This is a genomic window from Psychrobacillus antarcticus, from assembly GCF_029533155.1.
GTDB lineage: Bacteria > Bacillota > Bacilli > Bacillales_A > Planococcaceae > Psychrobacillus > Psychrobacillus antarcticus.
Genome location: NZ_JAIZDB010000007.1, coordinates 1 through 57,671, shown reverse-complemented (window position 1 = coordinate 57,671; position 57,671 = coordinate 1). Strand labels below are relative to the sequence as shown.

The 57,671-nt window shown below is 36.1% G+C and carries 51 protein-coding genes, 1 pseudogene, 1 riboswitch and 1 other annotated feature (1 of these 54 running past the window's edge); of the genes and pseudogenes, 26 read left to right on the top strand and 26 right to left on the bottom strand.

What is annotated here, in order from left to right:
- Both LDK52_RS05705 and LDK52_RS05700 read right to left on the bottom strand, forming a co-directional pair.
- Positions 1 to 2,606 carry the 5' portion of a DEAD/DEAH box helicase gene (locus tag LDK52_RS05705; RefSeq protein ID WP_277584986.1) on the bottom strand. 2,062 nt of this gene lie to the left of the window's left edge, so 2,606 of the gene's 4,668 nt are visible here — the first part of the coding sequence; the start codon lies at positions 2,604 to 2,606; its stop codon lies off the left edge, out of view.
- A gap of 179 nt (positions 2,607 to 2,785) precedes the next feature.
- Positions 2,786 to 5,335 (bottom strand): Spaf_1101 family AAA-like ATPase, encoded by a 2,550-nt coding sequence (locus LDK52_RS05700; RefSeq protein WP_277585024.1) that lies wholly within the window; start codon positions 5,333 to 5,335, stop codon positions 2,786 to 2,788.
- Between the two features lie 314 nt (positions 5,336 to 5,649).
- Here LDK52_RS05700 and LDK52_RS05695 point away from each other — a divergent pair.
- Together LDK52_RS05695 and LDK52_RS05690 are read left to right on the top strand one after the other, a co-directional pair.
- Positions 5,650 to 6,012, top strand: a pseudogene (locus LDK52_RS05695) (AIM24 family protein); the annotation flags it as partial.
- 16 nt (positions 6,013 to 6,028) lie between these two features.
- A complete protein-coding gene (locus tag LDK52_RS05690; RefSeq protein WP_277584985.1) occupies positions 6,029 to 6,262 on the top strand; it encodes a hypothetical protein in 234 nt (77 codons plus the stop codon).
- A gap of 104 nt (positions 6,263 to 6,366) precedes the next feature.
- On the opposite strand, the gene LDK52_RS05685 is transcribed toward LDK52_RS05690, so the two are convergent.
- On the bottom strand, positions 6,367 to 6,891 hold the full coding sequence (locus LDK52_RS05685; protein ID WP_277584984.1) for a DUF2798 domain-containing protein: 525 nt from the start codon (positions 6,889 to 6,891) through the stop codon (positions 6,367 to 6,369).
- A 174-nt stretch (positions 6,892 to 7,065) separates the two neighbouring features.
- Positions 7,066 to 7,626 carry a TetR/AcrR family transcriptional regulator gene (locus tag LDK52_RS05680; RefSeq protein ID WP_277584983.1) on the bottom strand — a complete coding sequence of 187 codons (561 nt, stop codon included), beginning with the start codon at positions 7,624 to 7,626 and terminating at the stop codon, positions 7,066 to 7,068.
- A 428-nt stretch (positions 7,627 to 8,054) separates the two neighbouring features.
- Here LDK52_RS05680 and LDK52_RS05675 point away from each other — a divergent pair, with 428 nt between their 5' ends.
- The 5 genes from LDK52_RS05675 to LDK52_RS05655 all read left to right on the top strand — a co-directional run bounded on the left by LDK52_RS05675 (position 8,055) and on the right by LDK52_RS05655 (position 12,408).
- Positions 8,055 to 8,246, top strand: a complete 192-nt coding sequence (locus LDK52_RS05675) for a hypothetical protein (protein ID WP_277584982.1) — start codon at positions 8,055 to 8,057, stop codon at positions 8,244 to 8,246.
- An 86-nt stretch (positions 8,247 to 8,332) separates the two neighbouring features.
- Positions 8,333 to 8,438, top strand: a riboswitch (SAM riboswitch).
- 83 nt (positions 8,439 to 8,521) lie between these two features.
- Positions 8,522 to 9,640: a methionine biosynthesis PLP-dependent protein gene (locus tag LDK52_RS05670; protein WP_277584981.1), complete on the top strand. Its 1,119-nt coding sequence runs from the start codon at positions 8,522 to 8,524 to the stop codon at positions 9,638 to 9,640.
- Positions 9,640 to 10,827, top strand: a complete 1,188-nt coding sequence (gene metC, locus LDK52_RS05665; protein ID WP_277584980.1) for a cystathionine beta-lyase — start codon at positions 9,640 to 9,642, stop codon at positions 10,825 to 10,827. Before LDK52_RS05670 ends, metC begins: the two co-directional genes overlap by 1 nt.
- Position 10,828: 1 nt before the next feature.
- On the top strand, positions 10,829 to 11,935 hold the full coding sequence (locus LDK52_RS05660) for a 5-methyltetrahydropteroyltriglutamate--homocysteine S-methyltransferase (protein WP_277584979.1): 1,107 nt from the start codon (positions 10,829 to 10,831) through the stop codon (positions 11,933 to 11,935).
- A gap of 167 nt (positions 11,936 to 12,102) precedes the next feature.
- Entirely contained in the window at positions 12,103 to 12,408 is a 306-nt protein-coding gene (locus LDK52_RS05655) for a hypothetical protein (RefSeq protein WP_277584978.1), read from the top strand.
- A gap of 72 nt (positions 12,409 to 12,480) precedes the next feature.
- On the opposite strand, the gene LDK52_RS05650 is transcribed toward LDK52_RS05655, so the two are convergent.
- The 3 genes from LDK52_RS05650 to LDK52_RS05640 all read right to left on the bottom strand — a co-directional run bounded on the left by LDK52_RS05650 (position 12,481) and on the right by LDK52_RS05640 (position 15,776).
- Positions 12,481 to 13,629: an acyl-CoA dehydrogenase family protein gene (locus tag LDK52_RS05650; RefSeq protein WP_277584977.1), complete on the bottom strand. Its 1,149-nt coding sequence runs from the start codon at positions 13,627 to 13,629 to the stop codon at positions 12,481 to 12,483.
- An 11-nt stretch (positions 13,630 to 13,640) separates the two neighbouring features.
- Positions 13,641 to 14,792: a thiolase family protein gene (locus LDK52_RS05645; RefSeq protein WP_277584976.1), complete on the bottom strand. Its 1,152-nt coding sequence runs from the start codon at positions 14,790 to 14,792 to the stop codon at positions 13,641 to 13,643.
- 213 nt (positions 14,793 to 15,005) lie between these two features.
- The gene (locus LDK52_RS05640; protein WP_277584975.1) at positions 15,006 to 15,776 is read right to left on the bottom strand and encodes a 3-hydroxyacyl-CoA dehydrogenase; all 771 of its coding nucleotides are present in this window, start codon (positions 15,774 to 15,776) and stop codon (positions 15,006 to 15,008) included.
- Between the two features lie 239 nt (positions 15,777 to 16,015).
- Here LDK52_RS05640 and LDK52_RS20020 point away from each other — a divergent pair, with 239 nt between their 5' ends.
- The 5 genes from LDK52_RS20020 to LDK52_RS05620 all read left to right on the top strand — a co-directional run bounded on the left by LDK52_RS20020 (position 16,016) and on the right by LDK52_RS05620 (position 18,149).
- The gene (locus LDK52_RS20020) at positions 16,016 to 16,252 is read left to right on the top strand and encodes a hypothetical protein (protein ID WP_320415342.1); all 237 of its coding nucleotides are present in this window, start codon (positions 16,016 to 16,018) and stop codon (positions 16,250 to 16,252) included.
- Between the two features lie 6 nt (positions 16,253 to 16,258).
- The gene (locus LDK52_RS05635; RefSeq protein ID WP_407081790.1) at positions 16,259 to 16,921 is read left to right on the top strand and encodes an AEC family transporter; all 663 of its coding nucleotides are present in this window, start codon (positions 16,259 to 16,261) and stop codon (positions 16,919 to 16,921) included.
- Between the two features lie 161 nt (positions 16,922 to 17,082).
- Positions 17,083 to 17,301 carry a spore coat associated protein CotJA gene (locus LDK52_RS05630; protein ID WP_277584974.1) on the top strand — a complete coding sequence of 73 codons (219 nt, stop codon included), beginning with the start codon at positions 17,083 to 17,085 and terminating at the stop codon, positions 17,299 to 17,301.
- Positions 17,298 to 17,564 (top strand): spore coat protein CotJB, encoded by a 267-nt coding sequence (locus tag LDK52_RS05625; RefSeq protein WP_277584973.1) that lies wholly within the window; start codon positions 17,298 to 17,300, stop codon positions 17,562 to 17,564. Before LDK52_RS05630 ends, LDK52_RS05625 begins: the two co-directional genes overlap by 4 nt.
- Before the next feature lie 15 nt (positions 17,565 to 17,579).
- Positions 17,580 to 18,149, top strand: a complete 570-nt coding sequence (locus tag LDK52_RS05620; protein ID WP_277584972.1) for a manganese catalase family protein — start codon at positions 17,580 to 17,582, stop codon at positions 18,147 to 18,149.
- Between the two features lie 51 nt (positions 18,150 to 18,200).
- Here the strand turns inward: LDK52_RS05620 and LDK52_RS05615 are convergent, their stop codons facing one another.
- From LDK52_RS05615 to dacB, 5 genes are all read right to left on the bottom strand, one after another.
- Positions 18,201 to 20,291, bottom strand: coding sequence for an MMPL family transporter (locus LDK52_RS05615; RefSeq protein WP_407081789.1), 2,091 nt, complete (start codon positions 20,289 to 20,291; stop codon positions 18,201 to 18,203).
- Between the two features lie 104 nt (positions 20,292 to 20,395).
- Positions 20,396 to 20,971, bottom strand: coding sequence for a TetR/AcrR family transcriptional regulator (locus tag LDK52_RS05610; protein WP_277584971.1), 576 nt, complete (start codon positions 20,969 to 20,971; stop codon positions 20,396 to 20,398).
- Positions 20,972 to 21,101: 130 nt separating this feature from the next.
- The gene (locus tag LDK52_RS05605) at positions 21,102 to 21,326 is read right to left on the bottom strand and encodes a hypothetical protein (protein WP_277584970.1); all 225 of its coding nucleotides are present in this window, start codon (positions 21,324 to 21,326) and stop codon (positions 21,102 to 21,104) included.
- Positions 21,327 to 21,347: 21 nt separating this feature from the next.
- The gene (locus LDK52_RS05600; protein WP_277584969.1) at positions 21,348 to 22,199 is read right to left on the bottom strand and encodes an HD domain-containing protein; all 852 of its coding nucleotides are present in this window, start codon (positions 22,197 to 22,199) and stop codon (positions 21,348 to 21,350) included.
- A gap of 831 nt (positions 22,200 to 23,030) precedes the next feature.
- Positions 23,031 to 24,512 (bottom strand): D-alanyl-D-alanine carboxypeptidase/D-alanyl-D-alanine endopeptidase, encoded by a 1,482-nt coding sequence (gene dacB / locus LDK52_RS05595; RefSeq protein WP_277584968.1) that lies wholly within the window; start codon positions 24,510 to 24,512, stop codon positions 23,031 to 23,033.
- A gap of 217 nt (positions 24,513 to 24,729) precedes the next feature.
- Between dacB and LDK52_RS05590 the strand changes: the two genes are divergently transcribed.
- Both LDK52_RS05590 and LDK52_RS05585 read left to right on the top strand, forming a co-directional pair.
- Complete coding sequence (locus LDK52_RS05590; RefSeq protein ID WP_277584967.1) at positions 24,730 to 25,074, top strand: PadR family transcriptional regulator; 345 nt, start codon at positions 24,730 to 24,732, stop codon at positions 25,072 to 25,074.
- Entirely contained in the window at positions 25,061 to 25,729 is a 669-nt protein-coding gene (locus tag LDK52_RS05585) for a DUF1129 family protein (RefSeq protein WP_277584966.1), read from the top strand. The genes LDK52_RS05590 and LDK52_RS05585 overlap by 14 nt, the downstream gene beginning before the upstream one ends.
- A gap of 47 nt (positions 25,730 to 25,776) precedes the next feature.
- On the opposite strand, the gene LDK52_RS05580 is transcribed toward LDK52_RS05585, so the two are convergent.
- Positions 25,777 to 27,033: an erythromycin esterase family protein gene (locus LDK52_RS05580; RefSeq protein ID WP_277584965.1), complete on the bottom strand. Its 1,257-nt coding sequence runs from the start codon at positions 27,031 to 27,033 to the stop codon at positions 25,777 to 25,779.
- A gap of 95 nt (positions 27,034 to 27,128) precedes the next feature.
- Positions 27,129 to 27,388 (top strand) — a binding site (T-box leader).
- Between the two features lie 60 nt (positions 27,389 to 27,448).
- Here LDK52_RS05580 and LDK52_RS05575 point away from each other — a divergent pair.
- Complete coding sequence (locus LDK52_RS05575; RefSeq protein WP_277584964.1) at positions 27,449 to 28,651, top strand: MFS transporter; 1,203 nt, start codon at positions 27,449 to 27,451, stop codon at positions 28,649 to 28,651.
- Between the two features lie 136 nt (positions 28,652 to 28,787).
- Positions 28,788 to 29,474, top strand: a complete 687-nt coding sequence (locus LDK52_RS05570; protein WP_277584963.1) for a TVP38/TMEM64 family protein — start codon at positions 28,788 to 28,790, stop codon at positions 29,472 to 29,474.
- Between the two features lie 291 nt (positions 29,475 to 29,765).
- Here LDK52_RS05570 and LDK52_RS05565 read toward each other — a convergent pair whose 3' ends face one another.
- Positions 29,766 to 30,263, bottom strand: coding sequence for a flavin reductase family protein (locus LDK52_RS05565; RefSeq protein WP_277584962.1), 498 nt, complete (start codon positions 30,261 to 30,263; stop codon positions 29,766 to 29,768).
- A 153-nt stretch (positions 30,264 to 30,416) separates the two neighbouring features.
- Here LDK52_RS05565 and LDK52_RS05560 point away from each other — a divergent pair, with 153 nt between their 5' ends.
- Positions 30,417 to 30,737: a YflT domain-containing protein gene (locus tag LDK52_RS05560; protein WP_277584961.1), complete on the top strand. Its 321-nt coding sequence runs from the start codon at positions 30,417 to 30,419 to the stop codon at positions 30,735 to 30,737.
- A gap of 116 nt (positions 30,738 to 30,853) precedes the next feature.
- Here the strand turns inward: LDK52_RS05560 and LDK52_RS05555 are convergent, their stop codons facing one another.
- Genes LDK52_RS05555 through LDK52_RS05540 form a run of 4 tightly spaced genes read right to left on the bottom strand, consistent with a single transcriptional unit; the run spans position 30,854 to position 33,595 of the window.
- Positions 30,854 to 31,330, bottom strand: a complete 477-nt coding sequence (locus LDK52_RS05555; RefSeq protein WP_277584960.1) for a methylated-DNA--[protein]-cysteine S-methyltransferase — start codon at positions 31,328 to 31,330, stop codon at positions 30,854 to 30,856.
- Entirely contained in the window at positions 31,323 to 32,231 is a 909-nt protein-coding gene (locus LDK52_RS05550) for a DNA-3-methyladenine glycosylase family protein (protein WP_277584959.1), read from the bottom strand. Before LDK52_RS05550 ends, LDK52_RS05555 begins: the two co-directional genes overlap by 8 nt.
- Complete coding sequence (locus LDK52_RS05545) at positions 32,231 to 32,803, bottom strand: bifunctional transcriptional activator/DNA repair enzyme AdaA (protein ID WP_277584958.1); 573 nt, start codon at positions 32,801 to 32,803, stop codon at positions 32,231 to 32,233. Before LDK52_RS05545 ends, LDK52_RS05550 begins: the two co-directional genes overlap by 1 nt.
- A gap of 21 nt (positions 32,804 to 32,824) precedes the next feature.
- Positions 32,825 to 33,595, bottom strand: coding sequence for an isocitrate lyase/PEP mutase family protein (locus LDK52_RS05540; RefSeq protein WP_277584957.1), 771 nt, complete (start codon positions 33,593 to 33,595; stop codon positions 32,825 to 32,827).
- A gap of 573 nt (positions 33,596 to 34,168) precedes the next feature.
- Between LDK52_RS05540 and LDK52_RS05535 the strand changes: the two genes are divergently transcribed.
- Complete coding sequence (locus tag LDK52_RS05535; protein ID WP_277584956.1) at positions 34,169 to 36,307, top strand: type IA DNA topoisomerase; 2,139 nt, start codon at positions 34,169 to 34,171, stop codon at positions 36,305 to 36,307.
- Positions 36,308 to 36,429: 122 nt separating this feature from the next.
- Here the strand turns inward: LDK52_RS05535 and LDK52_RS05530 are convergent, their stop codons facing one another.
- Both LDK52_RS05530 and LDK52_RS05525 read right to left on the bottom strand, forming a co-directional pair.
- Positions 36,430 to 37,479 (bottom strand): DmpA family aminopeptidase, encoded by a 1,050-nt coding sequence (locus LDK52_RS05530; RefSeq protein WP_277584955.1) that lies wholly within the window; start codon positions 37,477 to 37,479, stop codon positions 36,430 to 36,432.
- Between the two features lie 5 nt (positions 37,480 to 37,484).
- A complete protein-coding gene (locus LDK52_RS05525; RefSeq protein ID WP_277584954.1) occupies positions 37,485 to 38,873 on the bottom strand; it encodes a bifunctional metallophosphatase/5'-nucleotidase in 1,389 nt (462 codons plus the stop codon).
- 134 nt (positions 38,874 to 39,007) lie between these two features.
- On the opposite strand from LDK52_RS05525, the gene LDK52_RS05520 reads away from it, so the two are divergent.
- The 6 genes from LDK52_RS05520 to LDK52_RS05495 all read left to right on the top strand — a co-directional run bounded on the left by LDK52_RS05520 (position 39,008) and on the right by LDK52_RS05495 (position 44,610).
- Positions 39,008 to 39,508, top strand: a complete 501-nt coding sequence (locus LDK52_RS05520; RefSeq protein WP_277584953.1) for a TspO/MBR family protein — start codon at positions 39,008 to 39,010, stop codon at positions 39,506 to 39,508.
- 336 nt (positions 39,509 to 39,844) lie between these two features.
- Positions 39,845 to 40,408, top strand: a complete 564-nt coding sequence (locus tag LDK52_RS05515) for a helix-turn-helix domain-containing protein (RefSeq protein WP_320415343.1) — start codon at positions 39,845 to 39,847, stop codon at positions 40,406 to 40,408.
- Positions 40,409 to 40,607: 199 nt separating this feature from the next.
- On the top strand, positions 40,608 to 41,876 hold the full coding sequence (locus tag LDK52_RS05510) for a hydroxymethylglutaryl-CoA reductase, degradative (protein ID WP_277584952.1): 1,269 nt from the start codon (positions 40,608 to 40,610) through the stop codon (positions 41,874 to 41,876).
- 1 nt (position 41,877) lies between these two features.
- Positions 41,878 to 42,324, top strand: coding sequence for a hypothetical protein (locus LDK52_RS05505; RefSeq protein WP_277584951.1), 447 nt, complete (start codon positions 41,878 to 41,880; stop codon positions 42,322 to 42,324).
- Positions 42,321 to 43,676, top strand: coding sequence for a tripartite tricarboxylate transporter permease (locus LDK52_RS05500; protein ID WP_277584950.1), 1,356 nt, complete (start codon positions 42,321 to 42,323; stop codon positions 43,674 to 43,676). Before LDK52_RS05505 ends, LDK52_RS05500 begins: the two co-directional genes overlap by 4 nt.
- Positions 43,677 to 43,695: 19 nt before the next feature.
- Positions 43,696 to 44,610 (top strand): hydroxymethylglutaryl-CoA lyase, encoded by a 915-nt coding sequence (locus tag LDK52_RS05495; RefSeq protein ID WP_277584949.1) that lies wholly within the window; start codon positions 43,696 to 43,698, stop codon positions 44,608 to 44,610.
- A 335-nt stretch (positions 44,611 to 44,945) separates the two neighbouring features.
- Here LDK52_RS05495 and LDK52_RS05490 read toward each other — a convergent pair whose 3' ends face one another.
- On the bottom strand, positions 44,946 to 46,625 hold the full coding sequence (locus LDK52_RS05490) for a methyl-accepting chemotaxis protein (protein ID WP_277584948.1): 1,680 nt from the start codon (positions 46,623 to 46,625) through the stop codon (positions 44,946 to 44,948).
- 463 nt (positions 46,626 to 47,088) lie between these two features.
- Between LDK52_RS05490 and LDK52_RS05485 the strand changes: the two genes are divergently transcribed.
- Positions 47,089 to 50,820, top strand: coding sequence for a DUF6359 domain-containing protein (locus LDK52_RS05485; protein WP_277584947.1), 3,732 nt, complete (start codon positions 47,089 to 47,091; stop codon positions 50,818 to 50,820).
- A gap of 163 nt (positions 50,821 to 50,983) precedes the next feature.
- On the opposite strand, the gene LDK52_RS05480 is transcribed toward LDK52_RS05485, so the two are convergent.
- Complete coding sequence (locus LDK52_RS05480; protein WP_277584946.1) at positions 50,984 to 51,904, bottom strand: exonuclease domain-containing protein; 921 nt, start codon at positions 51,902 to 51,904, stop codon at positions 50,984 to 50,986.
- A gap of 99 nt (positions 51,905 to 52,003) precedes the next feature.
- Positions 52,004 to 52,849: a YflT domain-containing protein gene (locus LDK52_RS05475; protein ID WP_277584945.1), complete on the bottom strand. Its 846-nt coding sequence runs from the start codon at positions 52,847 to 52,849 to the stop codon at positions 52,004 to 52,006.
- A gap of 361 nt (positions 52,850 to 53,210) precedes the next feature.
- Here LDK52_RS05475 and LDK52_RS05470 point away from each other — a divergent pair, with 361 nt between their 5' ends.
- Positions 53,211 to 54,947, top strand: a complete 1,737-nt coding sequence (locus LDK52_RS05470; RefSeq protein ID WP_277584944.1) for a methyl-accepting chemotaxis protein — start codon at positions 53,211 to 53,213, stop codon at positions 54,945 to 54,947.
- A gap of 204 nt (positions 54,948 to 55,151) precedes the next feature.
- On the opposite strand, the gene LDK52_RS05465 is transcribed toward LDK52_RS05470, so the two are convergent.
- The 3 genes from LDK52_RS05465 to LDK52_RS05455 form a co-directional block, all read right to left on the bottom strand.
- On the bottom strand, positions 55,152 to 55,586 hold the full coding sequence (locus LDK52_RS05465) for a YusW family protein (protein WP_277584943.1): 435 nt from the start codon (positions 55,584 to 55,586) through the stop codon (positions 55,152 to 55,154).
- 88 nt (positions 55,587 to 55,674) lie between these two features.
- Complete coding sequence (locus tag LDK52_RS05460) at positions 55,675 to 55,899, bottom strand: hypothetical protein (RefSeq protein WP_407081792.1); 225 nt, start codon at positions 55,897 to 55,899, stop codon at positions 55,675 to 55,677.
- A gap of 488 nt (positions 55,900 to 56,387) precedes the next feature.
- Positions 56,388 to 57,671 (bottom strand): IS3 family transposase gene (locus tag LDK52_RS05455; protein WP_277584941.1). Its coding sequence is split into 2 segments (ribosomal slippage), with 1,285 coding nucleotides annotated over them: positions 56,388 to 57,340 and positions 57,340 to 57,671; the frame shifts between segments, so codons are not numbered across the junction. This gene is flagged as partial in the annotation.

The following is a 57,671-nucleotide window of genomic DNA, read 5'->3' as shown; positions in this document are numbered from 1 at the left end:
TCTACTACTTCTACCGGTGTAAAGACAATACCCAATCGTTCTGTTGTTTCTTTAAAGCCTACTTTAAAGAACTTATCGTATAGTTGGACTATAATATCTTGTTTTGCTTTTAAGTTGTCAATTCCTTCTGCTCTTAAACGTACACTATCATAAAAACCTTGTAGTTTTTCTTGTTCTTTCATTAGACCTTGTTCATCTAGTACATTTAAAATAGTTTCCATCGCTTTAGATACAGGATTATTATGCACGAAACTATATGAGTCAAATAAGGCTTCAAACACTGGTTTAGTAATCATATGTTGTGCTAACATTTCGATTGCTTGATTTTCTGAAATTGAATCATTGATGTTATAGCGTAAGCTCTTCAAGAATTTTTGAAATTCCATATAAGCATTGCTATTCGTATCATCTAACATTACCCTAATACGCAACATATGTTGTTGCGCTATTTCAGCTACATCTTTTGACCATTGTTCCCAATAGCGTACATTACCAACCTTTTTAACAATTTTTCCATAAATGGCTTTCTCTAATTCTGACCAATTCTCTTCTAGATTTAGGCTTAATTGTTCATCTTCTTGCTCAATAAATTCAAATTCACCACCTTCAGGTGAATCACCTACATCTATAATCTCAATTTGCTTTGGTTTATTTTTATTTAGTTCTAATTTATTTATTGTGGCATCAAAACGTTCATCCAAAGAGCGTAAAGCGTTTAATACTTCCCAGACTACACGATATTTATCATTATTATCTAATACTGAGTTTGCATCTTTTCCTGCAGGGATACCAATAGGTAAAATTACATATCCGTAATCTTTACCATCAACTTTTCTCATTACACGACCAACCGCTTGTGCAATATCAATTTTAGATTTTCTTGGTTTTAAGAACATTACAGCATCTAAATCTGGTACATCAACGCCTTCTGTTAAGAATCTAGCATTAGAAAGTATGCGACAAGTTTTATCAGGAATCTCGGATTTTAACCAAGAGATTTTTCTGTTTTTCTGCAAGGCATTCATTGAGCCATCAGCATGATCAATTTCAACTTCATAGATATCCTGATGCTCACCACTTTCATTGATATACATATCAACTACTTGTGAGAACATATCCGTTAGTTTTTTAGAATCATTGATTGTTCCAGTAAACGCAATTGCACGTTTCATTGGATCACCAAGTACCTCATTGGAGTTACTTTTTCTTTTTACTAGCCCATTCCAGCACCCAATAATTTTTGTTACATCATCGAATTTTAACTCTGAATCATTAGCAAACATTTGCTGGAATCTACGAGCTACTACTTCTTCATCAACAGCTAAAATCATTACTTTATAGTCTGTTAAAATACCTTTACGAATAGCATCCCCAAAACCAATTCGATACAATTCTTCACCATATAATGTTGAATCGTTCATATCAGCAATTACAACAGATAATTCATCTGCTTTTTGTTTTGCATTTTCACCGTAAACACGGGGAGTTGCTGTTTGATACAGTCGCTTGGCAGTTTTTATATTACTGTCACTGTGTACCTTCGTGAAGGCACTTTCTTCTTTACCCATGTCAGTAGATCCAGTTGTTCTATGCGCTTCGTCACAAACCACTAAATCAAATTCGTAGAAGCCATTCTTTTGAGCTTGAGTAATAACATCAATTGATTGATAAGTTGAAAATACCGTTAAGAAGTCACCTTTAGATGAATTATTTTCAATACGTGTTTGGTATTCTATTAATTTTTGTGCACTAGTGGTTGCAGGATAACCTAAATCGGTAGCTGTAATATCATCTATCTCATCTGCATTACTTGCTTTTGTTACTTTTTTATCTGAACAAACAGCAATAGAATCCATTGAATACCTAGTGTCTGCAGTCCACCCCCGAAGTGTTTGAGAAAGTAACTGAATACTAGGTACTAAGTATAAGACTCTAAAAATACCATCCTTTTTTTCAGCTAGTCTCTCAGCAATTGCTAGAGAGGTAAACGTTTTACCTGTTCCTGGTGCCATGATTAATTTACCACGATTAGCTGTTTTAAAAGCCTCTACCACAGCTTCAATAGCTGGTTTTTGATGAAGTCTAGGAGTTTTTTTATCGTGTAAAACCACTTCTTTTGGCTTTGTTAAAGAGTAACTAGACCAATCAATTTGACTTTCTTGTAAATGAGATAAAGATATACGAGCGATATCTTTGTCACGCTCATTAATTGCATCATCTGCGTTTTTGCTCCATTTATCAGTGGAGGTTATGATAATACCTTTTGCATAATATTTTTTTCCCACTTCATTTAAAAACGAGTCAATATGTTTCTTTTGAATAGTTGTATCATCTGAGTAAAACTTACATTGAATAGCTATTAAATCACCAGTATCTTTTTCTCGCGCCACTAAATCTACACCAGTATCTTTTTTAGGAATACCATATTCTTTTGGCACTTCATTTAGCATCCAAATCTCATCAAATAAACGAGCATACATGGGCTCGTTTTTTAAATAGGTACGAGAAAGTATTTCAAATAATGTTCCACGATCTCGTTGCGTACGATACTCTACATCAATATCAACTAATAATGAAACAAAACTTCTGTGATTTGTATTTTCCATACTGCATTACCTCTTATTTTCCTTTAATTTATATTCACTATTATATACTATTCAACTAACTGTATACTCTATTGCTTTTTTGAATTCAATTATTCAAAATAAAATCCCAAATAGAATTACAAATTAAATTTAAATCCATCTAACTGGAATCATCCTTTTATCTATATCTAGCAATAATATTAATTTTTATTAAGAATAGCGGAATAAGTTGCTCGTTTATCAGCAAAAGCCTTCTCGCCACCTTCTAAATGGACTAATATTAACCTCATTATTCGACTGTCACTTAAGTAACCAGCTTTTTTTATATAACCCGTGTTACCATCTGAATCTAAAACAATGACTTGTTCAGCGTCAGCATTTGTAACAATAGTGGAATTGTGGGTGACAATTATAACTTGCCTATGATTTTTAATTTTTCTAAGACTTGAAACTAGAGTGTTATATATGTATTGATTATCTAAATTATCTTCAGGTTGATCTATAATGAATGGCGTGAAATCGCCTGTGTATTTTCCGTATTCCATAATGAACGTTAATATTGCAACTACTTGTTGACCTAAGGAAAGATTTTCAATCTTTCTAAATTCTGGTTTTAACGTTTGAATAGACTCTTTTGAATTAACGTTGAAGTTTATTGAGAAATCATCCACAGATTTGATGAAAGCCTCAAGAGAAGCTATCACGCTATATTGTTCATTCTTAAAGACATCAAGAATCGGACCATATAGTTTTCCTAAAGGTACATCTTCTATATTTATAAATCCATTCTCTAAATCTCTAACAGTAAGCTCTTCAGTTGCATATTTTTTAATCGGTTCGATTGCATTTAGATTCAGAAATTGTCTCTTTATTAACATATCTAAGAAATCAATATAACCTACTTTTTCGATTAGAACTTCTATAAAAGTAAGTGCATCAATCCACTTCAATTTTGTTTTTGAAATATACTCTTCTAACTTAATACTTTTAAAAATTTCATGAACAAAAGTAGGGGTATCAGAAAGTTGCGGAGCAAATTCAATCTGTATTAAATCTTTATAAGAATTGTTAAATCCTTGAATTTTTTGTTTTGCTTCATTTTCAATAAGAGTTAGTTGGGGTCTTAAGTTAGTAATGAATATTTTTAAATTTTTTATAAAATCTTTAGAACTAGATTTTAATATTCGTTGAAACATTTTGTCTAAATAACTATTAGTTATTCCCGAGTGAATAACTTTCTTTATGAAATCTCCCAGACTTCTTTGTTGTACAAGGTTTACAATATGATTTATTGAATAATGTTTTTTATAAACACTTGATAGTATTTCTTCACAATCAAGTATATTTTTTAGCTCTATTGCTTGCGTTGGTGAGCTTATTTCAAATAAATCATACCAATCTTTAGAAAGCTGGATAATTGAATTTTGCCTAGGATGAATTTTAAAGGCGCTATCCGAAAAAAAATCATTTCTGGTTATATCCAAATGTTCATTTGTTTGTGGTACAAATCTAATTACATAGTCTTTATGATTAGCTCTAAACACTACATATATAAATTCATATAATGAAGTGAATTTAAGTTTAGCCAAAGAGTCTGTTTCTTGGGTAAATATTGTATCTAAAATATTGAAAATAGTGCTCTTACCTGTCCCTCTACCACCTATAATACAATTTAAGTCCTTTGAAAAATCTACTATGAAATTTTCATTGGGCCTTTTCCCCGTTAAGAAACTCTTGGCTGTAGGTTTTATATATAACCCTTTAATAAATATAGGAGTTGAAGTAGGTTTTTCATGATAAACACAAAAAGAATAATTTTTTAAAGCAATTTTCAAGGCATCGAAGGATATTTTGTCCATTTTTATCCACGTATTTTTTAAGCCCATTTCATTTAATAGATGAGCGTCACTTTCATATAGATAACATACATTGGAATCTTCGAACTCAAGTGAAGTCTTTCTCTTCCAACCCTCACCATTAAAACTTGTTATACCTAGAATATTACAAATTTCCGGATTAAATAATTTGTCTTTATACAATTTAGTACCAAGTCCATTGTATGTATTTATATGAGCAATATATCCTATACCATTATTCTCTCTGATTATATTTAATATTGTATAAGTATTTTCTACAGTTCCTGATTTCTCACTGTGAATAAGGCTATCCAATAAATCTTCTACAGTTTTTATATTTTCTTCATCAAATATTCCCACAACATGGTTACAATCAGAACAACTAATTTCAACGCCTAATAGTAGCTTTATTGCACTTTTTTGTATATTAAAATATTTAATACGTTTTTTATAAAATTGATCAAGTGCGTACTTTAATTTAGAAAAGCCTGAAATCGTATTATGATCAGTAATTATAGCAAGTTCTATATTTTCAGAATATAATTTATAAGCAATTAATTCATAAGATAAACGTTCCTTAAAATCTTCATATGGAGTACCCTCTATTTTTAGTATGTGCTCATACTCTTCTCCTGAATACTCTCCATTAAGAAACATGGTGAGAATTATCTCTTTTTGATTGACAGTTAGATAACCAATTGTAGATGCAAATTCAATGATTTCAGTTTCACTTAACTCGTTATAATATTTGTCATTGGAAATTAGTTTGTAATCGTATGAGGCCGGAGTATGGAAATGTATTTCAGCTTTTTTAACTTTTCCATATTTTTTTCTCATACTTTCAATTTTTGAATATACATCCATTACACCTATAGCAGATTTTTTTAATCTCACCAATTTTATACACCCACCTTAAATTAATTGTACCATGATTATTTACCTATAGTAGTTTGTTATTATTGAGAAAGTCCTAAGTAATAATACACTTTTAACTATGATGTGATAATAAATTTATTATAGGACTTTATAACAAAACAAATAGTACCACAAGCGTCCTTTTTATATGGAATAAAAAGGAATTTTTAGACTTAGGAATTTTAAATACTATCCATTTTTAAATTTGATTAGTGTCCAATTCACAAACTTGCAAGAACCTTGATTTTACAGTATTTACATGGGTGGACACTTTATAAGGTAGGATAAGTGCGGGTTTCATCATGCAAAAACTAGAAGGTGACGGTCTCGCTTTCATACATGCAGGAGGAACTATTCATAGAAAGTCTCTACAGCAAGGGGAAGTTTTACGTGTAGATACTGGGTGTCTCGTAGCAATGACTTCGGATGTAGATTACAATATCGAAATGGTCAAGGGAGTTAAAACAGCCCTATTTGGTGGAGAAGGATTATTCCTCGCTACCCTTCGTGGTCCCGGTACCGTATGGATTCAATCGCTGCCATTTAGTAGATTAGCTAGTAAAGTATTTGCTGCTGCCCCACAAAGATCAGGTGGCGGTTCAAAAGATGAAGGCAGTATAGCAGGCGGATTATTTGACCTACTTGGTGGGAAATAGATATTGATTTTAAATAATGACTTGCGTTTTAAGTCATTATTTTTTATTTGCCTGGATATCCTTTGATGTTGCGGATACAGAGTTTAATGTTGTGGGTATTCGCCTCAATGTTGCGCATGTGCAGTCTTATGTTCCGCGCAATCATATGAAAGTTGCACGTTTCTATATTGTTGCGAATACAGACCCAAATGTTGCACATATTCAACTAGAAGTTGCGGATACACAGTCCTATGTTGCATACAAATCTTAGAACTTTTAAATACGTTCTTCTAAATGTGATGTTTTAGTTATTCGTACTCCAGAATGATTAGAAAAAGAATAAACGCTCAGACAAAATTATGTCTGAGCGTTTTTTTAGTTATTTTGTACTTCTGGTACAACAGCTTCTGCTTGAGCTTTAGCATCTTGGGACTCGTGTAATTTCACCATCCCAAAACGTGCAATTGGTTGAATTACTAAGCTTTCTGCAATAAGAACAACTACGAAATTACGTGGCCAATTGTGTAACCAATTGCTGAAAATTTCAGGTGTAAACCCGTTCCCTACAATATCACCAATAAATGTCATAGCGACTGACATTCCTAATACAGTGAAAATAATACGGAATAAAATCTTGGCATTAAAACTGTCTGTTGGTTTAGTGAATTTTGCCACTAAAGCTTCTGCAATACGACCGAATATAGTTGGTTCAATAATCATGACGATAATCCAAATAATCGGTAAAACCTTCAGTATGTTTATAAATTGTATTGAGGTAAATTCTCCAGCAGCGATAATGACACTAAATGATGTCATAAATATTACGGTCAATGTAGAAATAATAGTTCCGTACAAAAGACCCTCTTTCCCGTTTCTTGGTAATCTTTTTTCTAAATGCATATCTTCATTTCCTTCCTTTCTGAAAGCTTCTTCTAGACCTTGATAATAGTTATTTGTTTCAAAAAACAGTGTCGGTTGTGTAATAGTTTATAACGTTATGGAGGGGAAAACGTTTGGAATGTCATCAATTCCTACTATTAACAGAGTCTACATAAACTACTGTATTTTTCTTATTTAAAATTTCTCCATGATATTTGGTAATAGTTTAGCAATTGTTTTTAAAGGATCAGTCGATTGTTGTGTTAAACATAGCATCATTGCCCCTTCAATCGACGCAGTCAATAATAACGACATGGCAGTAGCTGCTTCCTTCGAAAAACCATCCTCTAAAAGTTTAGTGCAGTAAATATGTTCAATGTTTTCATATAAATCACTGCAAGCTTTACGTACCTCTTCACTCATTGTAGCCATTTCACTAACAATGCTGCTAAATGTATATCCAGTAATGGTTCCGGTCTTTTCAAAACTATGAATCAACGTATCAATCATTGATATGATGGCATCCTTAGTTGAAAGATGCTTACTGAAAATAGTTTGGATATCTGTTGTAATATCTTCTTTTAGAGCAAGTAAACAAGTAACCAAAAGTTCATCTTTGCCATTTGGAAAGTGATGGTAAAGAGCTCCTTTTGTAACGTTACAAGCTTTTAAAATTTCATTGAGTCCTACAGTTTTATAGCCTTTTTGCTGAAAAAGGGTTGTAGCAGTTTCAATCAAGTGTGATTTAGTATCCATATTATTTTTTCCTCCCAACATACCAACTGGTCCGTTTGTTAGTATAACATTTTTTCCACTACATTGTAGTATTTTTTTAACTTAATTAAGTACGTTCTGAATTAATAAACGTGTAGGCCCTCTTTGAAGTCAAAACTTGTTTCAATCGTTTTCTAAGGACTTTGGACAGACATTTTGCTATATTATTACCGAGTGAATTTTTAGGGTCGCTGGTTGGTTGTGACGAACGTCACAACCAACCAGCGACCCTTTTTTCGGTAATCTAAATGATAATAAATATACTACTTTCTTTTAGAGGCAAGTGTTAAAAGCACCTGTTTCTTAAACAATTCCGCAGATTGTTTATGCGCCTCCCCTATTCCCTTCATATATTACAGGAAGGGACGCTGTACCTTGGGGTCCTACATTTAGGAACGGAGGTGTGGATGTTGGATTCTTCTACTGGTTTATGGGTCAGTTTACTAGGTATTGTTTTAGGGGTGCTTGGTTTCTTTTATGCTCCGCTTTGGTTAGGTGCTGGAGCAGTTCTTTTAGGAATAATTGCTTTGGGTTATTCTCAAAAGTTAGGCTGGGTATCTTTAATACTCGGTGCAATTATTTTAATATTGACACTTTATTAATATTATCTATTAAAATGCGCATTGTATTAATACCAACTACGTGTTAAGCTTATTTAAATTTAAACTCTTGATAATTTTATATATTTTTCTTATCCAGAGAGACGTAGGGATTGGCCCGTAGATGTCTCAGCAACCAGCCAAATCAAGGTATGGTGCTAATTCCAATGAACGTTTACGTTCTGAAGATAAGAAGACAAACTTCGATATTTACTGAGGCTTCTCTTCTTATTAGAGAAACCTCTTTTTTTTATTTTAATTGAAAAGGATGAATACTTATGTCAAAAAACAGTATTGAAACACAGTTAGTACAATTGGGAAATCATAGTGATGAGAAAACCGGCGCTATAAACCCGCCCATTTATTTATCCACAGCTTACAAACATAATGGGATTGGGCAATCTACAGGATATGACTATACTCGTACTAAAAATCCGACACGCGCTATTTTAGAAGAAGGAATTGCTAAGTTAGAAGGCGGCGATGCTGGCTTTGCCTGTAGTTCTGGTATGGCAGCAATACAATTGATTTTATCCCTTTTCCGTTCCGGTGATGAGATTATTGCTTCTGAAGATTTGTATGGCGGGACGTATCGATTATTTAACCAGTACGCAGATTCCTACAATATCCGTACTACATATGCAAAATTTGAATCAGCTGATGAAGTAACAGCTTTAATAACAGAAAATACAAAAGCACTATTTATCGAAACGCCCACTAATCCCTTGATGCAAGAAGTCGAAATACAACTATTTGCGGATGTAGCAAAAAAACATAATCTAATATTAATCGTAGACAATACATTCTTAACCCCTTATTTACAACGACCTATTGAATTGGGTGCCCATATTGTCATGCATAGTGGTACAAAATATATTGGAGGCCATAACGACGTACTTGCAGGACTTGTTGTCACAAAAGGTACTGAACTAAGCGACCAATTACTAACCAACCACAATGCTGCAGGCGCTGTCCTTTCTCCTTTCGATTCTTGGTTATTAATAAGAGGATTAAAAACACTTCACCTACGTATGAGACAGCATGATGCAAATGCCAAAAAGGTTGCAGCTTTTTTGAAGAATGAGTCTACCGTTAAGGATGTTTTGTATCCTGGTAAAGGTGGAATGATTTCCTTCCGTTTGCAAAAAAGCGAATGGGTTGCTCCTTTCCTAGAAAGACTTCAGCTAATTGTTTTTGCTGAAAGCCTTGGTGGGGTGGAAAGCTTCATCACATATCCTACTACTCAAACACATGCTGATATCCCTGAGGAAGAACGCAATGCACGTGGCGTTGACAGCAGCCTACTACGCTTTTCAGTGGGAATTGAAGAAGCAGATGATATAATCGCGGATTTGAAACAAGTATTCAATACTTTAGAAAATGAGGTGGCTAACTAATGAGTAGCTATAAAGAATCGCTAGAAACTACCCTAATCCTGGCATCTACTCGTGGAGATTCGGAGATAAAAACTGGAGCTGTCAATGTTCCTATCTATTTATCCTCCACTTTCCATCAAGAAAGCTTTGATAATTTTGGACCTTATGACTATAGCAGATCGGGAAATCCTACGAGAAATGCACTGGAAAAAACGATCGCAGAATTAGAGGGCGGTAGTAGAGGGCTGGCATTTGCCTCAGGAATTGCGGCTATTTCTTCTGCCTTTATGCTTTTGTCTTCTGGCGATCATATTGTCGTTACCGAAGATGTATACGGTGGTACCTTCCGTTTTGTTACAGAAGTCTTGCCTCGTTTTGGTATTGAGCATACTTTTGCAGATTTCACTAATATAGAAGCAATTGCCAACGCTATTCAGCCGAATACAAAATTAATTTATATCGAAACTCCCTCGAATCCATGCTTAGGTATTACAGATGTTACGGCTGTCGTAGAGCTTGCAAAATCCAATGATTGTTTAACCTTCTTAGACAATACTTTTATGACACCGATTTACCAGCGTCCACTAGATTTAGGAGTTGATATCGTCTTACATAGTGCCACAAAATTTTTATCTGGACATTCGGATGTTATTGCAGGACTTGCGGTTACAAAAGACGAGGATTTAGGTAAGCGTTTGGCTTTTATCCAAAACTCATTTGGTGCTATTTTAGGATCACAGGATTCATTTTCTTTAATCCAAGGAATAAAAACACTGAGTGTGCGTTTTGAGAAATCTGCACAGTCTACACAAAAAATTGCAAATTACTTAAGTGGACATGATTTAGTGGAAAAAGTCTTTTTCCCTGGTCTTCCTTCTCATCCAGGATATGAAATTCATAACAAGCAGTCGAGTAGTGCTGGAGCAGTCCTTTCCTTCCGTTTACCGACTAGATCCATTGCAAAGGCTTTTGTAGAAAACGTTAAAATTCCAGTATTTGCGGTAAGTCTGGGCGGAGTAGAATCCATTCTGTCACATCCAGCTCAAATGTCACATGCTGCGATGCCTAAAGCGGAACGAGAAAAACGTGGAATAACAGATGGTCTTTTACGTTTTTCGGTTGGATTAGAAAATGTGGATGATTTAATAGCTGACTTTGAACAAGCGTTAGCAATTGCATCGAAACAAATTGAGAAAGTTGGTATATAAAATGTCAAAACCATTAGTATTAAATACACCATTCAAAGCAGATCATGTAGGAAGCTTTTTACGACCAGCTCGCTTAAAAGAAGCTCGTCTACAATTTGAAAATAATGAATTGACAGCAGATCAATTAAAACAAATAGAAGATGAAGAAATTACGAAATTAGTAGCAAAACAAAAGGAAATTGGACTTCAAGCTGTTACAGACGGAGAGTTTAGACGTAAATGGTGGCATTTCGATTTCCTTGGTGGATTTGACGGCGTAGAATTTTATGAAACAGATAAAGGATTAGCATTTAAGGGCGTTCAAACAAAAGCCCACGGTATAAAAGTAACAGGGAAAATTGGTTTTAGCACGCATTATATGATTGAACACTTTAAGTTCCTTCAAAGTATCGCAGGTGATGCTGTTGCCAAATTCACAATACCTAGTCCAAATATGTTATTGTACCGAGCTACTATTGAAGATGGCGTTTATTCAAACCAAGAAGCATTGCTTAACGATTTAGTCGTTGCATACCAAGGTGTAATTCAAGCACTTTATGATGAAGGATGTCGATATCTTCAAATTGACGATACTTCATGGGCAACCACTTTTTCTGAAGAAGGAATTGCTTCATTAAAAGAAAAAGGTCTCGAATTGGATGAAGCATTGGCATTATCAGCACGCGCTATTAATGAGTCCATTGCAAAACGTCCTGAAGATTTATTAATTACGATGCATATTTGCCGAGGAAACTTCAAGTCTACGTATATTACTAGTGGAAGCTATGAGCTAGTTTCGGAAACTATTTTTGCTGGATTAGATGTAGATGGTTTATTCCTTGAGTTTGATGATGAACGTTCAGGAGGTTTCGAACCACTTCGTCATGTTAACCGTTCAGATTTATCTATCGTATTAGGATTAATCACCTCAAAACATGGGGATTTAGAAGATGCTGAGCTTATCAAAAATAGAATTACGGAAGCTACTAACTATGTACCCCTTAATCAGCTGTGTTTAAGTCCACAATGTGGATTCTCCTCTACCGAAGAGGGAAATCTTTTAACAGAGGAAGAACAATGGTCGAAGGTTCAGCATGTTATTGAAATAGCTAATGATGTTTGGAAATAAAACGATTCAAAATCTAAAAGTGTGCATCCAGATAATAATGGATGCACACTTTTTAAGTTGAATACTATGTTCATCTATAAACTCCCCCTCCTAAATGTAATGTTTTAGACATGCTGCACTGGGTAAATAAATAGCTGAGGTTAATAAACATGAAGGAGGAATTTAATATGGGGAACCAACAGTATGAGCACGCAACAGATGACGTAGTAGAAGAGACTGGAGCATACACATGTGAAGCTGGAATTACTAAAACTTTAAATAAGGGTGATAAATTCCCTTCTTGCCCAGAATCATCAGTAGTGACTTATTGGAAGCACGCAGAGGGTCATCATCATAATTCAGGCGAACCAGTAACGGAATCTGGTACTTATATCGATGAAGATGGCGATGAGCTAGAACTAGCAGAAGGCGGTACTTTCCCTAATTGCCCTAAAGCGGATACTCCTACACAATGGAGACATGCTGGTAATTAAGTGATTACACGAAACCTAATAAAGCCCGGCAAATGAGTAGCTAATTCATTTGCCGGGCTTTAACTATTCACTCTATAACCCTAAGTTCTTTGAAATAATAACCTTCATTATTTCATTGGTCCCAGCGTAAATAGATGCTACTGGAATGTCTCGATATCTTCTGGCAATTTTATATTCTTCCATATACCCATATCCTCCATGCAATTGCATGCATTCAATTGAAATCTCTCTTGCAGTTTCAGTCAGCCAATATTTCGCCATCGACACCTTAGTAACTACTTCTTTCCCTGCAATATGATCCTCAATTAGTGATTCTAAAAATGACTTTCCAAGTTCGACTTTTGTTGCCATCTCTGCTATTTTAAATTGTGTATTTTGAAAGGCTGCTATTGGTTTTCCAAAAGCTTTACGAGATTTCACATACTCCATTGTCATTTCTAGCATATCCTCCGAAGCAATTTGAGCAGAGATGGCTACTACTAATCTTTCCTGTTGTAGTTTCTCCATTAAGTAACTAAAGCCTTTGCCCTCTTCTCCGATTAAATTAGAAACGGGGATACGACAGTCCTCAAAGTATAATTCCGATGTATCCTGTGCATGTAATCCCACCTTGTCTAACTTACGCCCTTTCGAAAATCCAGGAATCCCCTCTTCCACCATCACTAAACTTATACCTTGATGCCTCGGTTCTGCTTTTGGGTTCGTTTTCACTACTACCAAAAATAGATTGCCGTTTATTCCATTAGTAATGAATGTCTTTTGCCCATTTAATACGTAATGATCTCCATTGCGTATTGCAGTTGTTTGTATATTTGCCAAATCTGAACCTGCTCCTGGTTCTGTCATAGCTACGCCAGAAATAAAGTCTGAAGTTATACACCCCGGTAGCCATCGTTTCTTTTGTTCCTTCGAACCAAAAGACTCTATATAAGGAACGACAATATCATTATGCAATCCAACCCCTACAAGACTTGAACCTACTCTTTCTAATTCCTCTGAAATAATGACACCAAAACTAAAGTCTAGACCGAGACCACCATACTCTTCCTCTACCTGTGGACATAAATAGCCCATCTCACCAAGTTTTTTCCAAAAATCCTTTGGAATAAGTCGATCCTTTTCCCATGAATCATAATGGGGCGTAGCTTCTTTTTGAAGAAAATTTCGTAAAGATTTTCGAAATATTACATGCTCCTCTGTCTCAAATCTATATCTTCCCATTACTAGACCCCCTATTCAATTCTTTCAATAATTGTGGCATTTGCCATGCCCATTCCTTCGCAAATAGCAAGAAGACCATAGCGGCCACCCGTGCGTTCTAATCTATGAAGTAGGGTTACTAATAACTTTGTTCCTGTAGCTCCTAATGGATGACCTAATGCTATTGCCCCTCCATCTGGATTTAACTTTTCTGGATTGGCACCTGTATCTTTAAGCCAAACTAATGGAACCTGTGCAAAGGCTTCATTGACTTCATAGGTGTCCATGTCTTCTATTGTAAGTCCTGCTTTTAAAAGTACTTTTTTCGTCGCTTCAATTGGACCAGTTAGCATAAGCGTCGGGTCAGATCCAGTAACACTGCGAGCTACTATACGAGCTTTTGGTTTTAGTCCTAACTCATCTGCCTTTTTACGAGACATTAAAAGAACTGCAGAAGCACCATCACTCATTTGACTAGCATTGCCAGCCGTAATGACACCATTTTCATCAAATACAGGTTTTAACCCACTTAATACTTCAACAGTAGAACCTGCACGAGGGCCTTCATCAATTGCAAAGCTTTTTACTGTACCATCTGCTTGTGGAACCTCTACTGGAACAATTTCTTTTTCGAAATGACCTTTCTCAATTGCTTCAAAGGCTTTTGTATGACTTTCAGAAGAATATCTATCCAGTTCTTCACGCGTTAAATTCCATTTCTTGACCATGCGCTCTGACGATAACCCTTGATTGATAATTTCATATTTCTCGGTTAGTTTTGGACTTAGCTTCGCATTTCCTACATTTGAAAACATCGGCTCACGCGTCATGCTTTCTACACCACCAGCAATGACTATATCCATATCGCCAGAGGCAATTGCTTGTGCAGCAAAATGGACTGCCTGTTGACTTGAACCACATTGACGATCAATGGTAACCCCAGGTACATGTATGGGGAATCCAGCAATCAATGCTGCAGTACGGGCGATATTTCCACCCTGTTCCCCTATTTGTGTAACACATCCTAAAATGACATCATCTATGTCCGCTTTATCCACACCAGCACGATTTACTAACTCGTCTAAAACTAACGCTGCCAGTTCGTCTGGTCGATATTCTGAAAGCGCCCCTTTTCTTCTTCCGATTGCTGTTCGTAACCCTTCTACTATTACAACCTCTGTCATATCATTTCCACCCTCCGCTTTTCTTTAGTCCAGTTTCTGCGCCTAGCCCATCGAGTAGGTGCTTTAACTTTTCTGTCTGTCCAGCTCCGGTCACCAGCCTCTCGAGTCGCTTCAGTATTTCGGAGGCCCACAGGAAGTGGGTCAGTCAGTCGTTGCGACACGATGTCGCGAACTTAGACTGACTTCCAAAGCTAGGCGCTTGCGCTTTTCTTGTTACCTCGGTTGCATTCGAATTGCTCCGTCTAATCGAATGACTTCCCCGTTGATATACTCATTTTCAATCATAAAAACTACTAATGAAGCAAATTCCTCTGGTCGCCCTAGTCGCTTTGGAAATTCCACTAATGACTCTAGCTTTTCTATTACTCTATAATCTATGCCAGCTGCCATAGGTGTATGGAATAATCCTGGAGCAATCGCATTAATACGAATTCCAAAAGAGGACAGATCCCTTGCAATAGGCAACGTCATCCCTACTATCCCTGCCTTACTAGCACTATAAGCTGCCTGCCCCATCTGACCCTCAAAAGCTGCAACTGAGGCCGTATTGATAATAACGCCTCGCTCACCGGATTCCGTAAGCAAATCATTTTTAGTCATTTCCGCAGCAGCTAATCTCAATGTGTTAAACGTTCCTATTAAGTTTATATCTATTACTTTCTTGAAATTTTCTAAAGGCATTGCTCCAGATTTTCCTACTGTTTTTTGTGCTGGAGCTATACCTGCACAATTCACACAAATACGTATTGCCCCAAACTTTTCTACTGTTTGCTGAATTGCACTAAGGACAGATTCTTCATCAGTCACATTAACTATTTCATACGATACATTTTCACCTAATTCCAGAGTGACCTTTTTAGCTAATGCTTCATTTAAATCAAAAATTACTACCCTAGCTCCTTTTTGTAATAAGTGCGAAACAGTTCCAAGTCCCAATCCAGATGCTCCACCTGTTACAATTGCCACTTTGTTATTAATATCCATTGTTCCACCCCAATCATTGACTGAAAATTTTTAATAGTTCATTTAAATTATAACGCAAAAAACCTAAGGGAAAAGTATTATTCTCTTAGATTTGAATAAGCTCATATTCTCTTGGGCACTCGCGCCTACTACTGCCTGGTTATATTCTGGAGTCACAAAAATATTCAAACAATATGATATAGTGAGTTAATAGAGTGAAGTGAACTATTAAATTATGATATTAGATTGAAGGTGTTGAATTGGAACTTGTATTAATTATATTGCCGGTTTTTATTATTTTCTTTATCGGATTTATAGGACAAAAATTTATTGGCTTCGATATTAAATCTATCTCTACAGCTGCGCTATATCTAATGTCCCCATTTTTAGCTTTCCGAACTTTTTATACTAATGCCTTAACGATGGAATATTTTTATATCGTCTTATTCTGTCTTATTTTGGCGTTTATTTTACTTATAATTACTTGGGTAACTTGAATTCTTATGAAATCATCACGCTCGGAACTTTCTGCGATGATTTTAGGTGGAATGTTTATGAATAGTGGAAATTACGGAGCTCCTGTTGTGTTATTTGCTTTAGGTGCTACTGGCTTTGATTATGCTGTAATCATCATGGTTTTACATGGTTTATTCATTAATACATTTGGTATATTTTTCGCATCTCTTGGTGGTGGCGAGAAAGCGACATGGCAGCAGTCAGTGCACAGAGTTATTAGGATGCCGCTCGTGTATGCAGCTGCAATCGGTATTTTCCTTCAACAAACCGGACTACCCTTACCACAGGCGGTATTGGATGGAGTTGGACTTGTTGCGGATGCATCTATACCAACAGTAATGCTCGTTCTCGGAATGCAATTAGCTGTCATTTCGCGAAATAGGGTTGCCTATCGATACGTTGCTGCAGTTTCTGTTATTCGGATAATTATATCCCCCCTTCTAGCTGTTGGAATTTTATATTTCTTGCCGGTTAATGATACTGTCAAACAAGTTGCGATTATTTTAGCGGCTATGCCAACTGCAGCTAATACAACGATGTTAGCATTGCAGTTTAATACAGAACCAGATCTTGTTTCGTTTACAACTCTAATTACAACGCTCATTAGCATCGTTTCTATTCCGTTAGTTTTATTTTTCTTAGGTGTGTAATAGAGTAATAAAAATTAACTTTCACACCAGCAAACTCTTATTAGTTTTTCATAGCTAATAAGAGTTTTTATATATACGCCAATACATTATAGAAAAAGACAACTTTATTAAGAATTAGACAAGTTCTGGCTTCATAGGTTAGGTAGAAGGAGTGATATCATTTGCAACATCCAAGTTATCGAGGAAGTTATAAGCCCTTTGTTTCGCCACGGGATCCCTGCCCTCCTATTACCGTAAAGTATTTTGTGTTGCCACCACAGATTTTCACAAATTTCCAGCAACCTGGTCTACCACAATTTTCTCCTGAGGAGGCACTAATTCATGGTTCGCTCTGGCCCCAATTTGTGGATGGATTCTTCAGAGAGGAAGGAATTTCATGAGTGTTTTTGATGAAAGAATGGCTCTATTAAAAAAAATACAGCAAACGGATTTTGTTGTTGTTGAATGGACATTATACACGGATACACACCCTGATGATGAAGATGCTTTGGATCAATGGAGAGAAGCGATTAAAGATGCTGCGGCTGCACGTAAACAATATGAAAATAAGTTTGGACCAATATCCCTAAAATCCACACCCTCTAAACAGGCACTAGAAGTTGGTTGGCGCTGGAACCAAGCCCCTTGGCCATGGCAATTATGAGGAAGGAGAAATTAGATGTGGGTTTATGAAAAGAAGTTGCTTTATCCTGTTGAAGTAACCACCTGTAATCCAATGCTCGCAAGATATATTATGGAGCAATACGGAGGTGCTGATGGTGAACTGGCAGCTGCACTCCGATATATGAACCAACGTTATACTGTTCCGGATAAAGTAATCGGATTACTTACGGATATTTCCACTGAGGAATTCTCACATCTTGAAATGTTGGCGACCATGATTTATAAATTGACGAAGGATGCTTCTCCTGAACAACTAGAAAAAGCAGGTTTAGGTGCACATTTTGTTAATCATGGCCATTCATTATTCTATGAGAATGCTGGGGGCGTTCCATTTACAGCTACGTATATACAATCTAAAGGTGATCCTATTGCCGACTTATATGAAGATATTGCTGCAGAAGAAAAAGCACGTGCAACCTACCAGTGGTTAATCGATATTTCAGATGATCCTGGTATCAATGATTCATTACGTTTTTTAAGAGAACGAGAAAACATTCATTCTCTTCGTTTCCGTGAGGCTGTTGAAATGCTTAAAGATGAAAGGGATAGGAAGAAGGTTTTTTAACCAAAAAACGCATGATCTTTTGGAATTTTACCAAAATGACCATGCGTTATTTTATTTTTTATCTTTTTCAAACATAACTATTAAAGCAGGCAATAAAATACCTCGTATTAAGAATGTATCCAAAATAATGCCGACCGCCACGATAAATCCGAAAACGAATAACAATTGGATCGGCTGAGTCATTAATACTGCGAAGGTCGCAGCTAAGAGAATACCTGCCGAAGAAATAACCCCACCCGTGTGAGAAACCGCAATTTCTACCGCCTTTTTCACAGGATGTTTTTCACGCTCTTCTAAATATCTTGATATAAGAATAATATTATAATCTATTCCGAGTGCTACTAGGAACACAAACGAATACAACGGAACACGATTACTAATCGTATCAATATCGAAGAATAAGTTAGTTAAGAACATACCTAATCCAAGCGCTGCCAAGAAGGACAATAGAATAGTCCCCATCATGTATATTGGCATTTTAATAGATTTCGTTAAAACGATTAATAAGATAAAAATTAATATTGTTTCCAGCACAATTATAAGGATAAGATCACGACTATTTACGGAACGATCATCCACTTGTGAGGCTGTTTCGCCTGCAAAGTATAAATTACCTTCTATATTGCTACTATTAATAATACTTTCTTCATCTTCAATCATTTTCTCCAGAGCATCCATCGACTTAGTTGAATATGGACTTTCCTCAAATGTTAATTGGAATTGTGCTGCAAGTCCATCTTCTGAAATCCCCGTAGCTCTAACAGTACTAACTAAATCTTGCTGTAATAACTGTTCGATTAGACTTGCTTGCGTCTCTTCCGTAATTTCACTTTCAGATTCAAACAAGACAGTGGTAGGAGCTAAATCCCCTTTTGCAAATTCATTTTCAATAATTTCATACCCTTCACGAGAAGGCATATCATCAGGGAATGACTTCATCGTATCAAATTCATAATTCAAATTGAATAGATTCAAGGCGGAAACAACTAAAATCACTAATATGGAAGCAGCAGCAATTTTAGGTTTATTGACAACAAACCTCGCAATTTTGTTCCATAATGAATTTGCTTTTACTTCTTTTTCCCCATATTTCGGTACACGTGGCCAGAAAGACTTGCGACCGAAAAGTGTAAATAATGCTGGGATTAATGTAACCGATGCAAACATAATAACAAGCATTGTTGTCCCGAATATTGGAGCAAAATTACGATAATCTCCAAATGATGCAAAGAAAAGTACGAGCATTGCAGCTAAAACTGTACCACCTGCGAAGAATACAGGAATTCCAGTTTCGCGCATTGCATATTTCATCGCATCGAATTTAGTTTCATAGTTCATTAACTCTTCCCTGTAACGAGAGAATACGAACAACGAATAGTCAATCGTTGCGGCAAACAGTAGGATAGACATAATGGATAAAGACTGACTAGCTAAATCTAAACCGTTACCTCCTAAAATTCCAAGCAATTGATTTACTACCTGATACACAAAAACTGCTGCTAAAAGGGGAATTAGCGCTAATAATGGAGAACGATAAATGACAATTAATAGAATTAAAATAATCCCCACTGTCGACAATATTAAAACAACATCAGCACGTTCAAATAAATTCGTCGTATCTACAGCAATTCCAGCCGGTCCCGTCATATAAACGGTTGAACCGGTTTCCTCCGTTACAATTTCACTCACCTGATCCAAGCTCTCTTCTAAATCAGAAGTTTCTAGAGAAGTGATAAAACTTAGCGGAATAACGGCTGTTTTCTTATCTTCTGAGAAAAAACCTTCTAGCGCTTGAGGTGGCAGTTTACTAAAAGGGAGCATTTCCTTTAAGCCGTTTATATCTGCTGCCGCTACTTTATCCAAGGCAGTTCCAAGCATTTTAACTTCTATCTCTTCCTTAGACTGAAGCACTAAAATTCCCGGCAAACTTTCCGCATCTTTAAAATGCTCATCAATATTTTCTTGAGCTATAACTGATTGGGCATCCTCAGGTAACGAGGCTACACTTGAAACTTTATGATCACTTGATCCTGGTGCAAACACGGTAAGAATTACTGTTAGAGCTATCCAAATACCTAACGTTATCCACATACCTTTGCGAGTCGTAACAAAATCAGTTACTTTTGCTAGCATCTTTTTCAATAAGATCACTTCCTACTTTTATTTAATTCATGACACTAGTGTCACTTTGGACAAAAAAACATACCTGTCACTTACATTATGTGTAAAAGTGACGTGTATGTCAATTAAACTTTTTGAAACATTCCTTCACTTAAGATTTCTCTGATGGAAGCTATCCATTCATCATTAGGAATTCCAAAATGATTGGGAATAGCAATTGTTTGAAAAATCATCCCAAGAATTATAGCATCAGATAGATGACTTTTAATCACTTGCTCCTTCTTCCCCTGCTCGATTAATCCCTGAAATTGTTTGTACATGTCAATGTAATATGTATTTAACTTTGTCTGATTGGATTGGTCTCGATGGGAAGACTTTTTAGGAATTTGATTGATAATCTCCAATATCTGATGGATCTCACTATGCTTAAAAATAAAATCAATAACTAGAGAAAACTGAGTTTGAAAATCTCCACTTTTATCGAGCCCACTAAAACTTAGATTAAAGCGATTCATTTCATACACGAGAAATTCCGATATAAGATTGTCTTTGTTCTCATAATATTTATATATACTGCCACGAGAAACCTCCATCACTGAAGCTAACTTGCTAAATGTAAAGGAATCATAGCCGTCCTTAATTAGCAATAACTTCGTTGCTTTAAATAACTCGTCGTCTGTAAATTTACGCTCTCGTGCCACTTATCTCACCTCACTACCCAAATAGTATAGTACATAGATGAAAAAAGTTAAACAACACTTTAAAATCACCATAAAATAGTAGTGAAGGTATTATCATAATAAAACCGATGCTAAATAGTAGTAGAAATATTTAAATTTCCTTCATTTTGGTTTTTAATAATTCATTTGGACCTTTAAAGTTATAATTCTCCTCGCTTACACCCGGGTAACTTTGGTCAAGACAATCATCCTTATCCAAATCATCCCATACAAAATCGCTGTCTGGAAATTCTTCTGGGTTGGTAGAACCTGCATTCTTTAAGAGCTCCGCCAGTTCTTCTTTCGAAATAGCCATACTAGGTTTCTTTTCCTCCATATTATTTGCCTCCAAAAATTTTTATACTCTTTTAAAATGCGAAACGGTTTCATCGTCTGACCAAGCAAGGCGATATTTGAGCGTATAAAGAAAGCTTAGAATGATAAACGGCCCATCTGAATTGTATTCAAATTGCACTCCTCTTTTCTCCAATGTACGCATAAGCGGTTCAATTTTATCAAAATTTTGTTCCTGATAAATTTGATTAGCTTCTTTATACACTTCTTCCATGAAATTTAGAATTTGGTATTGTTCAAATACTTCACGTTCTTTCTCTCCACAATAATAGGGATTACTTAACATCACATCTACTATCTTATTAGTCACTTTATCTACGCCGACAAACAATTGATTTACTAAGAGCTCGTAGTCCTTAATAATACGGACTTCCTTGCGACGATTTTTCACTGCCTTTACAATACTCCGATGATACCAAGACTGATCTTTCTTAGGTCGATTAAATCTAAGCCAAACATCCTCTCCTTCTACCGATTGAGCAATAGTACTTAGATTATGCAATTTATCTGCCACAATTACATATAAATTATCAACTGTTTTCTCCGACATGCCATTAATTGTATGCTGTTTTCTCAATTCCCATGACAACCCCTTATCAGGTTCAGAAGCTTCCTTCACCAATTGAAGAATAGTATTGCCAAATACATTTAGCAACTCATCCTCTGTTGTATCCGTATCCTCCAGCGTATCATGTAATATTCCTGCAGCAACAACCTCATCCGATTGCCTTGCATCCTTCAAAATAAAACCTACACTAATTGGGTGCATAATATAAGGAATCGATGTTCCTTTCCTCATTTGTCCGGCATGTTTTATTACTGCAAACTCAATCGCTTTTTCTACTAGTTTACCCATCCTTATCAATCTCCTCATTTATGCTTCTACTAACTAATTCTATATTTCCTAGTGGGTTTCCTTCTAATGTTTATACTAAGAAAGACCAGGCACATGCCCAGTCATTTAAGTTCAAGACCTGTTTCTATCGTTTTCGAAGGGCTTTGGACAGACGTTTTGCTATATTATTACCGTGTGAATTTTAGGGATGTTGGTAGTCTTATGGCGTTTGCCTATCCGTCGCCCTCCTGCAACTCTTAGAAACAGGTTAGTGCATTTTTGGATAACTAGAGAAAAAATCCTATCCTATTTTGAGAAGAAGCTCACGAAGATGCAATTTCGTTCGCTATCTCGCCTCTTTATTTAGTGAACACTTAATATTTCTCTTATTTCCACTAGATGAAAGAATATCTACTTTTTTCAACCTTCGTTACAAAATAGTATTCCTAATTTAGCAGATGTTTTTATCACTATATTAACTTTGAGCACTATTATCACCTAAGCTATAGGCTATGCTAAATCTTAATATAGAGTACTACTCACTTAATTGATTGTAGTGAAATTTGTGGCGACTCCGGCGGGATGAGTGAGACTGATGAGATATCACAGCGACGCGCTAGCGACGGTGATACCTCATCACTCACCCCCTGGAGGCCAACAGGATGTTGGTCACAAAGGCGTTGCCACACGAGGTGGCGCTCTTAGCCTTTGTACCCCACCTGAAACGCAAATCATTAGTATTATTAATTCATTCTTTCACCCAAAAACACAGTTTACACGGTACAATTTATACTTTCTAATCTTTTAAGAAAAGCGCCACCAATGCTTTGTAGCAAAGGCGACGCTTTTCTATTAATGATTTGCAATAGTTGTTGCAATTCTATCAATTACTGGAATTGTACTCGATTTATTTTTTTCTGTTAACACAGTAAATATAAGTGTTTCTCCACTTTTAGTTTTTGCATATCCTGCTAGAGATTTAATATTTTCTAGACTGCCAGTTTTCGCAGTTACATTACCTTTAGCCGGAGCTGTTTTCAATCTATTTTTTAGAGTACCTCCAACAAGCCGGTCAGGTGAACCCGCCACAGGTAAACTCTTACTATATGTCGGGTACCATGGTTCTGAACGTACTAAATATAAAAGTTGCGAAAGTTGACTAGAAGTTGTTTTGTTCGAATATGACATTCCAGAGGCATCCTCAAATGTCCATTTGGAAACATCTAGTCCAATCGACAATGCGTATTCCTGCATGACAAGAAGTCCTGCATTCCAGCTTCCTTCATCATGTACTACTTTCCCCATTTCCTTCGCTAAAACTTCTGCATGAGTGTTATTGCTTAGTTTCATAAAGGGGATCATTAAATCCTTTAAATTCATTGATTTTCTAGACGTAAGAGCTTTTGCATTTTCTGGTGTCTTCGCTTGCACTATCTTAGAGCCTGTAGCAAATGTTATACCTTTTTCAGCTAATGACTTTTTAAATATATCTAGCGCATAAGCAGTTGGATCCGTAACAGAAATCCATTCTTTTATACCGGAAGTTCCGAATGGAGAATTGCCACTAATGATTACTTTATTAGTACCTACTTTACGAGTTATTTTTAATGTATTTTTAGATCCTTTAGGTACTGTTTTGGAGTTATTGATTACTTGTAAAACACTTGTAGCAGGTGTCAAAGTAACATTTGTTTTTCTTCCGTTATTACTTGGTGTTGCCGTCACAATGACCGAACCAGCATCATAATCTCCGTTTGGTGAAAGTGTTAATGCCGAGATTGGTGCAGCATAGTAATATGGCTCGTCCTCTGCTAAAATCCCAGCAGAAAGTCGAACTTTGTCATACCAAGTATCATCCCCAACTAAATTTCCACTAATATTTTTGATACCTTGTTTTGCCAATGATGTTGCAAAACTATCCAAATGTTGTTTTAGTAATGTTGGATCTCCCTGTCCTTTTAGATAGAGATTTCCTTTTAAAGTCCCTTTTTCCACTTTACCTTCTGATAAGACCGTTGTAGAGAAACGATGATTTTCACCAAGCGTTTCTAATGCAGCTGCTCCAGTTAATAATTTCATCGTAGAGGCAGGAGTAACCGCCTTGTCTGCATAATGTTCATACACAATTTCTCCGGTAGAAGCCTTCCTCACCGTGACACTTGTAGAAGCACTTTTCATTCGGCTATCCGCCATTATAGTATTGATGCTAGTTTTTAGGCTGCTGTAAGAAGAAGCTGCCTCAACAGTATTATGCTCACTTGTAGAAATAAATACAGAACTACTAATCATCACGATTGATACGACAGAAACTAATAGTTTTCTCCAAATCCCCACTATACTCCTCCTAATTCGTCTTTTAAGTTAATGTTAGTTTAACACGTAGTTGTCAGATAATAAGGAATTTTTTTATTTCCACAAGAAATTGGACCATATACCTAGTAGACATTTTTTAGATTTATCTATATACTAGCTTTAACTACTTTGTAAAGCAAGGTAGCATTTTTTTTAGGTCACTACTTTGTTTTACAAGATAGTGAAAGGGAGAAGAAACATGTCCATTAGAAGTCAACTACTTAAAGGAATTCTTGATGGCTGCGTCCTCGCCGTTATCAAAAAAGAAGCAGTATACGGTTATGAATTGTCTAAAAAGCTTCAAAAAGTCGGTTTAGAGGATGTGAGTGAAGGCACCATTTATCCTGTTTTATTGAGACTTCAAAAAAATAAACTTATTATCGGTGAAATGAGACCTTCCGAATCTGGACCTAACCGCAAGTATTATTCATTAACTTCTGCTGGAAAAGAAGCTCTTGAAATAATTTCGGTAGAGTGGAATCAGTTAGCGGTACCTATTAATGCTTTATTATCGAAAGGAGATGAAACGGTTGAAAGCGAGTGAGTTAATCAAACAAAACAATCAAAAAAGAGCGTTACTGACGGAGGAAAACGAGAAATATTACACGAATTTATTACTTTATATTCGAACTAAGCTAACCTTATCAGAGCAGCAATCAGAAGAAGTTTTGATGGAAATGTTAGATCATCTTTCGGAAGGTCAACAGGATGGTAAAACAGCGCGAGAAATCTTTGGCAATGATCCTACGGGTTATGCAGATGAGATTATTAGTCATTTACCACGTGAAAATAAACGCGAGAGTTTCCTATTCGTAAGTGAAATCGTTATAAACTTATTTGGTTGGTTTTTAATAATGAGAAGCATAATTATTCCAATAATAGGTAGTAAAGCTTCCGAAGAAGTATCTATCATTTCTTCCCTACTTCTCATCCTATTAATAATGGTAATGACTGCTTTAGGTGTTAGAGGAATATTTGGTTTAATAAGTCAAAGTTCTTTTGATGAAAAGGCTTCTGATAAAAAGGCGATGATTAAGGCTGGTTTATATGGAGCTGGCGGATTTTCAGTTATTGCGATTTTTAGTTTTTTGGCAAAGGAAATCGGTCCAACCTTTACATTACCATGGCAAATTTCTTTTGGTTTAGGTGCTATATTATTACTGATATCTTGGCTAATGAAAAAGTTCAGATTGCGATAACAAGGACAGATGGAGAAATGCACACCTTCTCCATCTGCCCTTAATCCTTATTCATTTACTTGAATTGGCGATAATACAGTTGTTTCATCTATATAAATAAAGGCATCATATCTGCTCCCGATTTTAGAAGGCACATAATTTCCATAAGCTTCGAAGTCTGGATTATACACGACACCAATAGCCCGATGCCCCACCCAATCATTAAAGAATATTCGATTCTCATCGTCAAAAAGCAAAATCTTATCAGAGGCTTCCACACGATGTAACATTTCTTCCCAGGAGTCTTTTCTTGCAGGTGGCACTGTCATCTTTTTAGGAATTGTTCCCCACTCATCAGCCGCAATAACCACCCCTTTATGTGTACCAAATCCGACCGAAAACACATTTTCTGCCTTGTTCTGTAGACGAAGAATTTCCCCCACATTTGTCAGACCTTCTTCTTTCATATCCGTCGCAGATGCATCTCCAATATGGGTATTATGTGCCCAAACTATTATTTTCGCATCTTTACCATGATAATCCATTATTTCATTAATCACTTCGACCATATGTTCATCACGAACATTCCATGAAAGTTCATCACTCCGAACCATCGCTCGGTAGTATTCCTCCGCATTTTGAGCAACCAAAGAATTTATCTTTAAATTTAAATCTGCTTCCTGATTATTTTCATACTGCTTTACATTTATACGAATGGAAGAAACTAACTTCGCCACTTCCTCTACACAAGCATCTGAAATGTGAATGGCAGAAAAAGCATACGTTTCGGGATGACGATTAAAAGGCTCAAAACAGGAAATTGCTTTTTTCGCAAATGCCATATCAGTTCCTTCCGGATTCGTTTTACGCAAATAGCTTACGACCTCATCAAGAGATTCCCATAAACTATACACATCGACTCCATAAAATCCTATTTTCCTGTTATCTTCTAATTGCTTATTATGTTTTTCTAACCACTCAACCAATTCGGAAATCTCTTCATTAGCCCACATCCATGTCGGCCAGCGTTCGAACGCATTTAATACCTTATGTTTGTTAACCTCTGGATCGTATCCTTTTATAAATCTATTTACTCGCTGAGTGGATGGCCAATCCCCTTCTACCGCAATTAAAGTAAATCCCTTTTCTTGAATTATACGTTTAGATAACTCAGCTCGAACTTTATAAAATTCTGATGTCCCATGACTAGCTTCTCCTAGCAAAACAATCTTCGCATCCCCAATCGCGTTTAAAAGAGGAGTTAAATCATCTGGAGTATTAAATGGCAGTGCAAACTTTTTAATAGCTTCTGTAAGAGATTTCATCGTTAACACTCCTTTTCATTTAAAGTCTGTGTGTTTCCCATTTACTTATACTATTTTTCAATACTTAATGGAAAATTATGATATGATAGTAAAAATTAAATGCAATGAAGAGAAGAGTAAGTAATCGATTTCTTAACAGAGAGCCCTATTAGCTGCAAATGGGTAGGATTGAAGTTACTGAAACAAGCCTCTGAGCTTCACATAGGACTTGTACAGAACAAGGTATTATGTGACAGTCGCTCCTGTTATAGAGCTAGGGTATAAGCATGTTTACATGCCGTACTTGAAAAGGCCACTAATGGTGACGTTAGGGCAAACTAGGGTGGCACCACGACATATTTTTCTCGTCCCTAAGACAACAGTCTTGGGGGTGGGATTTTTTTATTGGCCAAATTAATATGTCGGGGGTTATCGTATGAATTCATTCAAATGGAAGTTTCCTATTTTATTTTTGTGCTCCGTTGGAATTGCCAATATCGGAGGATGGATATACTTATTAGCGATCAACTTAATGATATTAGAAATAACAGAATCTGCTCTAGCAGTTGCATTATTATATATTATCAAACCTATCACCCAATTATTAGTTGGACCTTGGGCTGGTAGTATCATTGATCGAGCCTCTACTAAGCATATTATGGTCTATTTAGACATAATTAGAGCAATACTAATCTTCTTCATCCCTTTTTCTGATTCCATTACGTTCATTTATATACTAGTGTTTTTCATCCAAATGGCTGGGGCAATATTTGAGCCAGCATCCTTTACGTATATGACACTTTTGCTACCTGTAAATATAAGAAATCGATTTAACGCAATTCTTAGCTTTGTCCATTCGGGTGCATTTGTAACTGGCCCATTAATTGCAGGTGTTTTATTTATGATTGGGTCTCTTAAGGAAGTACTATTTGTAAACGTCGTTATTTTTCTAGTATGCGCTGCTCTTACACTTCTACTACCTAGGAAAATGTCTCAATCCACTTTTGAGAATTCAAGAATAACTTGGTTGAACATCCGAAATGATTGGAGTATAGTTGTACATTTTAGTAAAAAAGTTATTCCTTTTTTCATCTTATATATGATGTTCCAAATGATAATGCTATTAACTGCCGCATTAGATTCCATGGAAGTGACCTTTGCCAAGAAGGTCCTTAATCTATCCAATACCGCCTATGGATCTCTTGTCACTCTTGCAGGAATTGGATTTCTATTGGGTGCCATCTGCACAAATATATTAGTAAGATTCGCTCCAGCTAAACAGTTAATGAGTCTCGGGACAATTTTTGTCTCTGTTGGTTATGTTATTTACAGTTTTTCTACAGCTTATTTGTTAGCTAGTATAGGATTTTTTGTTCTTTCATTTTTTCTATCCATTTCAAATACTGGTTTTATGACATACATTCAATCCAATATCCCTGCCGATATGATGGGGAGAATATCAAGCCTTTATGAGATGCTATCGAGTTGTGTACAAATAATAGTTATTCTTTTTATGGGAATTGCTTCTCAATGGTTTTCTATCAAAGAGGTAGTCATTGATGGTTCTATTCTAATGTTCTGTGTAGCGCTCGGATTAACTTTACTTTCATCTAAAAAGTCAAACAGGAAATTCGTCTAATAGAATGCAACTTTTTGGGTCTTCACATCATTCAATTGAATATCTTTATAAATTGAAGCCTTAAGAGTTTTTTAGTAACCTCAAACCATGGTACGATTGGATAATAAAAATAAGAAGGTCCAGGTGACACCAACATATGAAGAAGATAATTCAACATCTTACGAAAAGGCAATGGATTATATGGAGCAGCTTGCTGTTAATTTTAGGTTTCGTCTTATTAAACAAAGATATTGTTATGCCCTTACTGTCTGGGGATATAGATGAGGTCCAACTCTTTTTAGAGAGAAATATTGGCTATGCGCTATTTTTTATGGCCTTAGTTATGCTCATTCAAAATTCATTTACTATATTTCCACTTATTATAGTTATTACGATTAATATCACCTTATTTGGATTTATAAACGGCTTTTTATGGAGTTGGTTTACGAGTGTTATTGCTTCTATTATTGTGCTATATGGCGTGCGCTATGTTTTCCAGGAAATTATTATCGAAAAGTTCAATAAAGGTTTAATTGAAAAGGTAGATGCAAATGGTTTTGCATATGTTCTTCAGGGTAGACTTTTCCCCTTTATCCCAACTAGTCTGATTAATATTTTGTCTGGTCTTAGCACTATACGTGTCGTACCTTTCACTATAGCTACCGCAATTGGAAATTTCCTATATTTCTTTGTTCTTGCACTAATTCCAGCGGGAATATTATCATCTGATGTAGAAGAATATGTCATTTTCGGCGTTATTTTTGCGACAATTCTTATTTATTATTTAATGAAATATGTTAAGCACAAAAAGAAACCTATAAAAAAAGTAGAATCGTTAGATTAAGCCGTAAGAGTGATTATTTTTGAATAAAGATATTCAGGGAACGAACATTAGGTAAAATTTAAGACTTGTCTCTTCCAAGTAGATACAAATTGGAAGAGATTTTTTATTTACTTGCTTTCCTACTGGATATACTTGCGCTACTAAATCAGTTACTTGCCTTCCAAGTCTATTTACTCGCTCTTCGCCCTTATTTACTTGCTCTGAGTTGCCATTTACTTTCGGAACGGATTTTTTTTACAAATTAATACATAAAAAGGACATCCATCGAGGGATATCCTTTTCACGCATGAATCATTTATAAAATTCTGTCGGTATCGCACCGATATTTCTGCGGTGATACAGTAAAGGCTCTTTTGCTGCATTTTGTATGTGGAGCACTTCACCAATCATAATCGTATGATCGCCTGCTTCTACTTTTTTAAATACTTTACATTCTAATGTTGCTAACGAGTTTGACAGCACAGGTAAATCAAACTCCGATTTGTTCCATTCACACTGTGCAAATCGATCCTCTACTTTACTAGCGAATAAATTACACATATCCGCTTGGTCTGCAGCTAAAATATTTACCGTGAACTTATCTACTTTTAAAAACTCTTCGTATGAGTATACTCTCTTATCGATAGACCATAATATTAACAATGGATCTAAAGAAACAGAAGCGAATGAGTTTACAGTCATTCCCATAGGTTTACCATCACTATTAAAAGCTGTAACGACAGTAACTCCCGTAGGATAATTTCCCATTGCCGCTTTAAAGCTGGCTACTTGATCTAATTTATTTTCCATCTAGAAAACATCCATTCTCTTTTTCTTTTAAGCATATCAAAACGCCACCCTTCTTTCACACATTTGGATTCAATCGAACCTATTTTGTTTAAATTCACTCCAACGGGGTATATATAAATTAGAACACATTACTAATTAAATGGAGGAATTATTATGACAGTCAAACTAACAGTAGAAAATGCAGTTCAAGCAAAACAAGAAATTGAAAAACTTGAAACACAAGGATACGTTCGAGACAATATTCATATTTTCGCCCATTTTAAACAAAGAGCAAACAATATCAATGACGCGCTCGACACTTCTGAGGTCGGTATGAAAGAACAAGGATTTTTACAATCATTTAAAAACATGTTTACTTCTCGTGGAGACGAGCTTCGCAACAAAATGGAAGCTGCTGGTATTTCTAAACAAGAGGCTGAGGCTGCTGAAAAAGAACTAGACGAAGGTAAATTAGTAATTATTGCTCATAATTAAATAATCGAAGTATATCCCATTCCCTCATAGGAATGGGATTTTTAATTATTTTATTCTTTAATAGGCGTTCTGGTGATGAACACTTGTAAATGGATCAAAGTAAAATTCACAAAGTTTCACTCTTTCCTTTTAAAAGCCCTCTCATGCTGAAGTAACCATTCTTTTCTCCACAAACCACCTGCATAGCCTGTTAGTCTTCCATTTGATCCAATAATTCGATGGCATGGAATGATAATACTTAATCTATTTTTGCCATTGGCGGTTCCTACCGCTCTAACTGCTTTTTCATTTTTAATGGCAGTAGCGATATCTTTATAGGACCCAGTTTCAGCGTATGGAATAGTTGTCAAAGCGTTCCATACCTTTTTTTGAAATTCTGTACCCTCAAAGTTATAAGGTAATGAAAATACATGACGCTCCCCCTTAAAGTATTCGTCCAGTTGATTAGAACAATCCATTAAATTCTGTGGGGTTTCAGAGTTTACTGTATTACTCATTTCATCCCCCTCAACAAACATAATAGAACTAACTACTTCCTCTGTTCCCATTATTTCTATTACGCCAATTGGAGATTTGTAATCTAATTTATTCATATAAAGACCTCCATAGATAAAAGGTGGCATACGCTTGCCAACCTTCCCAATTTGTTGCCATTTCTTTAATTTCCTCTATTGTCGGTTTACGCTCTAGCCCTAATTGAGCCTTTAAAGCATTATGCAGACCGACATCTGTTATCAGAAAGGCATCTGGGTAGTGTAAACATTTCATCAGTACATAGTCCGCTGTCCATGGTCCTACTCCCCTTATCCCCAGTAAAGACTTTTGTGCTTGCAGATACGTTGGTTCTTGCAGCAACATTTCTTTTGTTAATTCTCCATTTCTCATAGCCTCGGCAACTCCAATTACATATTCAGCCTTCCTAACAGTAAATTGTAGTGTTATTAAATCCTCTACCCCTAGTGTCGCTATTCTTTCATATGTTGGATATAGCCAAAAAGTGTTCCCTTCAAAAGTAAGGCACTCTCCGAAGTGTTCAACAAAACGTTGCTTTAGTTTGTACGCAAAAGTCAGATTTATTTGCTGCCCCATTATTGCCCAAGTCAACGCCTCAAATAAGTCTGGTATACACATCATCCGTAACCCGTAATATCTCTTGTGGATTTGTTGCAATATCTTATCTTGTTTAGCTACCTCATAAAAAATGCTCAAGTCTTGATCCAAATCAAACCATTCCCAAATATACGCTACTATTTCTTCATCACTGGTCATAGACAATGGGCGAATGGGAAAATCTACATGAATTACATGTTGAACGAACCCAATTCTACACAAGATTAATTCTACATTTACATTAATCAGCTTATATAATAAACCATCTCTAATTTGATGTAACACTTCTTCTTGGGACCTCCCTAAGAACACTAGGCATTCATCAAAATTGAATTCCTTCGGTGGATATATCTCAATAAACGATCCGTGATTGCTCCATTGCATTACAGTAGCTCCTTTTTCGCAAGAATACGATATTCACTTGGTGAACAATTCTTCAAACGACGAAACGCCTTATAAAAACTTGAAGGACTTTGAAATCCGACTTTATAGCAAATCTCAAGATTTGATAGATTTGCAGTGAAAAGAAGATAAGCTGCTTTATCAATTCTTATTTTCTCCAAATAAATACGCGGAGTTTCTAACGTTTCCCGCTTAAACAAACGCTCCAGATAAAAAGGACTTACACCGACGTGATTCGCAATGTCCTGTAATACCAACTTCTCTTTATAATGATTAATTAAGAAGGCAGTTACATTTCTGACTATTTCAGTACGCGGGGAATGGTCAACTTCTGGCTGACATCTTTTACATGCACGAAAACCAGCACCCTCAACTTTATTGATGTCATAATAGAAATCTACATTTATTTTTTTGGGTTTTCTAGATTTGCACGATGGCCGACAGTATATTTTAGTGGTTTTTACTGCCGTAAAAAATAATCCATCATACTTTTGATCCCAAGCCATGACCTTATCCCACATTTCATCAAAAGAAAGATTGAGTGTATCCTCCATTGCATTCCACACCTTTCTAGGTTAGTAATCGTATAACAATGAAGTATCTTGTAGCTCCATTAATTGTGCAGCATTGCTGTCTAAAAAGGAAATGATTTTATCAGATAGGGCATTACCAAAGCTAAAACGTTGCACTCCCAATTCCTGCAGTATATGACAATTTGTAAGTCCTGGTAAAGACAATACATTAATTGGGGCGTGTATGGCCATTGTGATTTCTTTTATCTCGTCATAGTCGATCATTCCAGGTACAAATATTCCACTAGCTCCGCTCTCAACATAGGCCTTTGCACGATTTACTGTTTCATAAAAAGGGTTTTCTGTTCGAAAGTATGTATCGGTTCTAGCATTAATATAAAAACCGTGATAGCCATGATTATCTAATGCCATTCTGATTGCTGATAAAAGATTACAATGTTCTTTCATTGTTCTGAGCCCCATTTGTTTCTTGAGTGAATCCTCAATATTGATGCCAGCAACCCCAACATCTGCCGTCCTTAAAACATTTTCAATAATTGTTTCCTTATCTTCTCCATAGCCTGCCTCAATATCTGCAGTAACAGGTACTTTCACATTTGCTGTAATCGTTTTAATAACTCCAAGATGTCTTTCAAAATCAATTAATTCTCCGTCAGAATATCCAAACGAGTTCGCAATTCCCCGACTTGTTGTACCAATTGCTTTAAAGCCTACCTTTTCTAAAGTTAAAGCGGATAACAAATCCCATGCATTACCTAAAAATAATATTTCTTTTGATGAATGTAATTTATTGAATTCCTGAATGATATTCATTCTAACTCCTCCTAATGGTTGGTTACATCCATTTTACAAGGAGTCTGCACCTACTTCGTCCTCATTCTTGCGCTTATGGTCGACAAAGTAAAAAAATGCCAGGACCCATACGATTCTAAATTCGATAGGTACCGGCATTTATATTTTAGTTCTCATTCTTTTGCAAATGCAGTCTTTCTATAACATTCTGTTCTCCCTTAGCCCTTCGTTGTGCAACATCCGTGAAAATATTCGAATATATCAGAATAGCATTACATTATTAGTTATCATTCAATAGCGTTTGACTAATCAGATAACCTTTTAATAGAACTAATCAATCATTTCATAAGCCTCTTATTTGTAAGTTGGATTGTTCATTTAACCGCTTCTTCTTAAAAATTCCGGTAAATTGATGACCTTAATCAAAATATCATCAAGAGACTTTAAATGAACCAATTATTCTAGGGGAGTAACTTCAATTTCACTTAGACTTGAATCCTACTTTCTATGAAAAAGTCCTAATATTAATTGGGATCCACTTGAAATCTGCTACAATATAATAAGAAGAACGAATGTTTTATTAGAGGTGAAATGATGAAGCCAGTAATTTTAGCAGAAAAGCCTAGTCAGGCAAAAGCATACGCGGATGCTTTTAAAGTAAAACGTCACGAAGGATATTTAGAGATTAACCCATGTCCTATTTTTCCAGAGGGTGCTTTTATTACATGGGGAATTGGGCATCTCGTAGAATTAAAAGAACCAAAAGCATATGATCCAAAATGGGATAAATGGTCATTAGCTAGTTTGCCCATTTTGCCAGAAAGCTATGAATTTCAAATTGCCAAAGGAAAATTTAAGCAGTTCTCCGTCGTGAAAAAATTGCTTAAATCTACGGATATGGTTATTAATGCATGTGACGTAGACCGCGAAGGATCAAATATCTTCTATAGTATATATAATCAAAGCGGAGCACGCGGTCAAACGATCAAACGCTTATGGATCAATTCCTTAGAGGTTGATGAAGTACTGAAAGGCTTTAGTAATTTACAGGATAATCGTAAGGATCTTTTATTGTATGACGAAGCCAAGGCTCGTCAGATCAGTGACTGGTTAGTAGGCATGAATGGTTCCAGATTGTATTCACTTTTGTTGCAAGGACAAGGTATTAAAGAAGTATTTCCTATAGGACGAGTTCAATCTCCGACTATATTCTTGATTTACCAGCGTCAAAGAGAGATCGAGCAATTTGTTTCAGAGCCCTTTTATGAAATTGAGGCTACTTTCCGAGCAGAAAAAGGGGAATACAAAGGAAAAGCAAAAGCGAAGGAACCGAAAAGAGAATTAATTCAAGCGCTCCTTTCTCAACATTATATTCAGCCTAATTCGCCGGGTGTTATTACTTCAGTAGAAAAAGTAGACAAACGGACACCGCCCCCCCAGCTCCATTCTTTGTCGACATTGCAAGCAACTGCCAATCGATTATGGAAAACGAGCCCAGCAGATGTGCTAAAAACGATGCAGGGGCTTTATGAGAAAAAATTAGTTTCTTACCCAAGAACAGATGCAAGACATATTACACCAAACGAGTTTTCCTATATAGCGGCTCAGGTTTCGGATTATCAGCAAATTATTGGTCACCCTTTTGAAGTTGCTTCACTTGCTCCGAAAAAACGATATGTTGATAGCACGAAAGTACAGGAGCATTATGCCATCATTCCGACGAAGAAGCTCCCAACACCTGCTAAATTAGGTGGACTTTCCAGTCTCGAGCGAAATCTGTATGAAGAAGTCCTACGAACCACACTGTCAATGTTCCATACTGACTATTTATATACAGAGACAAAAGTGACAACAGATGTGAATGGTCTAGCCTTTTTCACTACCGGAAAAACGGAGCGAGATCAGGGATGGAAGGCATTATTTGCCCGCTCATCTAAGGAGAAAGAAGAACAGCCGCTCCCTCCCTTACAGGAACAGGAAAAGGTAGAGAGTGATATTGGTATTAAAGAAGGTAAAACATTACCTCCGAAGCCATATACAGAAGGACAGCTCATCGCCATGATGAAAACGTGTGGAAAGACTGTGGAAGACAAACTGGAAACAGAAATTTTAAAAGAAGTAGAAGGTCTTGGTACCGAAGCCACTCGAAGCGGAATTATCGAAACGATCAAACGACATGGCTATATTAGCGTAACGAAAAATATCGTTTCCATAACCGATAAGGGACGGGTCCTCTGTCAGGCAATTGAGGGCAATCTTCTCGCTAGTCCATCTATGACAGCTAAATGGGAAACCTATTTACGAAAAATCGGTAACGGAGAAGGCTCGATGGATCGGTTCCTAGGCAGTATCGCTAAGTTTATCCATAGCTTGATAGACGAGGTCCCAAACCAATTAAAAACGAAACAGATTAGTATAAAGCTAGCACCTCGACCATCAAAATATGATTCTAAATTCAATAGAGACCCTATTGTAACTTGTCCGAAGTGTCAAAAAGGGTCCATCATTGCCCACAAGAACTTTTATGGTTGCACCGAATATAAAAGTGGTTGTACTCAGACATTTAACGGTTACTTTTTAAAGAAAAAAATTACACCTAGCCAAATAAAGCTCCTTTGTACAAAAGGGAAAACAAATATGATTAAAGGATTCGAATCTGAAAGCGGTCAAAAGTTTGATGCCAGCTTAGCATTTGTTGAAGGTAAGATAAAACTAGAATTTAACAAAGAGTAATTCTTTCTAGTCGATAGATTATTTGTGATGGTTGAGCGATTACTCGTGGTGATGGGTCGATTTTATCAGCAGGCAATCTATATCGAAAAGGCCGATCTCCATAATGGAGATCAGCCTTTATTTTATTCAAATGGATATGCATGAACGATTGTCCCATTGCGACCTATTGTAGTCACTGCTTGGGACAATGAATTTAATATTGCCTCTTCTGTTACCTCAGCTGCTCCTTGGAATAAGTCGTTCATAACGGGATGATCATCTCTTAATTGCTGCCTTGTCTCCACACTTGCTTCCGAACTATGTTGTATTTTATGAGCAGTTGAAAAAGCGATGACAACATCCCCACTTCCATTGCTAAAATGACTACCAGTTCTTGCGAGACCTACCCCGCATCTTTTCGCAAGTCGAGTAAGCTGTCTATTACTTAATGGTGCATCAGTTGCCAAAACAATCATAATAGATCCATCTGCGGGCTTTGGAAAGTTAGGAACATTTCCTTTTTCATTCAGAACATACCTGGCAGCTTGGAATTCCTCTTTTCTACCAAAGTTACTAAGCACCATACACCCGACAATATAGACTGAATCACTAGTGTGAATAATACGGGAAGAGGATCCTATCCCCCCTTTATATCCAAAGCAAATCATGCCTTTACCTGCACCAACTGCTCCTTCTGGTGAAGTTTCAGACGAAGCACTTTGAATACACTCAATCGCATGCTTCGGTTGGACCGGGAACTTTCGAATTGAATTTAGCCGACTATCATTGCACTCCCCAACTACTATATTAATGGTCCCTGTAGAATCTCCAATTTCAGGATTTCTTTCTAACATATACTCGAGAGTCCCTTGAGAAACTGCGGGAATACCAAATGTATTCGTCAGCATGATTGGAGATTCAATTAGCCCTAGTTCATTTACTTGTACAAGACCCGTCGTTTTTCCGAAACCATTTAGAACGTAACTTGCTCCAACTACTTTCTGTTGAAACAAATTACCCCCATGTGGCAAGATCGCTGTTACTCCAGTACAAGCATGCTCTTCTCCTCCAAGTGAGCTATCTAATGTAATATGTCCCACTTTCACACCTTCTACATCTGTTATGCAGTTCTTATTCCCAACTGGAAATCTTCCTATTGTCGTTCCTCGTTGTCTAATTTTTTTTTGCTTCACGTTTTCTATCCCCTTATTTTAGAAACTTCTTTCCATTTATGAATAAAAGATTCTTCGCAAAATTCTTGTTTTTCTCCATACAAACGCAGAACGTCTTTTATTTCTTCCGCTAAGTATTTTTCATTCCGATTGTTCGCAAGACATGGATATCCTGAACCTCTTTGTAAATAATCAGAACTACCGACTAAGTACCATCTTTCTTCTTCTAATAATTCTCCATTCACATAAATTGCATGAATATTCTTTCCATCGTGTTCTATTTGAATTCCTGATACATGTAGCCTCCCTACAAATCTCCCTCTAAACCCTGGACCTCTTCCTTCTGCCAAGCAAATTTGGGTATCTAACGATTGCTCCAATGCTACTTTTATATACTTACCTTGAATCTCAAAGGATGTTGGATTTAATGGGGAAGGACATATTTCAATTAGCTTTTTTTGTGTCATTTCATGAAATATACCAGCATTACAAATACCACTATTGATAAGTCCAATTTCTGTACCTAACATATCCTTTAAACCGTCCGCTATTAAATTGGATATTGGATTCTCTTCTACTACGTCATGCCACAAAGTATGTTCCAGTGGATACATAGGTTTACTTAAGACTTCTATAGCTCTATCTTTATTTAACTTTAAAATGGAATCTATCTGCTCATTCTCTTGTATATCTTTTGTTGAAATAGTCTCTGAATGTATTAGCTTTGCTTTTCCATCTAGTATTTCTAATTCCAAAATACCTACATGCTCTCCATAATTACCTGCACTATTCATAATCGTCTTATCAATAATCTTTGCTTGCTCAAACAATTTATGGTCGTGGGCAGAAATAATAATGTCGATCTCTTTTATCTCTTCAGCAAGAGGTTCATCTGCAAAGGTTCCTACATGACTAAGTAATATACAAATGTCATACTGCCCTTTATTTTTCCGGATTTCAGCTTTAATAGCATTTGTATAATCAGTAATATGAATCCCTAATCCCTCACTGAATACCCCCATATCGGGAGAAGATCCAGTAATAAGAATTCGAAGTCCGTTTTTTTTAAAAATAATACTAGGTTTTACTCCATTAATATTGGAACGATCTTTCTTAAACAAATTGTTACTAATAAAAGGAATAGGGCTGTTACTCGCCATGTACTCTAGAGTATCTATTCCATTGAACATCTCATTGTTACCTATCGTAATAGCATCGTAACTACCAGCTGACAATAACTCGATAGCTGCCATACCTTTAGTACCTTGGAGCTCAATGCTTTTAAAATCAGCAAAATCTCCGCCATCTAAAACAATTGTATTTTCATCTTTATGTTGATTTATTAACGTAACTACCTTTTTATAGTTTTCGAAATTACTATGTACATCATTAGTATGAATAATTTTAAGTCTCATTTATACACCCCTACTCATATTTTACTTACTAATTATACCATATTCTAATTTTTCTAATTATTTATTTTTACCAAAATAGATTATTCCGGAGAGTTTAGGGAATGAAATAATAAATAGATCGAGGAGGTTGTAAAATGGAATTACTACAAGTTAATGGTCGGATAAACAAAAAGAAATTAGCACTTAGTATTCTTATACCTGTAGTTGGCGGCTCTATCACAGGCTGGATTGCCAATAAAAATGCACAAGAAAAATATAAAAAACTAAAACAGCCTTCATTTTCACCCCCTGGAGCAGTCTTTCCAATTGTATGGACCGCTCTTTATGCGACAATGGGAATTGCTAAATATCGTGTAGACCAAAAGCTGAAAGAAATGACAACGAACTCCTCACCAGCTATCCCCTTATACGACTTACAATTAGGTTTAAATTTTTTATGGTCTTTTCTATTTTTCCGTTGGGGATTACGTGGAACCGCACTTGTAGAAATTAGCCTTATGCTAGCATCCATTGCGTTAACTGCATATGAGTTTCAGAAATTGGACAATACTGCAGGAGTTATAATGATGCCGTATGTGGCATGGGTTACATTTGCACTTGGTCTGAATTATTCCGTATGGAAATTGAATAAATAAATTCTTTAGTATGCATGAAGTCCATGTATGGGTCCCCGCTAAAGTCAGGACCCTACTCTTCTTCCCTCCATATTTTTTTCTTCCACATTCTCCTTCTTTCTTCTGTTTTTATCTCGCTCATCTTACTTAAGATACTCTTATTGATTTCTATTTTTATTCTGTATTACTTAAACAGTCTAAGAACTAATAGGATAAATTTTAATTCTACATTAAATAATAGAAGAAATTTTCACAATAATCTAGCTTGTAAATTCACCTGTGAAAGAATTACAAATGATAGTAATTAATGTATTATATGATTATTATAGGAATTAAACTAAATAGGAGGAGAGTCCAATTTATCTTCAACATACTATTGGAAAAAAGGTTAAGGAAGCTAGATTAAACAAGACTTTAACTCAACAAGAACTAGCGGAAAGATGCAGTCTTACGAAAAGCCATATTTCAAAAATAGAAAATGGACAAGCCGCCCCTGCTGTGGCAACTCTATCTAAAATAGCACAAGAGCTAGATACTCCCTTGTCTTGGTTTTTGGAGTCCAATCTACTCAATAAATTATCCATAGTGAAAAGCAAGGACAAAAAATTAAAAATTGGAAATAAAGACATTGGTTATACTTATGAAGCTCTCGCAAATCGTCCTCGCTTTAGTAAAGTAGAACCAGTAATAGTCACCGTCCTACCTGAAGCTGAATATGTAACGCCATTTACCCATAGTGAAGACGAGTTTATTTATATTCTAAACGGATCGATCAACCTTTATTATGATGGGGAGTTACATTACTTAGAACAGGGTGATAGTGCTTATTTCGAAGGAAACACTCCTCATATTTTTCTTTCGGCAGATAAGAACAAGGAAGCAAAAGTGCTGACATTTTTTATACAAAATACCCCCCTTTAATTTAAGGAACTAACCGTATTTTTACCTTTCACATATTTACTAATCCTCATTAATAATTATTTCTCTATTTTTTGAATTTACTTCGATTTCTGAATAAATTTTAGATTTGGTATTTACAAATAATAATTATTAATGTATTTTTGTGTAATAGCATTCAACTTTGTTGAATACTACTACACAAAAATAAGGGGTGTATGTCATGTCAAACACAAGAGTTCCAGGATTTTATCGTTTATCACCTAAAGAAAGATTTGATATTGTTACGGAAGGTCGCAATTTAACAGATGATCAGTTAAAGCATTTATCTGGGGAGAATCCACTTTCGATGGATTTAGCAGACTCAATGATAGAAAACGTAATTGGACAAATAGGAATTCCACTTGGGATTGCAACCAACTTTAAAATTAATGGAAAAGATATGTTTATCCCAATGGCTACGGAAGAACCTTCTGTTGTAGCTGCTGCTAGTAATGCAGCAAAAGCTAGTTATGAACATGGTGGTTTTTTCACGTCAATGAGTGGAACAATCATGCGTGGTCAAATTCAGGTATTAAGTGTGGCAGATCCTTATGCTGCAAAAGCCAAAATATTTGAACATAAAGAAGAAATTTTAGCTTATTGTAATTTGCAAGATCCAACATTGGTTTCATTAGGTGGAGGGGCTAAGGAAATAGAAGTTCATATTATTCCAACTAACTCTCAAATAATGTTAGTAATTCATCTAATTGTAGATACCAAAGATGCAATGGGTGCAAATGCTGTTAACACAATGGCAGAAGCAGTCTCTCCAACTATTGAGACAATTACTGGTGGTAAAGTTGTATTAAAAATAATATCTAATTTAGCAGACCTTAGACTTGTTCGCGCAAGAGCAATTTTTTCAACAGAGGCACTTGGTGGCAAAGAGGTTGTCGATAACATTGTAAGCGCTTTCGAATTTGCGGATTATGATCCTTATCGAGCAACTACCCACAATAAAGGAATAATGAATGGAATTTCTGCTGTAGTCTTGGCAACTGGAAACGATACTCGTGCAGTAGAAGCCGGAGCACATGCCTATGCTTCTATATCTGGACAATATAAATCTTTAACAAAATGGGAAATAAATGCGGATGGCAACTTATCCGGTTCTATTGAATTACCAATGGCTGTTGGGATTGTTGGTGGAGCAACGAAAACACATCCGGTTGCACAAGCTGCCCTTAAAGTAATGGGAGCTAGCTCTGCTGAAGAACTTGCAGGTTGTATAGCAGCTGCAGGACTAGCACAGAATGCTGCAGCATTACGGGCCTTATCTGCTGAAGGCATTCAAAAAGGTCACATGTCTTTACATGCTAGAAACTTAGCAGTAATGGCTGGCGCAAAAAAATCAGATATAGATAGAATCGTCGCACAAGCTGTAAAAGAGAAAGACCTTAGATATGACCGTATCTTAGAAATAACTAAAGCAACTCAAAGAGGTGAATAGGATGGCAAATAACCATAAATCACCAACTAATGATTTCAATAAAAAAACAAAAACATATTTAGAAATACTTGGAGATACAATTCTACCAAATCAATTACTTTTCGCGGTTTTAATAAGCGTAGGCATTAGTTTAGGAGGTTACAATATCGGTCTTTGGTTACTCCCTTCTATCGCTAGTGAAAGTATGGTAGCTTCTTACTCATTGCTTATTGGGATTTTAGGTAGTGTTGTCTCTTTAGTATTTTGTTCCATTCTTTTTAAACCAAAAAGAATACTAGTTGAAGAAGAAACCTCTTCTGAAAGTATGAGACAAGTTTTTAAAGATTTACAATTAGATCCTCTGGAAGAATTAGAACTAATTGAAAATGATCCAATCACTAAGAAAGAATTGGAAGAATTCGGAGTTTTAAATAGTTTTCTTGCACTTAGAGAGGAGCAGAAGAAATGAGTTTACTAATTACAGCTATTTTATTTGCATTACTTGGTGCAATTGTCTTCTCTTTAATAGGATTAATATCTGGTACTGATGAGACAGCTATTATGGTCCCACTTACTTTGTTAGTAATCCTTCTTGGTGCACCTCCAGCTGCCGTTTTTTCATTTTTTATGGCAGCAGTTCTAGCAAAACATCTTACACATGCCGTACCAACTGCATTAATGGGTATACCCGGTGATACTACAGCTGTTCCATTAATAGATCATGCGAATACTTTAAGAAGAATGGGTATGCCACATATAGCGCTTAGGAAAATGATTTCAGGTGGAATTATTGGTGCATTTATCGCTTTACCAACTGCTGTTCTATTAGGCCAGTTTTTGGGTCAATTCGCTGACTTCTTCAAGTCATCAACAGGAATAATTTTTACACTAGCCGCTATTTTAATTGCCTTTTTCTCTAAAGGTAAATGGGTAAGTGTTTTAATGATTATTCCATTTGCTTTCTTTATTAAAAGTTTAGATTTAGTGAGTTTTAGTATACTCGATAAGCATTTATCTATCAGTTTCTTTTTAGGAATTGCTATAGGTCCGATTTTTTGTGATCTATTATTCGCGACTTCCTCTAGTGCTAGAAAGACTATTGAAAGAGATAAACCTAAAGAATATCATCTGGCTCCTGAAACAAAAACGTGGAAAGGATACTTTCCGAACCCTTTTAAAATTTTAACTGGAAGACAACAAGTATTCACTTCCATTACAACTTTTATTTCTTCTCTTACTTTTGTTTTTAGTCCTGTAGGAATGACTTCCCTAATGGGTGAAATTGTCGGTTCCCGTACAAAAGGTGCCTATAAGAAGTCTACTACTAGTTTAGCAGTAATGAATGGGGTAACAGAGTCTACGTATATCGCAGAAGTAATCATCCCATTAATAGCTTTTGGGATTCCACTAAGTCCTGTTGCTCTTGGTCCAGGGTCACCATTATTTAACGCACCACCAGTATTCACTGTCGACCCTATAAATAATTTGCATACCTACCTAACTTCATGGGAATTTTTCCTTTACGGTGCAATTGGACTCATTATTGCTTCGTTAATCGCCTATCCTTTTTCTATGAACTATGCAAGAAAGGCTTCTGTACTAGTGATGAAGCTTGTAAGTCAAGAAGCTATTGTTGCTATGTTCATTGGACTTGCTTGTTTACTTGCCTTCCACGAAGCACAACTTGTTGGTATTGTACTTACGTTCACAGTGGCAGCAGTTGGTGGTCTTCTAAATCGCATTCTTGGAATTGGGGCTGGTGTACAATTTATGATTTTCTATGCTTCAACTTGGATTATGACGACCCTCTTCGGAATATAAATAAAAGGAGATTTTTAATATGACAATACAAAATTCCCCTAAAAATGTAAGCATTAGAGAAGTAGGACCACGCGATGGATTACAAAATGAAACTACATTTATTCCAACAGACGATAAAATACAATGGATAGATCACTTATCTAATACAGGGTTAAATTATATAGAGGTAACTTCTTTTGTAAATCCGACTTGGATCCCAGCACTTTCGGATGCAGATTATGTAGCAAAACATATTAAGAAAAATCCAGACGTCACTTATGCTGCCCTTGTTCCAAATACAAAAGGGTTATTCCGAGCATTAGAAAGTGGTATTGATGAAATCGCTGTTTTCATCTCTGCTAGTGAGACTCATAATAAGGAAAATATTAATAAAACTATTTCAGAAACAGAGATTGTCTTATCTGAAGTTGTTAAAGAAAGTATTTCGATTAATAAAACGGTTCGAGGATATATTTCAACAGTTTTCGGTTGCCCTTTTGAAGGAAATATAGAAATTGATCAAGTAATTCGATTAGCAGATTCCTTGTTTGAAATGGGCATAAATGAATTATCATTAGGTGACACTATCGGGATTGCTAATCCCGTTCAAGTGAAGCAAGTTTTAGAGCAACTTCTTAAACGATACCCCGCGGAAAATATTGCAATGCATTTTCACAATACCCGTGGAACTGCTTTAGCAAATGCACTGGCTTCATTGGAGATGGGTATTTCAAAATTCGATAGCTCTCTGGGTGGTTTGGGCGGATGTCCATACGCTCCAGGAGCATCTGGCAACTTGGCAACTGATGACTTAAACTACATGCTCACAAATATGGGTATAAAAACAAATATAGATCCAGTCAAACTCAATACAGCCGCACTGTATATACAAGATAAACTACAAAAACCTTTAGATAGTTATAGCGTGAAATATTATGAATCTCAACATAAGTAATTAAGAAAGAAAATAAATTAACAAATTTAAAAAATCAAGAATCAGCAGTCTGATTCTTGATTTTTTATGCTAACTTATCTACCTACTTCCCACCTGTTTTTACTGAAATATTTAAACTTTTAATAATCCCATATAATCCTGTCATATTCATTTGCTATTATCTATCCGAAATATAATTTTTTTATAGTTACCTCTGTGCATATTATTCTATTTGATTTCGGTTATCTATTAAAAAGAAAAGCCCCGCGGAGATATTCTCTCCACGAGGCTATTTGTATCCAACAACATAATTGTCAGAATGGGATTTTAACTTCCCAGGTGACTGGTACCTAATACTAAAGCTTAAATTGCAGTACTAATCCGTTTAATTTTTCAGCAAGTTCGGCTAGTTGTTTTGAGCTGCCTGCTACTTCTTCCATCGAACTGCTTGTTTGTTGCGAGGATGCAGAAGTTTGCTCTACTGCTGCAGATGATTCTTCAGAGATTGCTGCAATTTCCTCAACAGATCCACGCATTTCCTGACTGTTTGCTGCGATGTTGGATAAGTTCTCTGTGACGGTTTGAATGAGATTAATCATTTCTGTCACAGCACTGCTGATTCCATTGAATGTCTCCATCGTGACATTTATTTGATCCGTTCCTTTTTCCACTTCTTCATAACCTTCTAGCAATGATCTTGCTACAGAACTTGATTCATTTTGGATATTCGTCACAATGTCTGTAATATCAGTTATAGAAACAGTTACCTGTTCTGCAAGTTTTTTCACTTCCTCTGCTACAACAGCAAAACCTTTACCATGTTCACCTGCTCTAGCCGCTTCAATTGCTGCATTTAAGGCCAACAAATTTGTTTGATTGGCGATTTCCTTTATCACGACAACCAATTTGGATATTTCTTGGGACTCGGTATCCAATCCTTGGATTTTCTTAACAGCTTCTTGCACAATTTGGTCAATTTTAACCATTTGTTCATTTGAAGATTTCATTAATTGACTACCCTCTGAGGTCATCGCAAGTACTTCACTTGAAGAAAGTTGAATATTCACACCTTTTTCATTGGCTTCTGCCACTTTACGTGTAAAGGATTCCATAATTACTGCCAATTCGGTCGCACTCTTAGCCTCTCCCTCTATACCCATAGCTAGTTCTTGCATTGTAACAGCAATCTGATGGGAAGCTGCATTTACCTCATCAGAAGACTGGATTAACTCTTCACTTTGCCCCGTTACGGATTCAGAAACAATATTGATTTCATTTAATAACTGACGCATATTATTACTCATCTCATTTGTAGCATGTATAAGTTGACCCACTTCGTCTTTAGACTCTGTTTCAATAGACTTTCCACTTAAATCGCCTTGCGCAATCCTATTCATCCGTTCCATTACCACTTTTACCGGTTTGGTTATCGTATTGGCAGTTAAAACAGCTATGGCTATGCTAAATAAAATGACTACTATGGTAACGATTGTTACGATCCGTAGCGTAGCTTCCCCTCCAGCTATTATATCTTGCTCCGTTTTCTTGATAGTCTCTTCACTATTTTTCGCCACTTCCTCATAGTCAGCCATTATTTGACGTACTGCATCAGCGGACGCTTCTAAATTTCGTAGTGCTGCTTCTTTGTTTCCTCTGTCATATTCATCAAAGACCTTAGTATCAATCATCTTCCGCCAAGCGACCGTCTCCTCAATCAGCTGGTCAAATGCTTCAGAATCATGTATGCCCCTAATGACCCCTTCATACTGCTTCCCTTGTTCTGTATATGCATCGAAGCGATCTCTGAAGTCCCCACCGAATAATACATAACCACGGGCAGTCGATATCCGATTTGCCATTGTTAACGCCATCTGCTCATTGGCAATTAATAACGGCAGCTCTTTTTCTACAATATTTTTTGCTTCATTATTGCCCTTCATGATCACAGAAATATTATAAACACCCAACAGGATGACTACAAAAATAACTAGTGTAAACGCAAATAGCAACTTACTTTTGATACTTTTAAAATTCACCAATCTCTTCCATTCCTCTCAAGTAATCTTCTCATATAAAACCTTTAATATCCTTTATAGTTATCGGTTAAATTATCTCGGTTTCAAGTATCTCACGGAAAACAAATAATTGTGTTTTTTCAGTTTCTTGTAAAATAAATCACTTACAATAAATCCTATCAGATTTATCCAAATGCCAAATTTTAGGTGGGTGTTTTGGTACTTTACTTATAAGAATAGTGAGTTGTATGCAATTGTTAAAATCGCTTCTGGTGCAGGGGTGTTTATAATACTAAATTATACATTTTAACAGAACTTTAGATTCAATAGAAAATAGTTAATTTTTATTAGGAAGTAATTAACTCTACCTACTTCTCACCTGTTTTTATTGGAATATTTTAATTTTTACAAATCTAACACAATCCTGTCATTTTCTTTTGCTATAATCTATCCGAAATACAAATTTGTTGAAGGAGTAGATAAAATGTCGAAAAAGAGTATTTGGAATCATGCTTATAATAAGGTAATCACTTCCTTTATATTAGTAGTTTCCATGTTTGTACCGTTTATAGTTGCACCTAGTGTTCAAGCAGCTGAACCAATTAGTGTGTCAGAAGCAATTACAAATAACACAGGTACGGCAACTGTACAAGGTTACATCGTTGGAACTGCTAACTCTGGAACTTCCTACAAGCAGGAAGCCCCTTTTACAGCAGCTACAAATATCGGTTTAGCAGATTCACCTAATGAAACAAATCCATCCAACATTTTACCAGTTCAATTACCAACCGGGGCCATTCGAACTGCACTGAATTTAAAAGACAATCCAGAAAATTTCAAAGCAGAAGTAACGGTGACAGGCTCATTAGAGGCATACTTCTCTGTTCCTGGTCTTAAAAGCCCTTCTGCTCACACGATAATTTCTGATGGAGATACTCCTCCTGAAGCTCCTGAAGCAGAATTGATGCAAAATATTGCTGCAGCACGAGCTGTAACGGATCCAACCAAATTAATCAAAATTACAGGTACTGTAACAACTGGCACTGGATACTGGGGTGGTAATGCATTCTATCTTCAAGATAGTTCAGGCGGTATTTATGCATTCACACCTTCTGCAGATGTAAATCCAGGTGATGTCGTGGAACTGGAAGGTAAAGTTAGTTCATACAGTGGCGAATTACAAATTCAACCTACTAAAATAACAAAAATCTCTTCTGACAATGGACTACCTCTTCAGCAAATCATTACTCCAGCTGGAGTAAATGATGAAGCTCAAGGTGAACGAGTAACTATAAATAATGTAGCGATTACCAATTTAACTAAAATAAACGACTTTGGAACATTCGAATTCACAGCAACACATGAAAATGGAGAGTCCGTTGTCATTCGAAATGACAATCGGAATGGTCTAGATTATGATACATTCACACAACGATATAAAGAGGGTGACTTAGTTCATGTCTCCGGTATCGCTTCCATCTTCAACACGACATACCAAGTAAAAACACTTAGTTTAGATAGCTTTGAATTAGTCAATAAACCTGCTGTCTACACGGATATCTACCCGGGGACTGTAACAGAAGGAACTGAAATTTCCTTAATCTCTCCTATTGAAAATGCTGCAATCTATTACACATTAGATGGCTCAACACCTTCTACAAATAGCACGTTATACACTGCACCAATTACCTTATCAAAAAATACTACGATTAAAGCAATCGCTATTAGTGATGCTACGTCTGACGTATTTACTTTTACATACAATGTTTTAAAAACGAGTAATCTAACGATCCGTGATATTCAAGGACAAACACACTTCTCAGAATATGAAGGTGCAGTAGTTCAAGAGATAACTGGTGTTGTTACTCACCTTTACAATTCAGCAAACTTCGTTATTCAAGATGTTAATCCGGATGAAGACAATACAACATCTGAAGCAATAATCGTCAACAAAGCTTCTAATGGATTGGCAATTGGAGACTTAGTTACAGTAGCTGGTACCGTGGAGGAATGGTACTACGAGGGTTACTCAGATATGAGAGTAAATGATCTTTCTATTACTAGAATTCGTGCAACATCTGCTACTAAATCTGGCACTGCAGAACTACCTGCACCATTAGTAATTGGAGAAGATATTTTCCCTCCAACTGAGATCATTGATAATGATGGTTTAACGATATTTGATCCATTAGAAGATGGAATTGACTTTTGGGAGTCTGTCGAATTAATGCGTATTGCTGTACCTAATGCAAGAGTCATTGGGCCACAAGCATATGGAGAAATACCTGTAATCGCAGGGAACTCCACTAATACACAGTTCAATGTACTAGGCGGAATTAATATTTCTTCGAATGACTATAATCCTGAAAAAATATTAGTATTAACAGGAAATGAAAAATATGATGCAAAATCAGGCGATTATTATACAGGTGACATTGTTGGGGTGATGGGCTTCGGCTTTGGTAACTTCAAGCTATGGACAGAGGAATCTACTCTTCCAACAATTACTCGTATTGAAAAACCAACTGTAGTGAGGGATATCGTACCTACAGAGAATAAATTAACTGTAGCAGCATACAATGTTGAAAATTTCTCAACAAACACTGAAAACACGCCCGATGAAAAAGTTGCAAAAATTGCAAAGTCTTTCGTGGAGAATATGAAATCACCAGATATTATTACGCTTGTAGAAGTGCAAGATAATGATGGGCCTACTGCATCTGGAAATACTGATGCTTCAGCTAGCTATGAACGGTTAATCGCTGCAATTGTGGCTGCTGGTGGACCAACATACGCTTGGACTGACATTGCACCAGAATATGATCAAGATGGGGGACAACCAGGTGGGAACATTCGTGTTGGTTACCTTTATAACCCTGATCGTGTATCCCTAACAGAAGGAACAAAAGGCAGTTCGACGGATAAAGTTGCGTGGGATGAAAATGGAAATCTTACTTTGAACCCTGGTAGAGTTCTTGATTTACCACAAGGGAATACTCGTAAGCCATTAGCTGCACAATTTGAGTTCCAAGGAGAAAAAGTAGTCGTAATTGGCGCACATTTAAATTCCAAAGGTGGGGATCAGCCTTTATTCGGTAAAAACCAACCTCCATTCCTTGGCTCAGAAACAGAAAGAATTGAACTTGCAACGATGATTAACAACTTCATCCAAGCAGGCCTTGAAAAGGACTCAGATTTAAATGTAATCGTTGCTGGAGATATGAATGATTTTGAATTCACTCCGACTCTTGCAGCACTTAAAGGTGGAATTTTAACGAATATGGTGGAAAAAGTACCAGCTGGCGATCGTTTCTCATATTACTACCAAGGCAATAACCAGGTACTTGACCATATTCTAGTAACAAATAATTTAGCAAATAAAACTGTGGTGGATATGATTCATATTAACGCTAATTATATGGATATTCACGGTCGTGCATCTGACCATGATCCTATCCTGATTCAAGTAGATTTGAGCGAACCAGAAACTAAAACACTTGCAGCTGATAAAACAGCATTTGAGTTAGAAATAGGTCAACAGTCTAACATTAAACTTATCGAAACATCTACAAAGCAGGATGGCACTACTACAACAAAAAATATTACTTCAGAAGCAATTTACAGTAACTTCGATAGTAAGATTATTTCTGTAGATAAAGGGGTAATAATTGCCAAGTCAGCTGGAACAACTAATATTACAGCTGCGTACGGTGATAACTCTGTAACCATTACTGTAACTGTCCAGTCTGATAAAGATGGCGAAGCTGTTATTACGGAAGATGAAGTAGACACTTCTAAGAAGGTAATTACAGTAGACGGCTCTGTGATGCATAATGCCGGAGATGTTAATATCCGTTTTACAAAAGAAGCTACAAGCAAGATTAATGCTGCAAATAAAGATGTAGTAATCGAGCTGATTAATGGAACATTCTTGATAACCGCTAAAAATTTCGATGTACTTGCGGCAAGTGGACAGTTTACCTTGCACCTGGATTATCATATTCCTCCAGGGTTATTGAAAGAAAAGAACAAGCACAAGATTAAAGACGAGTTGAAATTAAAAGATATGACTTTCCTTGATAGTAATAACAAACCAATCACAACAGGTTTTTCCGACTACTTTATCATCACTACAGAAGGCAATAAAGTAACAACAGAAGAAGCTTCCTACGATCAAAAGTCGAAGAAATGGAAATTCAAAAAATTAAGTAACTAATGCAGAAAAACGAGGGTCGTGACTAGCGTCATGACTCTCGTTTTTTATATCATTTTAATATTTTCCATGACTCGGTAACTCAATTGAGTTAAACTCAGTGACTAATGAATGTAGGTTACTCCCCCTCCTCTCCTCTAAATAATGAAATCTTCCTCAAGACTATTTAAAATGAATGCCGAACTAATCTTAAAAAGTCTTGCTCCCCAACGATTTCCATTGGATGCCCTTGTTGAATCATGCCTTCTACCTTTTGCATTTTGGTACTTTTAATGCCCTGTAGATATTTAGCTAAATCATTATCTCCCACTACTAAGTAATTGGTTTGATGGTCGACTGCTCCTTTGCAAACTGCTCCACAATTCACTGCCAGTTGTGCTGCTTTTGATCTTGTCATAGAAAGCATTCTTCCTGTGAAAACAATTTGAGCTCCGTAAAATGGATGCTTGGAATTTAGCTCTGACCTTTCCGGTTCTAAAAATTCGATAGTTAAATCTGCTTTATCTCTGCGCTGGGATGGTAATTGCTTCTTAGGTTGAATCGAAGAGTTCATTTTTACATTATGTAGTTTTGCCAGTTGTTGAACTGAATTTGTTTGGGTTTTCTTCATCGCTTCAATTGTAATAATAGCAGCGGCACGCGCATCCTCTAAAGCATCATGATGTCTTAAGCTAATACCTAAGTAGTTCGCTACAGTTGATAATTTATGATTATATAGTTGAGGCCAAACTTTTTTGGCAATTCGAAAAGAGCACCCATATTCAAAGTTTGGAGAAGGCTCATGAAATTGACGTAATGATTCCTGTAAAACACCCATGTCAAAACTAGCATTATGAGCAATGACCACTTGATTTTCTATAAGACTTTTCATCTCTGGCCAAAATTCTTCAAAGGTTGGTGCACCATGTACCATATATTCGGTAATTCCATGAATTTTTGTATTATAATAATAAAATTCACTTAAAGGATTTATCAAGGATTGTATTTCTCTATATATTTTCCCATTCTTAACCTGCACGATTCCAACTGAACAAACACTAGAACGAAGGCTATTAGCCGTTTCAAAATCGATAGCTACAAAGTCCACTTTTCCGTCTCCTCATTTTGTTAGATTGACTCTCATTATCTCATAATAGAATACAAAGAAGAACCTCTCCAATTAGAGAGGTTCTATAATTTAATAAAATTAGTAAAGTCTATTAGTTGGAGGTATATCATCTAGTTTCTTTTGATGTTCCAATTTTTCTTCATATTGATCATGAGAAAGTCTTTCCTCTTCTTCTTCTTCCGCTACCATTTCACTCCCAAATGCTGCCGGACCTAGATTAGGATCGGCTCCCGGAGAATGAGCGCCATACGATTTTTCTTCTACTGTAATACTCTCACCAATCGTAGGACGAGACTCCCTAACTTCTCTATCTTCCTGCATAGAATGTCCCATATGATTCTCTTCTCTAGCTAAATGTGGGTCAGTTGCAAAAGTCTCCCCACGCTCAAAGCGATCCTGCGGTTCATCAAAGCGACCATCTGTTTCATTTACAAACTCATTATTAGATGGTGTGAACCCCTGCTCTTTAGCATAATTGCTAATTGGTTCTTCGTTTTCTATAAAACGATTTTGTACGACATCTGTACCAACTGTATCTGTATACTCATGCTCAAATTCATCTGCATGTGTACCGTACATTGGTTCATCGTTAACCGTGAGAACATCTGTGTAGAGAACAATACTTCCCCTTGCTACTTCCTCCGCATATCTTGTTCTTTCCTCTTCACTTAAATCTAATTTACGTAGTCCTTCTGCTATAGCATCTTCACCCGTAAACCAAGATTTGAACTTATCCATAAATGTTCCAGTCTCATGTGTAGAAACTTCTGAATGACGATTAAGGGTATTTAAGTGTGCAGTTTCAGTTGAAATTACATGTATATCACTTTCTGCATAACCCTGATTTTGTAGGCCTTCCAATTTTTCATACATCTCTTCTTCCGTACGAGCAATTTCAATTCGTCTATTCGATTCAATGTTCATGGTGTTGCCTCCTCAAAATTTAGTCTTATTTCATACGTACCCCCCTCGAGATAGAACCTAAACACGATGTAGCAATTGTTAATCACTTTGTAATGAAAACGTAATTATTCTAATACAAACGGTTATTTGGGAAAAGTTAAGAAAAACCGGACAAAAATCAAAACCTGTTTCTATCATTTTCGAAAGGATTTGGACAGACGTTTTGCTAAAGCCTGATTTAAAAAGCACATAAAAAATAAGTTGAATATGTTTCCAAGCTCATTTTATTTTGATGGCCTATTTTATGACTGATGACAAAACAACTTCAAATGATAATGTTGCAAGCCGATATAAGTAAGAACAGATATTAGGGGGATCCATTTTGAAACCAAGAAAATTAAGTTCGAAAATTATTCTTTTCTTTGGAATAGCGATACTAGCACTACTTATTTTATTTCTTGCTTTTCTATACTTCACAACAAAATCTGCAGTTGAACAAACCATTCGGTCTCAAGGTATCCAGACTGCACAACTTATTGCAGAGGATGTTGACAAAGATAGCTACAAAGAGTTTATTACGAATAAAAGCGAATCACCTGACTATTGGACAATCAGAAACAATTTAAATGATTATCGTGATAAAACTGGTGCTATGTATGTTTATACGCTTGAAGCAACCGATTCAAAATTAGAAATTCTAATTGATGGAATGGCCGAGGGCGATGAAATGGCTGCTCCAATTGGAACAGAAACTACTGGTACAACTGTTGCAGATATTGAAAACGTATTAATAGGAAAAACAGATAGTACTTCTTTAATTGACGATCCTGATTATGGTCAATATTTATCTGCCTTTGCACCAATTACAAATGAAGATGGTGAAGTTTTAGGTATCCTAGGTGTTGATATTGCTGCTACTAATGTAGGAGCAATTCAAAACGGAGTAATTAAATCAATTTTACCTTTTATATCCGCTATCCTTTTAGTAATTATGGCCGGAATACTAGTTGTTGTTTATTTTTATATTAAAAAAAGATTAGCTCCAATTTCTACTTTAACAAAATCAGTTCAATTACTCGCTGACGGAAAAATTAATGCTGCGGCAGACGAAGTTCGCCTGATTCAATCGTCTGGTAATGATGAAATTCACTTACTGACGCATCACTATTTATTAGCTATGAATCAATTGGATGGCCTTTTAAAACAAACAAAAGAGTCTACTCTTTCAGTGTTATCTGAAGCAAAAAGGTTAGACGAAATTATCGAGACTGTTAAATCTGCAAACAACGAAATTACAACGAATATTTACTCCATTGCAAAAGGTAGCGAGCATCAAAAGCATTCAAATGATGAAGCTGTTCAAGCAATGGAAGAAATGACAATCGGTATTCAACGTATTGCTGACTCCTCTACGACAGTTGCTGAATCTTCTAACGAAATGATGGATTTAGTTCAAAAGAGCAATGACCAGTCTAATTCAGTCATAAAACAAATTGAAGAAGTAGAGAGTTCAGTTATTTCTACGGAAAAATTAATCAACAAATTGGCTAGTGGGTACTCCGATATTGAAGAAACCATCCGTGTGATTTCAGACATCACCGATCAAACGAATTTGTTAGCATTAAATGCATCAATTGAAGCCGCTAGAGCTGGGGAGTTCGGAAAAGGTTTCGCAGTTGTCGCTAATGAAGTGAAAAAATTGGCTGAACAATCACGAACTTCAGCAGAAACAGTCTCAGCACATATTTTAAGTTTTAAAAATGTAACCGTTGAAGCTTTGATAGAGATGGAAAAATCCGTATCTTTAGTAAAAGCGGGCACCGAGTCTGTTGAGGGTATCGGTCACTCATTATCTAAAGTCTTAACATCTGTAAACCATGTAAATACTGAAATTCAAGATGTCTCAGCAGTAACAGAAGAGCTTTCGGCCAGTTCAGAAGAGTTATTAGCTTCAACTGAAGTCATTAAATCTTTAGTTGATCAAGCGGTAATTTCAACTAAGGAAGTTGCAGTTTCTACGGACCAACAAGTTGATTCCGTTCAAACACTTGAGCAAACGATGGATAATTTACGTAAAACATCATTAGAACTTGAAAAATCCATTCAACAGTTCAGCTAATATATATGCTTATTACGGTTACGAGGCACAAATGGTTTTATTCTAGAAATAATATACCTGAACAAATAGAGAGGTTAATTCTGAGTAGAATTGACCTCATTACTTCTTTTAGTATTGAACGATGATGACCTTTATCTTTAACATAGCCTTCTTTAAAAAAAGCCTCAAGAAACGATTTTCATCGTATCTCAAGGCTTTTATCTTTTATTTTCTATCAGTAAATTCTTGGTTATCCCCGTCAGAAAATTCTACTTCTAAATCGAATTCTGTATATTCTTCTACTCCAAATGCTTGAGTAACCTTTTCAATTACTTCTTCTTTACTCATATCTTTTGTTAGGCCAATTTTTTTAAAGATTGGTTCCAACTCTACATAAGCATCATTGCCAGAAAGGTTTTTGGACTCTATTTGGTTAACGTATTCCGCCTCTGTTTCTGATATATCAATATCAAAAGAGGCTTCAATTGCATCCTTTTGATCGGCTGTATCCACATCCAAGTCAAATGATTGAAAACCAAATTCACTTTGGGCAGTATCTTTATCTGGGGCATCACTCACTTCTTCTTTATCCCCACAAGCCCCTAATAATAAGAAAGACATCATAACACTACCGATTAACGGATATTTTTTTATTTTCATACTGACTGAAACACTCCTCTTTTTAATATTAATCTAATCCTAAAAATTATCGCCATTATTCATGGAAAATAAACAACTCTCGAAAAAATTATCCTGGAAAACGTTTCTCACTCGCAGATGTTGACTTAGTACCTCGCTTATCTTTCTCATCTTTCACCTTTTCATTTAACTCTTCTACCGGGATTGCATCTACCGTCTTCATATCTTCATCCATGTCAAAGATACTTTCTTTCTCCGTATTTAATAAATCGGGATTATCCATAATACGTCCAGCAATATCTTGTTTATCTTTAACTTCTGAATGCTTTTTCATCATTACTTCCACTCCTCTTTAATCTGTTTTAAATTGTTTATCCTTATTTTGAATCACTAAACCTCCGCCAATCGATTATTTAATATCAATATATGTAGGAATACAATATATACAAAACAAATGAGAGGAGGAAAATAATATATAAATAAAAACAAAATGGCAATTACTACACTTGGACTTTGGGCTGCATTTTTAATGAGAAATAAAGGTTCTCGCAATAAAATAGCAAAACAATTTGAAATTTTTACTAATACTCCTATTTGAGGCACAAAAAAAGAGAACACATCTAGATGCTGTCCACTTTTATAGTACAAAAGCGCAAACGCTTGCTGCGACGATCCTTACATTGGAGTCTGGTCAGAGTTTCATTTGTATAAGTTTATCCAGTTGGCTAAATTTTATAATTTAAACAATAAAAAGAGTAGAGAACATGACTGATGAACTGAGCCCTATAAAGTAGACAACTTAATAAAAAGAGAGTTTGTAGTTTAGACTGCGATGAGATGGTTTCGGTATGCTTCCGGAGCCATCTTTTTTAAATCCCATTGCTTTCGTTCTGAGTTGTAATAATCTATATAATTTCCTATCATCTGTTTCAATTCTTCTAAGTTTTGCGCGTCTTTATAATCCACTTCATCTTTTAAATGACCAAAAAACGATTCCATTGGTGCGTTGTCTAAACAGTTACCACGGCGTGACATAGACTGCGTAAGACCTATTTTCGTTACGCGTTCTTGATAATCTGGATGTGTATAATGAAAACCTTGATCTGAATGAATCATAGCTTCTGGATGGATGTTACCCGCTAATGCTTCTTCAAGCTTTTGTATGGTGCGCTCGACAATCCCCATCTTCAAGCTCGTTGAAAGTTCATACGCCAAAATTTCACGTGTAGCCACATCTTTTACACAAGATAAATAAGCCATTTGCCCACTTTTGTGTGGTAAATATGTAATATCTGTTAAAAGAACTTTCCCTGGTTCATCTTGTTTAAATTGACGATTTAGTATATTCGGGACCGATTTATGAGCTTTGGTTGCTTTTGCCAAATGGCGATACGGATTCGCACGGCGTACTTTGGCAAAGAAATTATATTTGCGCATAATGCGAAGAATTTTCTTATGATTAATCGGGACTTCTAACAGCTCTGCTAGTTCCATATAAAGCATACGATAACCGGACTTTCCACGGTGGGCATCATACACGCACTTCACCAACAAATAGTCTTGATAATCTTGTTCCTCTGAAATCGCGCGCTTTTCCGTTGTTTGAAGCCATTTATAATAGCCACTGCGACTAACACTAGTCAGTTCACATAAATAGCTTATTTTATCCTGAAGTTGATATTGGCGAATCACTTCGTTGATTACTTGGTATTTTACGTGTGGTGCTAAAATCGTTTCTTCTTCGCCTGCCTTTCCAGTTCGTCGAGCTTTTTTAGTAGCGTTAATTCAGCTTCTAAATATTTAATACGAGCTTCTGCTTTTTCTAATTTTTTATCCGCTGATAGATTCTCCAGCTTTGGACGCCCAGTGCTTGCTTTTCCTCGACGTTCCTCTAAAAAACCCTGTTCTCCTGTTGTATGAAAGGTTTTGCGCCAACGATTCAGTGCACTTTGAGCTTTCCTTAATCCGATGATATCTAAGTCGAAACCATTCTCTTCAAAAATCTGTTTAGGACCTTTTCCTGCCTGACTTTCCTTTACCGCACGAATTTTAAATTCCGCTGTATATTGAATAGCTCGATCAGATACGGATCCGACATTCAGATTG

Excerpts from the sequence above, each read along its gene's own strand:
- LDK52_RS05690 (WP_277584985.1), top strand. The coding sequence starts at position 6,029 with ATGACTTGCGTTTTAAGTCATTATTTTTTATTTGCCTGGATATCCTTT.
- LDK52_RS05685 (WP_277584984.1), bottom strand. The coding sequence starts at position 6,891 with ATGCATTTAGAAAAAAGATTACCAAGAAACGGGAAAGAGGGTCTTTTG.
- LDK52_RS05680 (WP_277584983.1), bottom strand. The coding sequence starts at position 7,626 with ATGGATACTAAATCACACTTGATTGAAACTGCTACAACCCTTTTTCAG.
- LDK52_RS05670 (WP_277584981.1), top strand. The coding sequence starts at position 8,522 with ATGTCAAAAAACAGTATTGAAACACAGTTAGTACAATTGGGAAATCAT.
- metC (WP_277584980.1), top strand. The coding sequence starts at position 9,640 with ATGAGTAGCTATAAAGAATCGCTAGAAACTACCCTAATCCTGGCATCT.
- LDK52_RS05660 (WP_277584979.1), top strand. The coding sequence starts at position 10,829 with ATGTCAAAACCATTAGTATTAAATACACCATTCAAAGCAGATCATGTA.
- LDK52_RS05655 (WP_277584978.1), top strand. The coding sequence starts at position 12,103 with ATGGGGAACCAACAGTATGAGCACGCAACAGATGACGTAGTAGAAGAG.
- LDK52_RS05650 (WP_277584977.1), bottom strand. The coding sequence starts at position 13,629 with ATGGGAAGATATAGATTTGAGACAGAGGAGCATGTAATATTTCGAAAA.
- LDK52_RS05645 (WP_277584976.1), bottom strand. The coding sequence starts at position 14,792 with ATGACAGAGGTTGTAATAGTAGAAGGGTTACGAACAGCAATCGGAAGA.
- LDK52_RS05640 (WP_277584975.1), bottom strand. The coding sequence starts at position 15,776 with ATGGATATTAATAACAAAGTGGCAATTGTAACAGGTGGAGCATCTGGA.
- LDK52_RS05635 (WP_407081790.1), top strand. The coding sequence starts at position 16,259 with ATGAAATCATCACGCTCGGAACTTTCTGCGATGATTTTAGGTGGAATG.
- LDK52_RS05625 (WP_277584973.1), top strand. The coding sequence starts at position 17,298 with ATGAGTGTTTTTGATGAAAGAATGGCTCTATTAAAAAAAATACAGCAA.
- LDK52_RS05620 (WP_277584972.1), top strand. The coding sequence starts at position 17,580 with ATGTGGGTTTATGAAAAGAAGTTGCTTTATCCTGTTGAAGTAACCACC.
- LDK52_RS05605 (WP_277584970.1), bottom strand. The coding sequence starts at position 21,326 with ATGGAGGAAAAGAAACCTAGTATGGCTATTTCGAAAGAAGAACTGGCG.
- LDK52_RS05600 (WP_277584969.1), bottom strand. The coding sequence starts at position 22,199 with ATGGGTAAACTAGTAGAAAAAGCGATTGAGTTTGCAGTAATAAAACAT.
- LDK52_RS05590 (WP_277584967.1), top strand. The coding sequence starts at position 24,730 with ATGTCCATTAGAAGTCAACTACTTAAAGGAATTCTTGATGGCTGCGTC.
- LDK52_RS05580 (WP_277584965.1), bottom strand. The coding sequence starts at position 27,033 with ATGAAATCTCTTACAGAAGCTATTAAAAAGTTTGCACTGCCATTTAAT.
- LDK52_RS05575 (WP_277584964.1), top strand. The coding sequence starts at position 27,449 with ATGAATTCATTCAAATGGAAGTTTCCTATTTTATTTTTGTGCTCCGTT.
- LDK52_RS05570 (WP_277584963.1), top strand. The coding sequence starts at position 28,788 with ATGAAGAAGATAATTCAACATCTTACGAAAAGGCAATGGATTATATGG.
- LDK52_RS05565 (WP_277584962.1), bottom strand. The coding sequence starts at position 30,263 with ATGGAAAATAAATTAGATCAAGTAGCCAGCTTTAAAGCGGCAATGGGA.
- LDK52_RS05560 (WP_277584961.1), top strand. The coding sequence starts at position 30,417 with ATGACAGTCAAACTAACAGTAGAAAATGCAGTTCAAGCAAAACAAGAA.
- LDK52_RS05555 (WP_277584960.1), bottom strand. The coding sequence starts at position 31,330 with ATGAATAAATTAGATTACAAATCTCCAATTGGCGTAATAGAAATAATG.
- LDK52_RS05550 (WP_277584959.1), bottom strand. The coding sequence starts at position 32,231 with ATGCAATGGAGCAATCACGGATCGTTTATTGAGATATATCCACCGAAG.
- LDK52_RS05545 (WP_277584958.1), bottom strand. The coding sequence starts at position 32,803 with ATGGAGGATACACTCAATCTTTCTTTTGATGAAATGTGGGATAAGGTC.
- LDK52_RS05540 (WP_277584957.1), bottom strand. The coding sequence starts at position 33,595 with ATGAATATCATTCAGGAATTCAATAAATTACATTCATCAAAAGAAATA.
- LDK52_RS05535 (WP_277584956.1), top strand. The coding sequence starts at position 34,169 with ATGAAGCCAGTAATTTTAGCAGAAAAGCCTAGTCAGGCAAAAGCATAC.
- LDK52_RS05525 (WP_277584954.1), bottom strand. The coding sequence starts at position 38,873 with ATGAGACTTAAAATTATTCATACTAATGATGTACATAGTAATTTCGAA.
- LDK52_RS05520 (WP_277584953.1), top strand. The coding sequence starts at position 39,008 with ATGGAATTACTACAAGTTAATGGTCGGATAAACAAAAAGAAATTAGCA.
- LDK52_RS05510 (WP_277584952.1), top strand. The coding sequence starts at position 40,608 with ATGTCAAACACAAGAGTTCCAGGATTTTATCGTTTATCACCTAAAGAA.
- LDK52_RS05505 (WP_277584951.1), top strand. The coding sequence starts at position 41,878 with ATGGCAAATAACCATAAATCACCAACTAATGATTTCAATAAAAAAACA.
- LDK52_RS05500 (WP_277584950.1), top strand. The coding sequence starts at position 42,321 with ATGAGTTTACTAATTACAGCTATTTTATTTGCATTACTTGGTGCAATT.
- LDK52_RS05495 (WP_277584949.1), top strand. The coding sequence starts at position 43,696 with ATGACAATACAAAATTCCCCTAAAAATGTAAGCATTAGAGAAGTAGGA.
- LDK52_RS05485 (WP_277584947.1), top strand. The coding sequence starts at position 47,089 with ATGTCGAAAAAGAGTATTTGGAATCATGCTTATAATAAGGTAATCACT.
- LDK52_RS05475 (WP_277584945.1), bottom strand. The coding sequence starts at position 52,849 with ATGAACATTGAATCGAATAGACGAATTGAAATTGCTCGTACGGAAGAA.
- LDK52_RS05465 (WP_277584943.1), bottom strand. The coding sequence starts at position 55,586 with ATGAAAATAAAAAAATATCCGTTAATCGGTAGTGTTATGATGTCTTTC.
- LDK52_RS05460 (WP_407081792.1), bottom strand. The coding sequence starts at position 55,899 with ATGAAAAAGCATTCAGAAGTTAAAGATAAACAAGATATTGCTGGACGT.